At 64.9% G+C, this 57,671-nt stretch carries 49 protein-coding genes and 1 tRNA gene (2 of these 50 only partly in view); 21 read left to right on the top strand and 29 right to left on the bottom strand.

Annotation, left to right across the window (positions count from 1 at the left end):
• Positions 1-1,654, top strand: partial view of a response regulator gene (locus tag HYR72_12820; GenBank protein ID MBI1815854.1) — the 3' portion only. It extends 389 nt beyond the left edge of the window; only the last 1,654 of its 2,043 coding nucleotides appear in the window; the start codon falls outside the window, past its left edge; the stop codon is at positions 1,652-1,654.
• 43 nt (positions 1,655-1,697) lie between these two features.
• On the opposite strand, the gene HYR72_12815 is transcribed toward HYR72_12820, so the two are convergent.
• The 9 genes from HYR72_12815 to HYR72_12775 all read right to left on the bottom strand — a co-directional run bounded on the left by HYR72_12815 (position 1,698) and on the right by HYR72_12775 (position 8,159).
• Positions 1,698-2,084 carry a response regulator gene (locus HYR72_12815; protein MBI1815853.1) on the bottom strand — a complete coding sequence of 129 codons (387 nt, stop codon included), beginning with the start codon at positions 2,082-2,084 and terminating at the stop codon, positions 1,698-1,700.
• Positions 2,085-2,640: 556 nt separating this feature from the next.
• Positions 2,641-2,844: a hypothetical protein gene (locus HYR72_12810; protein ID MBI1815852.1), complete on the bottom strand. Its 204-nt coding sequence runs from the start codon at positions 2,842-2,844 to the stop codon at positions 2,641-2,643.
• Positions 2,845-2,864: 20 nt separating this feature from the next.
• Positions 2,865-3,164: a hypothetical protein gene (locus HYR72_12805; protein ID MBI1815851.1), complete on the bottom strand. Its 300-nt coding sequence runs from the start codon at positions 3,162-3,164 to the stop codon at positions 2,865-2,867.
• An 86-nt stretch (positions 3,165-3,250) separates the two neighbouring features.
• A complete protein-coding gene (locus tag HYR72_12800) occupies positions 3,251-4,030 on the bottom strand; it encodes an SDR family oxidoreductase (protein MBI1815850.1) in 780 nt (259 codons plus the stop codon).
• Positions 4,031-4,035: 5 nt separating this feature from the next.
• Positions 4,036-5,709 (bottom strand): FAD-dependent monooxygenase, encoded by a 1,674-nt coding sequence (locus HYR72_12795; GenBank protein ID MBI1815849.1) that lies wholly within the window; start codon positions 5,707-5,709, stop codon positions 4,036-4,038.
• 7 nt (positions 5,710-5,716) lie between these two features.
• Positions 5,717-6,325 carry a VOC family protein gene (locus HYR72_12790; protein MBI1815848.1) on the bottom strand — a complete coding sequence of 203 codons (609 nt, stop codon included), beginning with the start codon at positions 6,323-6,325 and terminating at the stop codon, positions 5,717-5,719.
• Positions 6,326-6,419: 94 nt separating this feature from the next.
• The gene (locus tag HYR72_12785) at positions 6,420-7,166 is read right to left on the bottom strand and encodes a hypothetical protein (protein MBI1815847.1); all 747 of its coding nucleotides are present in this window, start codon (positions 7,164-7,166) and stop codon (positions 6,420-6,422) included.
• Positions 7,167-7,184: 18 nt separating this feature from the next.
• A complete protein-coding gene (locus tag HYR72_12780; protein ID MBI1815846.1) occupies positions 7,185-7,547 on the bottom strand; it encodes a hypothetical protein in 363 nt (120 codons plus the stop codon).
• Positions 7,548-7,568: 21 nt separating this feature from the next.
• Positions 7,569-8,159 carry a TetR/AcrR family transcriptional regulator gene (locus HYR72_12775; protein ID MBI1815845.1) on the bottom strand — a complete coding sequence of 197 codons (591 nt, stop codon included), beginning with the start codon at positions 8,157-8,159 and terminating at the stop codon, positions 7,569-7,571.
• Between HYR72_12775 and HYR72_12770 the strand changes: the two genes are divergently transcribed.
• Together HYR72_12770 and HYR72_12765 are read left to right on the top strand one after the other, a co-directional pair.
• A complete protein-coding gene (locus HYR72_12770; protein ID MBI1815844.1) occupies positions 8,053-10,002 on the top strand; it encodes an FAD-dependent monooxygenase in 1,950 nt (649 codons plus the stop codon). The two genes, HYR72_12775 and HYR72_12770, sit on opposite strands and share 107 nt — an antisense overlap.
• A gap of 88 nt (positions 10,003-10,090) precedes the next feature.
• Entirely contained in the window at positions 10,091-10,837 is a 747-nt protein-coding gene (locus HYR72_12765; GenBank protein MBI1815843.1) for a glutathione S-transferase family protein, read from the top strand.
• Positions 10,838-11,085: 248 nt separating this feature from the next.
• Here HYR72_12765 and HYR72_12760 read toward each other — a convergent pair whose 3' ends face one another.
• Positions 11,086-11,307, bottom strand: a complete 222-nt coding sequence (locus HYR72_12760) for a hypothetical protein (protein ID MBI1815842.1) — start codon at positions 11,305-11,307, stop codon at positions 11,086-11,088.
• 1,353 nt (positions 11,308-12,660) lie between these two features.
• Between HYR72_12760 and HYR72_12755 the strand changes: the two genes are divergently transcribed.
• On the top strand, positions 12,661-13,152 hold the full coding sequence (locus HYR72_12755) for an SRPBCC domain-containing protein (protein MBI1815841.1): 492 nt from the start codon (positions 12,661-12,663) through the stop codon (positions 13,150-13,152).
• Between the two features lie 135 nt (positions 13,153-13,287).
• Positions 13,288-13,947, top strand: coding sequence for a peroxiredoxin (locus tag HYR72_12750; GenBank protein MBI1815840.1), 660 nt, complete (start codon positions 13,288-13,290; stop codon positions 13,945-13,947).
• Positions 13,948-13,986: 39 nt separating this feature from the next.
• On the opposite strand, the gene HYR72_12745 is transcribed toward HYR72_12750, so the two are convergent.
• The 3 genes from HYR72_12745 to HYR72_12735 are packed head-to-tail and all read right to left on the bottom strand — an operon-like array spanning position 13,987 to position 16,800.
• Positions 13,987-14,799 carry an isocitrate lyase/phosphoenolpyruvate mutase family protein gene (locus HYR72_12745; GenBank protein MBI1815839.1) on the bottom strand — a complete coding sequence of 271 codons (813 nt, stop codon included), beginning with the start codon at positions 14,797-14,799 and terminating at the stop codon, positions 13,987-13,989.
• The gene (locus HYR72_12740; protein ID MBI1815838.1) at positions 14,796-15,335 is read right to left on the bottom strand and encodes a methylated-DNA--[protein]-cysteine S-methyltransferase; all 540 of its coding nucleotides are present in this window, start codon (positions 15,333-15,335) and stop codon (positions 14,796-14,798) included. The genes HYR72_12745 and HYR72_12740 overlap by 4 nt, the downstream gene beginning before the upstream one ends.
• Entirely contained in the window at positions 15,328-16,800 is a 1,473-nt protein-coding gene (locus tag HYR72_12735) for a DNA-3-methyladenine glycosylase 2 family protein (GenBank protein ID MBI1815837.1), read from the bottom strand. The genes HYR72_12740 and HYR72_12735 overlap by 8 nt, the downstream gene beginning before the upstream one ends.
• 180 nt (positions 16,801-16,980) lie before the next feature.
• Between HYR72_12735 and HYR72_12730 the strand changes: the two genes are divergently transcribed.
• The 4 genes from HYR72_12730 (at position 16,981) to HYR72_12715 (ending at position 21,271) form a co-directional block, all read left to right on the top strand.
• The gene (locus HYR72_12730) at positions 16,981-17,343 is read left to right on the top strand and encodes a copper resistance protein CopC (GenBank protein ID MBI1815836.1); all 363 of its coding nucleotides are present in this window, start codon (positions 16,981-16,983) and stop codon (positions 17,341-17,343) included.
• Positions 17,344-17,372: 29 nt separating this feature from the next.
• On the top strand, positions 17,373-19,010 hold the full coding sequence (locus tag HYR72_12725) for a CopD family protein (protein MBI1815835.1): 1,638 nt from the start codon (positions 17,373-17,375) through the stop codon (positions 19,008-19,010).
• A 156-nt stretch (positions 19,011-19,166) separates the two neighbouring features.
• Positions 19,167-20,711: a wax ester/triacylglycerol synthase family O-acyltransferase gene (locus HYR72_12720; protein MBI1815834.1), complete on the top strand. Its 1,545-nt coding sequence runs from the start codon at positions 19,167-19,169 to the stop codon at positions 20,709-20,711.
• A complete protein-coding gene (locus HYR72_12715) occupies positions 20,708-21,271 on the top strand; it encodes a hypothetical protein (GenBank protein MBI1815833.1) in 564 nt (187 codons plus the stop codon). The genes HYR72_12720 and HYR72_12715 overlap by 4 nt, the downstream gene beginning before the upstream one ends.
• Before the next feature lie 133 nt (positions 21,272-21,404).
• On the opposite strand, the gene HYR72_12710 is transcribed toward HYR72_12715, so the two are convergent.
• The 3 genes from HYR72_12710 to HYR72_12700 are packed head-to-tail and all read right to left on the bottom strand — an operon-like array spanning position 21,405 to position 24,140.
• The gene (locus HYR72_12710; protein ID MBI1815832.1) at positions 21,405-22,340 is read right to left on the bottom strand and encodes a TIGR03560 family F420-dependent LLM class oxidoreductase; all 936 of its coding nucleotides are present in this window, start codon (positions 22,338-22,340) and stop codon (positions 21,405-21,407) included.
• Entirely contained in the window at positions 22,337-23,356 is a 1,020-nt protein-coding gene (locus HYR72_12705; protein MBI1815831.1) for an alpha/beta fold hydrolase, read from the bottom strand. The genes HYR72_12710 and HYR72_12705 overlap by 4 nt, the downstream gene beginning before the upstream one ends.
• Complete coding sequence (locus tag HYR72_12700; protein MBI1815830.1) at positions 23,334-24,140, bottom strand: acyltransferase family protein; 807 nt, start codon at positions 24,138-24,140, stop codon at positions 23,334-23,336. The genes HYR72_12705 and HYR72_12700 overlap by 23 nt, the downstream gene beginning before the upstream one ends.
• Before the next feature lie 282 nt (positions 24,141-24,422).
• Between HYR72_12700 and HYR72_12695 the strand changes: the two genes are divergently transcribed.
• A complete protein-coding gene (locus tag HYR72_12695) occupies positions 24,423-24,773 on the top strand; it encodes a hypothetical protein (protein ID MBI1815829.1) in 351 nt (116 codons plus the stop codon).
• Between the two features lie 18 nt (positions 24,774-24,791).
• Here the strand turns inward: HYR72_12695 and HYR72_12690 are convergent, their stop codons facing one another.
• A complete protein-coding gene (locus tag HYR72_12690; protein ID MBI1815828.1) occupies positions 24,792-25,757 on the bottom strand; it encodes an alpha/beta hydrolase in 966 nt (321 codons plus the stop codon).
• Between the two features lie 66 nt (positions 25,758-25,823).
• A complete protein-coding gene (locus tag HYR72_12685; protein ID MBI1815827.1) occupies positions 25,824-27,308 on the bottom strand; it encodes a hypothetical protein in 1,485 nt (494 codons plus the stop codon).
• 214 nt (positions 27,309-27,522) lie between these two features.
• On the opposite strand from HYR72_12685, the gene menB reads away from it, so the two are divergent.
• The 4 genes from menB to infA all read left to right on the top strand — a co-directional run bounded on the left by menB (position 27,523) and on the right by infA (position 29,717).
• Positions 27,523-28,335, top strand: a complete 813-nt coding sequence (menB, locus tag HYR72_12680; GenBank protein ID MBI1815826.1) for a 1,4-dihydroxy-2-naphthoyl-CoA synthase — start codon at positions 27,523-27,525, stop codon at positions 28,333-28,335.
• 269 nt (positions 28,336-28,604) lie between these two features.
• Positions 28,605-28,898 carry an RNA-binding protein gene (locus HYR72_12675; protein ID MBI1815825.1) on the top strand — a complete coding sequence of 98 codons (294 nt, stop codon included), beginning with the start codon at positions 28,605-28,607 and terminating at the stop codon, positions 28,896-28,898.
• A 285-nt stretch (positions 28,899-29,183) separates the two neighbouring features.
• Positions 29,184-29,486: a 30S ribosomal protein S21 gene (gene rpsU, locus HYR72_12670; protein ID MBI1815824.1), complete on the top strand. Its 303-nt coding sequence runs from the start codon at positions 29,184-29,186 to the stop codon at positions 29,484-29,486.
• A 15-nt stretch (positions 29,487-29,501) separates the two neighbouring features.
• A complete protein-coding gene (gene infA, locus HYR72_12665; GenBank protein MBI1815823.1) occupies positions 29,502-29,717 on the top strand; it encodes a translation initiation factor IF-1 in 216 nt (71 codons plus the stop codon).
• A gap of 57 nt (positions 29,718-29,774) precedes the next feature.
• On the opposite strand, the gene HYR72_12660 is transcribed toward infA, so the two are convergent.
• A complete protein-coding gene (locus HYR72_12660) occupies positions 29,775-30,080 on the bottom strand; it encodes a Rieske 2Fe-2S domain-containing protein (GenBank protein MBI1815822.1) in 306 nt (101 codons plus the stop codon).
• Between the two features lie 157 nt (positions 30,081-30,237).
• Between HYR72_12660 and HYR72_12655 the strand changes: the two genes are divergently transcribed.
• Positions 30,238-31,257 (top strand): ferritin-like domain-containing protein, encoded by a 1,020-nt coding sequence (locus HYR72_12655; protein MBI1815821.1) that lies wholly within the window; start codon positions 30,238-30,240, stop codon positions 31,255-31,257.
• 362 nt (positions 31,258-31,619) lie between these two features.
• Here HYR72_12655 and HYR72_12650 read toward each other — a convergent pair whose 3' ends face one another.
• From HYR72_12650 to HYR72_12630, 5 genes are all read right to left on the bottom strand, one after another.
• A complete protein-coding gene (locus HYR72_12650) occupies positions 31,620-32,786 on the bottom strand; it encodes a HAMP domain-containing histidine kinase (GenBank protein ID MBI1815820.1) in 1,167 nt (388 codons plus the stop codon).
• Between the two features lie 162 nt (positions 32,787-32,948).
• Positions 32,949-33,569, bottom strand: coding sequence for a 3-isopropylmalate dehydratase small subunit (leuD, locus tag HYR72_12645; protein ID MBI1815819.1), 621 nt, complete (start codon positions 33,567-33,569; stop codon positions 32,949-32,951).
• 118 nt (positions 33,570-33,687) lie between these two features.
• Positions 33,688-35,091: a 3-isopropylmalate dehydratase large subunit gene (gene leuC / locus HYR72_12640; protein ID MBI1815818.1), complete on the bottom strand. Its 1,404-nt coding sequence runs from the start codon at positions 35,089-35,091 to the stop codon at positions 33,688-33,690.
• Between the two features lie 74 nt (positions 35,092-35,165).
• Positions 35,166-38,522, bottom strand: a complete 3,357-nt coding sequence (locus HYR72_12635) for a UvrD-helicase domain-containing protein (GenBank protein MBI1815817.1) — start codon at positions 38,520-38,522, stop codon at positions 35,166-35,168.
• Positions 38,512-41,826: a PD-(D/E)XK nuclease family protein gene (locus HYR72_12630; protein ID MBI1815816.1), complete on the bottom strand. Its 3,315-nt coding sequence runs from the start codon at positions 41,824-41,826 to the stop codon at positions 38,512-38,514. The genes HYR72_12635 and HYR72_12630 overlap by 11 nt, the downstream gene beginning before the upstream one ends.
• Before the next feature lie 47 nt (positions 41,827-41,873).
• Here HYR72_12630 and HYR72_12625 point away from each other — a divergent pair, with 47 nt between their 5' ends.
• On the top strand, positions 41,874-43,106 hold the full coding sequence (locus HYR72_12625; protein MBI1815815.1) for a hypothetical protein: 1,233 nt from the start codon (positions 41,874-41,876) through the stop codon (positions 43,104-43,106).
• Positions 43,107-43,134: 28 nt separating this feature from the next.
• On the opposite strand, the gene HYR72_12620 is transcribed toward HYR72_12625, so the two are convergent.
• Complete coding sequence (locus tag HYR72_12620; protein MBI1815814.1) at positions 43,135-45,156, bottom strand: VCBS repeat-containing protein; 2,022 nt, start codon at positions 45,154-45,156, stop codon at positions 43,135-43,137.
• 266 nt (positions 45,157-45,422) lie between these two features.
• Positions 45,423-45,495, bottom strand: a tRNA-Ala gene (locus tag HYR72_12615).
• 99 nt (positions 45,496-45,594) lie between these two features.
• Between HYR72_12615 and HYR72_12610 the strand changes: the two genes are divergently transcribed.
• The gene (locus tag HYR72_12610; protein MBI1815813.1) at positions 45,595-46,776 is read left to right on the top strand and encodes an acyl-CoA dehydrogenase family protein; all 1,182 of its coding nucleotides are present in this window, start codon (positions 45,595-45,597) and stop codon (positions 46,774-46,776) included.
• Positions 46,777-46,854: 78 nt separating this feature from the next.
• Here the strand turns inward: HYR72_12610 and dksA are convergent, their stop codons facing one another.
• From dksA to HYR72_12595, 3 genes are all read right to left on the bottom strand, one after another.
• On the bottom strand, positions 46,855-47,220 hold the full coding sequence (gene dksA, locus HYR72_12605; protein ID MBI1815812.1) for an RNA polymerase-binding protein DksA: 366 nt from the start codon (positions 47,218-47,220) through the stop codon (positions 46,855-46,857).
• Positions 47,221-47,309: 89 nt separating this feature from the next.
• Positions 47,310-48,488: a 1-deoxy-D-xylulose-5-phosphate reductoisomerase gene (locus HYR72_12600; GenBank protein ID MBI1815811.1), complete on the bottom strand. Its 1,179-nt coding sequence runs from the start codon at positions 48,486-48,488 to the stop codon at positions 47,310-47,312.
• 142 nt (positions 48,489-48,630) lie between these two features.
• Positions 48,631-50,988, bottom strand: coding sequence for a PBP1A family penicillin-binding protein (locus HYR72_12595; GenBank protein MBI1815810.1), 2,358 nt, complete (start codon positions 50,986-50,988; stop codon positions 48,631-48,633).
• Between the two features lie 203 nt (positions 50,989-51,191).
• Here HYR72_12595 and HYR72_12590 point away from each other — a divergent pair, with 203 nt between their 5' ends.
• The 4 genes from HYR72_12590 to HYR72_12575 all read left to right on the top strand — a co-directional run.
• Complete coding sequence (locus tag HYR72_12590; GenBank protein MBI1815809.1) at positions 51,192-51,962, top strand: enoyl-ACP reductase; 771 nt, start codon at positions 51,192-51,194, stop codon at positions 51,960-51,962.
• A gap of 55 nt (positions 51,963-52,017) precedes the next feature.
• A complete protein-coding gene (locus HYR72_12585) occupies positions 52,018-56,289 on the top strand; it encodes a PAS domain S-box protein (protein ID MBI1815808.1) in 4,272 nt (1,423 codons plus the stop codon).
• Complete coding sequence (locus HYR72_12580) at positions 56,279-56,902, top strand: response regulator transcription factor (protein MBI1815807.1); 624 nt, start codon at positions 56,279-56,281, stop codon at positions 56,900-56,902. The genes HYR72_12585 and HYR72_12580 overlap by 11 nt, the downstream gene beginning before the upstream one ends.
• Before the next feature lie 186 nt (positions 56,903-57,088).
• Positions 57,089-57,671, top strand: the 5' portion of a protein-coding gene (locus HYR72_12575; GenBank protein MBI1815806.1) for a helix-turn-helix domain-containing protein. The gene runs 248 nt beyond the window's last position; 583 of the gene's 831 nt are visible here — the first part of the coding sequence; it begins with the start codon at positions 57,089-57,091; its stop codon lies off the right edge, out of view.

Genomic DNA, 57,671 nt, shown 5'->3' with positions numbered 1-57,671 from the left:
CCGCGAGCGCGACGAGCGCCGGCAGCGGCAGCAAGCCGAGGAGCGGTTGCGGGATTCAGAAGAACAGTATCGAGCGATCATAGACCACGCACGCGACGTATTGGTCACCATCTCGCCCGATGGACGGATCGCCTCGCTGAATCGCGCCTTCGAAGTCGTCACGGGCTGGCAACGCGCCGCATGGCTCGGCCAGCCGTTTGTGCCGCTCCTGCATCCGGACGACCTGGCCGTAGTCACGGAGGTGTTCCGGCACCCATACGAACGAGAGAAGGCGCTATCGTCGCAGGAACTGCGCATCCTGCGGGCATCGGGTGACTACGTGGTCGGAGAATTCAGCTGGGCCATTTGCCGCGTCGGTGGACAGCCAGTAGCGCTTCTCGGCGTCGCCCGAGACATCACCGAACGCAAGCGGATCGAACAGGAGTTTCGTCAAGCCCGCGCTGATGCCGAGCGCGCGAGCGGCGCCAAGAGCGAATTCCTTGCGCGGATGAGCCACGAGATCCGCACGCCGATGAACGGCGTACTCGGTATGGCCGAACTCGTGCTGCGAACCGACCTGACCACGGAACAGCGGGCGCGATTGAATACGCTCCAGGGGTCCGCGCAGCTCTTACTGCGGGTGATCGACGAAATTCTCGACTTCTCGCGGCTCGAAGCTGGCAAGCTCACGGTCGCCTCAGCGCCGTTCCGCTTGCGCGATACCGTCGACCCTATCAAAGTGCTCCAGGTGTGGGCCGAGCAGAAGGGCCTCACGGTCGCATACGACATTGCCCCCGAGGTGCCGGCGACGATCATCGGTGACAGCGATCGGCTCTACCAGGTCATCGTGAACCTGGTTGGAAACGCGATCAAGTTTACCCAGCAGGGCAGCGTCACGATTCACGTGCATCGGGTACCGCCGGCGGCGGACGTGCCGGACAGCGCAGTTACCGATTCGACCATCGAGTTGCTTTTCACGGTGCGCGACACGGGTATCGGTATTGCGCCCGAGAAACAGCAGCTCATTTTTTCACCGTTCGAACAAGCCGATGGCTCGACCGTTCGGCAATATGGCGGTACCGGTCTCGGGTTGGCCATCTCGGCGCAACTCGTTGGGCTCATGGGTGGCCGCATCTGGGTCGAGAGTACAGTTGGTAAGGGCACTTCGTTCCGCTTTACGGTTCGCTGTGGCGTGGGAACCGAAGAGAGCCTCGTCGTCCCCTATCCGGCACATCAAACGCAAGCGCTCCCTACTGCGGCTGAGGAATCCACAGGACCACTGCGATCGCTTCACGTGCTGCTCGCGGAGGACAATCCCGTTAACCAGGAAGTAGCGCTGTCGGTGCTGCAGCAGCGGGGCCATTCAGTCGTCGTCGCCGATACCGGCGTGGCTGCGCTCGCGGCGTTCGAGCGCGACACCTTCGACATCATCCTGATGGACGTGCAAATGCCAGAGATGGACGGCTACGAAGCGGCGACCGAGATTAGATGCCGTGAACGGGAGCAGGCACGCCTGGGGCACGTGCCGATTGTTGCCATGACCGCGAATGCCCTACCGCGTGATCACCAGAGATGCCTCGATGCCGGGATGGACGAATTTCTCTCGAAGCCCGTTCAAGGCCGCGTGTTGATCGCGATGGTCGAGCGGCAAGCTGCGACCCGCCTCGCCGCATAGTTGTGCCACCGAATTCTGCGGACCCTGACGTCCGCGCACCGGCTTAGCTCGACTTTGGCGTTGCTGACGCCAGATACTTACGCACCGTCTCGATCAACTGCTTGGGGAGAAACGGCTTGGCGAGATAGCCGTCGCAACCCACCTGCCCAGCCGACTGCGCGATGACATCCCAAGTGTGCGACGTGACCGCGACGATCGGAATGTGCTGCGTTGCGGGATCCTTCCGAAGCGTGGCAATGACTTCGACACCGGTCATGTCGGGCATCTCGAGATCCGTGAGCACGAGGCTGGGCTGCTGAGCCTTTGCCTTGCGAATCGCGTCGTCGCCACCATATGCTTGCACGACAGCGTACCCTGCACTCTTCAAAATGGAAGAGATGATCATCATGGTGTTGGCATCATCGTCGATCACCAAGATCTTGGCGGACATAGCGTATCAACTCTTCTCTTCTCTTCTGCCAGAAATCATCTTCTGCCAGAAATCGGTCGCCACAACAATCATCGAGCGCATTCGGTAGTGGAGTATTTTGGTCTAGCACGTCGTTCGACCGCTCAAGCATTGGGAGTGCGACTTGAGTGACCGACAGGCAAAGGCGATCAGACAAATCAGAAGTATGGGGAGAGCGCTCGTCTCATCCACCACGTCCGGCCTTGCACTCGCAAGCTCGGCGCGGCGTTCGCATCATCAGTTTCCTGCAGGATCATCAGAGATCGGCACGTCCATGTCCCATACTTCGCCGCACTCGCACCCAAAGTGCTGTACGAAAACCCTCGCGCCGGACGCCCGCTCCTGAGTCCCCCGTCCCTCACCCCTCACTTCCCGATCGCACTTGTGGCATTTCATGCACTGTATTTGTCATGGGCGACCTCGAAGGCCGACTTCCCGACGCTCGACGCTCGAAGCTCGGCGGCCACCGTCACCGGTAAGTGTCCTTAGGACCGAGGTCTCGATTGATGGGCTATTCACCCACCGCGACCGTCTGCGTTTAGCTGGCCGTGCTGCCGAGGCCGTCCACTAGCGATGCGGCGATGGACAGCACGCTGCCTGGCGCGGCGCGCGCGCTCAACCGACCGAGAATTTTGATCGAGCCGCTCGGCCCCGGTAGTCCGCTCCACATGAGCTGCCCATCGGCACCGACCTCTGCTGCGGGAATCGTGAGCGGCGTCTGGATTTCGATAGGCAGTGCCACGGTCAGCTTGCCGTCGCTGTTCAGACCACGATAGCGAACGGTGAACTGGGTGATGAGTCCCGCCGAACGGTCCTCGGCGCGGTCAGCGACAGGCTGAGCACGCCTGGTGCGCTCGTGGCTGCCCCGCTCTCGACGCTCACCAAGGTATCGTGGCTGCTGGTTGCGATCGCTCCGCTCTCGTCAGTGAAAGTGGCGATTGCGGTGAGAATGTTCGGGACTGTCACGTGATCGTCCACGCGCGTCTTCACCATCACCCAAGGAGACGGCGTGCGCAGGTTCTGCCACGTCAGCACACCCGATGCGCTGGTACCCGGTGCCACACCCTGCCAGCAGGCGAATTGCCACGCTCAGCCCCCAACGAGGAGCGCACGCTGCTTTCGGTCTTGGCGGCAGAAGCCAGCGCCGTTCAAATCAATCCCGCGTACGAGCCACCATCGATCTGTAGGTTCTGGCCCGATACGAACCCGGCTTGGGCGCTGCACAAGTAGGTACACGCCGCGGCGAACTCTTCGGGGGTGCCAAGCCGATTCGCCGCGATCGACGCGGCGATGTCTTGATACGCCTGCTCGATCGAGATGCCGCGCGCCGCTGCCTGCAGCCCGGCCATGAAACGCTGACGGTCAGTGTCGATGCGTTCGGGAAGGAGGTTGTTGATCGTCACGTTGTCGCGGGCAACCTCGCGCGACAGCCCCTTGCATACCGCGGTGAGCGCGCTACGCGCGGCTGTTGAAAGCCCCATGAGCGGATGCGGTGATTTCACCATCGCCGAGGTGATGTTGACGATGCGTCCGAAGCGACGCGCGCGCATCCCGCCGATCACGGCACGAATCAGGAGCGCAGGAGCCAGCAGGTTCTGTTCGAGTGCCGCGAGCCACGCCGCGTGATCCCAGTCCTCGAAACGGCCCGGTGCGGGCCCGCCGTTGTTCGTAACCAGGATATCAGGCTCCGGGCACGCTGCTACGAGCCGCTCACGGCCCTCGTCACTACAGAGGTCGGCCGCGACGGCCGTCACCTCCGCCCCCGTCTCGCCGCGGATCGCTGCGGCCGTTGCCTCGAGATGCTCGACATCACGACCGTTGACGACGACGGCGACCCCCTCGCGCGCGAGCGCCATCGCGCAGGCCCTTCCAAGGCCACGGCTCGACGCGCATACGATCGCCTTTCGTCCTTCGAGTCCGAGATTCATGCGTTCTACTCCGTTCTTCGATTGATCGCGTCGGTTCGAGAGGATACTGACGAAAGGATCGTGGCGAGCGCACGCGACAGCGCTGCGGTGGTGTCGGTAACCGCATGCTGCGAGCGCCACGCGACGTGCTGATCCGGGCGCACCAGCAGCGCGCCGCCGGCATCGATGCCGAGGAGTTTCATCCAATGTCCGTTCTCATCGACGATGTCTCGCCCAATGACGACGCAATCGATTCTTACGGGACCGAGCACGGCTTCGATCCACGGCTGTCCCGCCGGGCCCGTCACCAATGTGAAACGGTCGTAGGCGAAGAGATCGAGCGTCGAGACGCGGACGCCTGCGCGTGTCACCCAGGCGTGCGGGACCCGCGCGCCGGGATAAGCGGTCGGCACATATTCGCGTACCGAGCTTCCATGTGACGGCTTCTCGTCGCGCTCACCAGCAATGGCGCCCGACTCGTAGATGAACCCAAGCTGGAGTCCGAGCATATCAAAGTGTTCAGCTTGGTTGGCGATGGCGGCCCGCAGCGCGTCGCCAGTCGCATCGGCAGTCGCCAGTGCCTGATAGACCTCAGCCAGGCGCATCGCGTTCTGCAAGCTCACGTCCGCATTGTTTTGCGCAACGGGACGCCGCTCGACCTCGTACGTGTCGAGCAGCGCGTCTGGCGCCCGACCCGCCTCCACGGCGGCGATCTTCCACACGAGATTGTGCGCATCCTGTACGCCGGTGTTGAGGCCGAGGCCACCGGTGGGAGGAAATCGATGCGCGGAGTCCCCGACCAGAAAGACGCGTCGCTCGCGATAGCGCTCGGCGACCTGTGCGGTCATCGTCCACATGCGGACGGTGCGGATGGCGAACGGATATGCGTCCGTCCCCATCGCCTGACGGACGATGTCCACGCACACGGCTGGGGAGTAGTCCTCCACCGATTCGGTGTCGGGGTCCCATGGCTTCATGTAGACCCACGTCGAGTCGATGTCGTGCGCGACGAAGGTGCCGGTCGCTTCTGGTGCGGTAGTCCAGTACAAAACCGCCGGCCGGTGGCCGACGAGCGCGCGCAGATTCGCCTCGAAATGAATCATCACGAAGCTCTGCAGACGATCAGGGCCGATCGGCTCGATGCCGAGGAGCTTGCGGACCGAGCTGGCAGCGCCGTCGGCGGCGATGAGCCAGCGACTGCTCGCTTCGTACACCGCGCCGCTGGTGTGATCGCGAATCCTCGACGTCACGCTCGCACTATCCTGTTCGGCGTGCTCCCACTCGTGCCCGTATGCGATGTCAATGTTTGCGCAGCCTCGAAGATGGTCGAGCAGTATCGGTTCGAGACGGTGTTGTGAGAGGTTGCGGAGCGGTGTGGGCGTGTACGCTAACGCGTCTTCGCCCTGCCGTTCATAGGGCAGGCGGCCGAGTTCCTTACCCGCGAGCGTGGTGACCCACAGCACCTGACCTGCGTCCGCCGGATCCTGGCATGCCGAGGCGATCGCCTGCATGTCGACGCCAGCAGCCCGGAAGATCTCGAAGGTGCGCGCGTTGACGACGTGTGCTGCCGGGGCCGAGTGCGGCGCGGCGCGCCGATCGATGATGCGGCTCGCAATTCCGAGCCGGGACAAGAGGAGAGCGGCCGTCATCCCGGCCGGACCGGCGCCCACGACGAGCACGGGAGTTTCAATGTGGGTCATGTTCGAACTAGCGAAGCCGGGCCTGATCGTCGGCGATCTGACCGGCAATCTTCTCGCGCCACTCTTCATACGGCTGGCAGTCGCCGGTGGCGCGACACATCGCCTCTGTTTGGCGGAGGATCTCGGCGTCATCGAGCGCGAGGTCGAGGAACTCGCCGAACGGCTGGTGGACGAACCACGGGCTGTCGACCACGAACTCGAGCCCGTTGCCCTCGGGATCGCGGGTATACACCGACCAAGAGTTGCCGTGGTTCAGTGGAATGAAGTTCGTGTTCCCCTCCGCGATGAGGCGCTGCTGCACGCGGCGCAGCGTGGCGAGATCCGCGAGCCGAAACGTCAGCTGGAACACCGCGGCACCCCAACTGCCACCGAGTACCGGCCCCTCGAGGATCGTTCCTTCGGTCCGTCCGGAGGCGAGCACGAGCTGATGATGCTCAGCGGGATCGGTCGTGAGGAAAACCAGCCGCTCGTTCCCGCCGGGGACGTTGCCGCGATCCGTGACGGTCATGCCGAGGACTCGCGTGTAGAAGTCTTCCAAGCGGGCGAGGTCGAAACAGCTCAACCCGACGTGGCTGAGCGTGAGCTTCCTGCCTGCGACGTGTGGTACGGATGTCATTGTCATCTCCACCTCTCCAGGATCAATTGTTCGAGACGGGCTGCCACGATGTCATCAATCCCGCGCGAAGACCACAACGGCTCGAAGCGCCACCTCACTCGACCGACTGGAACGCGCGATGAAGTTCGACGATACCGGGCGCCGCGATCATCGCGTAGGCCAGCAGGGCGAGCGCGACCCATCCCGCCGGTAGCAGTGCGAACGCCGCAATCCAGCCGGCGACGAAGAGCGCGAGCTTCGCGGCCGTGCGCTTCGCCCGCACCTCGACATCGTCGGGCCCACGGCGCCGCAATGCGAAGCCCTGCGGCCGCCAGAAGTTGCCGTTCGCCAAGAGCAGCAGAACAAAGAGCGGCCAGGGCATGCCCTTCATGTCGACCTTGGCTGGCGTGTCGAGCTCTGCGTCGCACGCGTCGCATGTGGCCAGCGCATGTTCGACGCGTCGCCAGACGTGGTCGGGGGTTGGGCGCTCCGTGGCGCCGCCGTTGTTCCGTCGCGTCGGCACGCCGCGCCAGCGATAGAGGATGCGCGGCATGGGCGTCAGAGCAAGAACACCCGGTTGGAAATAGCCCTTGGGGTGCATGGGCGTATCCATGTCGCGCGCGAGCAATTTGCGTTGGTCGCCACGTGGGTCGCCGTGCGCGTTGACGTAGAGGTCGAGCCAACCCCGCTCGCGGCACTGGTCGGCGATCTCATGATGCGGGTCGCCGATCAGCGGGAAGTCGAGCTCCCAGGCTTCGCACGCCTCGGTGGCCAGCGTTTGTGGTTCGCTGGTGATGCCGAAGATCTCGCCCCCGGCGTTGCGGATCGCGGTGACGACTCCCTCCTTTTGATAGCCGCGCAACTCGCGGCGACACGGCGGTCACCAAAATCCCCGGTAGAAGACCAGCACAACGAAAGCGTGCATGGCGAGCGCTCGGTCTAACCAGCCTTTGCGGGCGCCGGGTAATGGATCGATCTCAGCGGGCGGATCCTCGCGGGCTCCATCGACGCCGGCGATTTCGAATCCACCGACGGCGCGCACGCGAACCCGCTCGCGCACGCACACGTCGCCCTCGCACAAGATCAGTGTAAGATCGTGGGCCGCGCCGCCCGCCCGTTCCGCAATCTCGGGATCGATGATGCCGGTTACCTTGAAGCTGCGCTTCTGCGTGGCGTTGATCCACGCCAGCGCAGCGTCGATCTCGGCGTGAAGGGCAGCGGGAATCTCCTCAACGATCCGCATGGCACACTCAGTACCCTTCCTTCACGGTACGAGCAGACGCGCCATAAACTCGGCGTGTGTTTCGACGACCCTTTTGTCGGCAGGATCGAGACCGGTCAGGCGACGGCACTCCGGCCGGATGGCGAAGATCATCGACGCCCCGCCGGCCAATGCGTAGAACGCGTGCGGCAGGAATTTCCGTTTGACGCTGGAATTGTTCGCCGCAAACCGTTCGTAGAATGGTTTCATGTGCGTATCGACGACCCAGCGCATCCGGGCATCCGATTGCTTGCCTTCCTCAACCATCAGGCGAAACAGCTCGGGATGCGCGGCAGCAAAGCGGACGTACTCACGGATGCGCTCCCGCGCGCGGGCGCGTCGGTCGGCCGCATCGATCTTGCCCAGGGGTTGCGCTAAGACCTCCCGCAGTTGGTCGAAGATCTGTCCCGCGGCCGCCTTCCACAATTCCTGCTTGCTCTGGAAGTAGTAGGTGATCAGACCCTGATTTACGCCGGCGCGCGCCGCGATGTCGCGCGTGCTGGCGGCGCGAAACCCCATCTCCGAGAAGGCCTTCGCAGCCGCCACGACGATCCGGTTGCGGGTGTCCTCGCGTTGCGCGGCGCGGCTCTTCATTGAGCCGAATCTTATTCGGTTGACAAATGAAAGTCAATCGGACATTATTCACTCGACCAACGAAATTCGGACACGCCACGATCGGCTTGCTGATCGACGGAAACGGAGAATCGACGTGCAAACTTTCGCAACAGACGTTCTCGTCGTCGGCGCGGGCCCGGCGGGGCTGACCGCCGCCGCCTTGCTGGCCCGCTGCGGCGTGAAGTCATTGACCGTCACCAAGTACGGCGCAACCGCCGATGCGCCCCGCGCCCACATCACCAACCAACGCACCATGGAAGTGTTCCGCGAGCTGGGGATCGAAGATCGCGTCATGGATCGCGCACTGCCCCAGCACTTGATGGGCAAACAGGTCTTCGCGACGTCTTTCGCCGGACACGAGATCTGCCGCATGATGACCTGGGGCACCGGCGACGATCGCCGCGCCGACTATACCACGGCCAGCCCGTGTGAGATGTGCAATGCGCCGCAGCACATTCTCGAGCCGATTCTACTCGCCGCCGCCCGCTCCTTCGGTGCCGACATCCGCTTTGATCACGAGGTGGTGACGGTCAGCCAGACTGCCGACCAAGCCGTTGCGCGGGTTCGCAGGCGGCTCGACGGCAGCGAATTCGAAGTGCGGAGCCGTTACCTCGTCGGTTGCGATGGTGCTCGGTCGATCGTCGGCGAGCAGGGAGGCTTCGAGATCGACGGCTGGGCCGGGATGGGTAACGCCATTACGGTTTGGATCGAAGCCGATCTGTCGCGTTACACGAAGCACCGCTCCGGGGCGCTGTTCCTCGTGCGCAACCCTGGCAGCCAGGACGTGCTTAGCGTCTGGACCTGCGTCGAGCCGTGGACAGAATGGAGCACCATCTTCATCCGTGCAGGACTCGACGCCAGCGAACTCTCGGAGGAGTCCGTCATGCCGCGGGTGCGGGCGGCGATCGGCGACCCATCGGTCGACATCAGGATCAAGAAGATCAGCGAGTGGCAGTTCAACCACGTCGTCTCCGCACGCTACCGCCGGGGACGGCTGTTCCTTGCGGGCGATGCGGCGCACCGGCACCCGCCGGCAAACGGCTTGGGAAGCAACACATCGATTCAGGACAGCTACAACCTCGCATGGAAGCTCGCGCTCGTGCTCTCGGGCAAAGCTCATGACTGCCTGCTCGACAGCTACGACGCGGAGCGGCAGCCCGTCGGCCGCCAGGTCGTCGACCGCGCCAATCGGAGCCTCCCGGAGATGGCGCCGTTCCTCGCCGCCGTGGGGTTCCATCCCGAGCAGACGGAGAGTGGGGCCCTGGCAAAACTCGATCGGCTTCTCGGCCCCGGCGGCGACGAGCAACGACAGGCGCTCTTCGCCGCGCTCGATCTCATGAACGGCCAGTTCAACGCACACGGCGTGGAGATGGGGCAGCGCTACGTCTCGGCGGCGATCGTCGGCGATGGTACGCCTTTCCCGCCCTACGAACGCGACCCCGACCTCTACTACCTCCCAACGACCCATCCCGGAGCGCCTCTGCCGCACGTGTGGCTGCAGCGCGGCATCGAGGACATCTCGACCCTGGACCTCTGTCGCTATGATCGTTTCACGCTGATCACCGGCATCGCCGGATCCGCATGGGTGGACGCGGCCGCACAGGTGAGCCGAGAGACCAGTGTGAGCATCGAGCCGGTCGCAGTCGGCCTAGGCCAGCTCAACAACGATGTGCTCGGCGCCTGGTCGCGTAGGCGCGAGATCGCCGACGACGGGTGCTTGCTCGTGCGGCCCGACCGCATCATCGCGTGGCGCTGTTCTCGCGGCGTCTCCGATCCGGCAGGGACGCTGCGAGAGACCGTCACCAGAATCCTTGGCCGTTGATCGGCCGATTGACTGATGGAATGGAGATACGACTCATGATCGAGCTCTACCACTTTGGCTTTCAACTTGCTCGCAGAAGGTGCGACTCGTGCTCGCCGAGAAGGGGCTCGATTTCGAGTCCCACGAGGTCAATCTGATGGCCGGCGAACAGCACGACCCCGAGTACACCAAGCTCAACCCCAATCACGTGGTCCCGACCCTCGTGCACGACGGCCAGGTGCTCATAGAATCGTCGCTGATCATCAAGTATCTGGACGACGCCTTCTCCGCGCCACCCATGCGTCCGCACGATGCACTGGGTCGCTATGCAATCGACCGCTGGCTCATGCACGCGGACGAAGCGCTGCACCCGGCCGCGCCCACCGTCACGTTCGCGATCGGGCCACGGAAGCTGATCAGCCAGCAGCCCAACGAGGTGCGCGAGGCGACCATCGCTGGAATCCCGGATCCCATTCAGCGCGCGACCCGCCGCAGCGTGATCGAGCACGGCGTCGCGGCGCCCGAGTTCGCGGGCGCGCTCGGCGTGTTCCTCGACACGCTCGACAAGATGGAAGCCGAGCTGGCCAACCAGCGCTGGCTCTCCGGAGATCGCTTCGGTCTCGCTGACGCCACCCTGCTTCCCTACGTGCTGCGCCTCGAGCACCTCGCCATGGATCCACTGATCGACAGCGAAGCGCGCCCCCGGGTCGCCGACTGGCTCGCACGAGTGAAGGCGCTTCCGAGTTACGCCACCGCCGTCGAAGCCTGGGCGATACCCGCTGCCGTCGAGATGCTGCGCAACAACGGCAAGGAGGCCTGGCCCGAGGTCGAGCCGCTCACGAAGCGAGGGAGGTGAGCGGTGACGGAAGAGCCCATCCCAGAGCGGACGAGTGTGCTCGTCATCGGCGGAGGACCGGTCTGAGTTCCCTCGCCCGCATGACTCGCGGGTATGCGATACTCGAACACCGATATGTGCATTTCGATTCCCTCCCTCTGCCAAAGGTGGGCCCATCCTGCTCGGCTTCGCGACTGCGCGCAAGGACGGTCGGTACTGTCCTAGTTTCCCGGCCAGTGTCCTGATTTGAAAGCGCGAGTGTCCTAGATTCAGGAAGCAAACCACTGCCAGACGCGCGCCAAGCTGTCCCACAGCAGATGGCCGTGGGGGCGTGGTTCTCTCACCCCCACCCAGGTCTGCCGCGATGCGATGTCGTGGATCGCGTGCGGGGAAAGGCCGTACTCGTCGGCGAGGTGGCCGGAAGATTCGCCGCGCGCAAGACGATCGCGGATAGTCAATACCTGATCAGGAGTGACCTTTGCCCTCGGCATGCCCGGCGTCCTACGTGGCGGATTCTGACCACGAATCGAGATGCGTGCAAGACGTAAGGATGGTGGACGAAGGCCGCCGGAATGGACGGCGCGATCCCACCGCGCTCGTCGGAACGCGCTATGTGTCGGAGTTGAAGGACACCAACCACCGTACAGCGGCGGCCTCATCGTCGAAGATCGCAACGTTCTCCATCACGCCCTTGAGGAACGTGTCCGCTACTACCCTGGATGCGCCCCGAGCTTCTACCGTGGGCGCATAGTAAGCGATTGCTGAGAATAGCTCTGCGGCTCTGCGTGCCATCATCGTGAGTGCGCCAAAGGACGGGGAGTACGACTGGCTCCGATCAATCAGCAATGGAGCCTTTGCACCGGCCAGAAAGCGTTCGACCGTGCTGAGGAACTGCCTAGCCTCTTGCTCTGTCGCTTCGTGACCGGAACACTGTTGAAGGTGCAGAATGTGCTCGTCCCGCCACCATACAACGCCCGCAGCCGATCTGAAGATTTCAGTCTTCATATGGACAGGAGCAGCATCGGCCTGTCATCGGCCAGACGCAAGCGAGGACGGGAGTGTTCTAACTTGGTATAGGCGTCGGAGTAGGCGTTTCGCAGCCATCTTGTTCGTCGAAGCAGTATCTCAGCACTCGGCAACTCGGCGTTCGCGTGCTGCACAGTCCGCGAATGACGTTCACGGTTATGTTTCGGATGCTGGGTGGCTTTGGCGAATCTACTTCGCCACCGCAGCCGATCAACGCGATGCCGGCGATTGCCAAGAGCGTGAGCCGCAACATTGTAGTCATGGTCTGAGGCGACGGCGCGCGGGCTAGGCATCTCCCCCCGAAAGGCTGCCTGTTCCAGCCGCGAGCGCCCCGAACCAGCGCGCCGTCCAAGCCGCACTTGCGCACGAATGGATGACCGAAGCAAAAGAAAACCGATTCAGCGCGCCAGCAACACGTAGGTGGCAATCGCGAGCGCACCCCTGGTGCGGCCTGGTGTGCGGTCGTTGATTGCCCATGATAAAACGCAGTGCATGAAATGCCACAAGTGCGACCGGGAAGTGAAGGGTGAGGGGCGCGGAACTCAAGAGCGGGCGTCCGGCGCGAGAGTGTTCGTACAGCACTTCGGGTGCGAGTGCGGCGAAGTATGGGACATGGACGTGCCCATCTCCGATGATCCCGCCGGGGAGTTGATGCAGCGAACGCCGCGCCGAGCGTGCGACTGCAAGGCCAGATAGGCGGGCGCTGCTCGCCGAACTGGGCTCACGATCGGCGTCGATGGATCCGTCCGTGCAGAGACGATCGGTGAACTGTCGATTCCGCTCATTGGTATTCGACCAAGAAGAACGGAGGAGAAAACATGACTCGCGTTGAAGAGAGCGTCCTGGTGGTTCGACGATCGATCCACATAACGGCCCCGCCCGAGCGCGTATGGGCGGAGTTCACAAGCTTCGACCGCATGAATCGCTGGTGGGGGGTGCTCCTGGGAACCCCGGAGGCGGGTACGTCCAAAGGTCAGCGCTTGCGCGTCTACGAGCCGCGGGCGGGCGGTCGCGTCGAGATGGAGGTGATGTGGGACGGTGAGCCGGTGCGCTACGGCGGGCCGATCGTCGTGTTCCAACCGGGCAACGAGTTGACGTTCGAGAACGACTGGATCCCGAATCGCGGATGGCTGTACCCAACGCGGGTGACACTTCGTCTCACACCCGCGCTGGGCGGCACGCTGATTGAGCTCCTGCATAGCGGTTTTGAGCGGGTCGGCGGTGATGTCGGCGCTGAACACGCGGGGTATGAGGCGGGCTGGGGCATGACCCAGCTCAACGCCCTGCGCGCACTGAGTGGAAAATCGTGAGCATGCGTGCGACGCGCGACCATGCCGGCGCGCCACGCCGCCCCCTGTGCTTGACAGGAAAAACGCGCGGTAGGATACAGGATGCCCACAGCAAACGTCGGCCGACGAAAATCAATCCAATCGAGGAGGACAATCATGTCGCTGCGCATCAATGACGAGGCCCCGAACTTCAGTGCCGACACGACGCAAGGCACCATCGACTTTCACAAATGGATCGGGGACGGTTGGGCCATCCTGTTCTCCCATCCGAAAGATTTCACTCCGGTATGCACCACAGAGCTGGGTTACATGGCCGGACTGCAGCCCGAATTCGCGAAGCGCAACTGCAAGGTCATCGGCCTGAGCGTGGATCCGGCCAGCAGCCACAGCAAATGGGCCGTCGACATCGAGGAAACACAGGGCCACAAGGTCACCTATCCGATGATCGGCGATCCGGAACTGAAGGTGGCCAAACTCTACGACATGCTGCCGGCCGATGCCGGCGTCACGTCCGAAGGCCGGACCGCCGCCAACAACGCCACGGTGCGCACCGTGTTCGTGGTCGGCCCGGACAAGAAAATCAAGCTGATGCTCGTGTACCCGATGAGCACCGGCCGCAACTTCGATGAAGTGTTGCGCGTGCTTGATTCGATCCAGCTCACCGCCAAGCACCAGGTCGCCACGCCGGTGAACTGGAAGCCGGGTCAGGATGTGATCATCGTGCCGGCGGTGTCGGACGACGATGCGAAGAAGAAATACCCCAATGGCTGGAAAGCGCCCAAACCGTACCTGCGCATTGTCCCGCAGCCGAAGTAACACTTCGCCACGAGCAGAGCAGCGGCGCAAATGGGCGATTCATAGCTCGCGCCGCATCAGGCGGTTGATCTCCGGATTGTTGAGCGCGCCCTGATTGAAGGGCTCGGAACGGCCGTCAGCGAGAAAAGCCTGGGTCATCGCATGCACATGGTTCAGCATGACCTTGGCGATACCAGAGCCCGCGCTGAGCCGGCGCACGCCCAACTCGCGCAACTTTTCCGCGGCCGGCACACCCGGCCAGGCGAGCACATTGAGCGGCAGCACTACATCGCGCACCAGCCGCGCCAGCAGCGACTCCTCGGCGGCGGCCGGTACGAAAATCGAGTTGGCACCCGCCTCGCGATAGCGCCGCGCGCGCGTGATGGTCTCCTCGTACGCCGCGTCGCCTTCTTTGAGCTTGCGCAGATAGACGTCGGTCCGCGCATTGATCCAGAGATCGACGCCCGCCTTCGCGGCGGCGTCCTTCATGCGACCGATCTTGGCGACAAGCAGATCGGGCGCGCCGTTGCCGTCCTCGACATTGACGCCCACCGCGCCGGCATCGACGACCCGCGCCGCGAACGCGCCCGCGGCCTCGGCATCGGCAGCATAACCCGCTTCAACATCCGCCGACACGGGAATGCTGACAACGCGTGCAATGGCGCGCACGGTCGCAAGCAGCGCCTCCCGCGGCAACGCTTCACCGTCGGGATATCCGTTCGCCCAGGCCACCGCCGCGCTCGACGTGGCAATCGCCTTCGCGCTCGCATGTTCAATGATGCGGGCACTGCCCGCATCCCATGCGTTCGGTAGGATTAGCAGACCGCTTTGATGCAGCGCGTGAAACGCGTGGGCGGAGTTGGAATCGCTCATGCGGATACCTCCAAACGAAAAGTGGAATGACGCGCCTCGTGCTCGAGCAACCAGCGCTTGCGCGGCAGGCCGCCGCCATAGCCGGTCAACGAACCGTTGCTACCGATGACGCGATGGCACGGCACCACGACACCGATGGGGTTGCGACCGTTGGCGAGCCCCACAGCGCGCACGGCTTTGGGATCGCCGATGCGCTTCGCGAGCGCGCCGTAGCTAAGCGTCGTCCCGCCCGCGATGGTGCGCAACGCGTTCCACACTTTCGTCTGGAACGGCGTGCCGACGAACGCGACGGAAATTGATTCGAGCGCCGTGATCTCGCCGTCGAAGTAGCGCTCAAGCGTCGCGACGTGCCCGAAGGGATCCCGCCGCGCGACGAGCGCGCTGTCGCCGTGGTAGTCATGAAACCGTTTGCGCCACGTTTCCTCGGGATCTTCCCACATGTGCATGCGCAGCGCACCGTGCTCGTCCACAATCAGGATCGCAGTCCCAAGCGGTGTCTTCATCGTGTCGATCAAGAATGTCTGGCGTTCAACCATTGGCCCTCCTGGCATCGGCGTCCGCCGTCCATAGGTGCTGCGCCGCATAGGCCCGCCACGGGCGCCATGCTTCCGCGCGTTCGAGCAACGCCTTGGGCGACAGTGGCGTGCCGTTGGCAACGGCGGGACTGCGCATCAGCGCCACATCGCCGGCCGGAAAGGCATCGCTGTCTCGCAGCGCACGCAGCGCCCAGTATTCCGCGGTCCACGGTCCGAAGCCCGGCAGCGCGAGCAGCCGCTCGATGACGTCGTCATAGGTGCCTGCCGGCTCGAGCAGCTTCGGATCGGCCACGGCGGCACGCGCGAGCGCTTGCACGGCTTCGATGCGTGCACGCGGCATCCCAAATTCGGCGAGATCGCTCGCGACGACCTGAGTTGGCGTCGGGAAGATGCGCGTGAGTTGTTCGTGTCCGGTAACGTCGGGCGTTGTCCGTGTGCCGGCGAGCGCCGCAAGTTTTCCGGCGAGGCGGCGCGCTGCAACGACGGTGACCTGCTGGCCAAGGATGGCGCGCTCGGCCAGCTCGAAACCGTCCCAAGCACCGGGCGCGCGCAATCCCGGGCGGCGCGCGATGAGCGGCGCGAGTCCCTCGTCACTCTTCAAATGCGCGCCGATCGCTTCGACATCCGTATCGAGATCGAAGAGACGGCGCAGCCGCGCGACGATCGCCAGCAGCGCCCGCACATGCGACACCCGAATCGTCGCGAGCAAGCAGTTGCGCCCCGGCGCTACTTCGACGCTACCGGCCGCCTCATCAATCGCGATGGTGCGGAAGTAGTGGTCATTCTCGATCAGCTCCACGCCGTCGATGGCGCGCGCAGCGAGAAAGGACAGCATCGCGTCCCAATCGTACGGCGGGCGATAGCCGAGCCGCAACGTGACGGCAGAGGGTGCGATGCGTTTCTTGCTGCGCAGCTGGCGCGGGCTGCGGCGGTAGAGTTTTACGAACGCATCATTGAATCGCCGCACACTGCCAAAGCCCGAGGCCTCGGCGATGTCGATCATCGACAGCGACGTCTCCTGAATCAGCTGCTTGGCAAACAGAACGCGGCGGGTTTGCGCCACCGCAACCGGCGGCACGCCGAGATGTTGATCGAAGAGACGCCGGAGCTGGCGCTCCCCCATGCCCAGACGCGCGGCCAGCGCTTCGACCCCGGCCTCACCGCCATCGAGCGCGCCTTCCGCGATCAGCGCGAGCGCGCGCGACACCGTGTTCGATGTGCCTCGCCACGCCGCGGCATCGGGCGAGAGCTCCGGCCGACAGCGCAAGCAGGGACGGAACCCCGCTTCCTGCGCGGCCGCGGCACTCGGAAAGAAACGGCAATTCTCGGGCTTCGCCGTGCGCGCCGGACAAATCGGCCGACAATAGATGCCGGTGCTGCTGACGCCGACAAACAGGCGCCCGTCGAAGCGGATGTCGCGCGTCAACAGCGCTCGGTAGCAGATCGCGTGAGCCGGTAACGTCATGGGGGCAACTATGGCACAGACGCGCACCAACGTCTGGCCATTTTCGGACATGAATGGCATGGGGGGCGACGGGCACCCCGGTCGTTGTGCGATCATGCGGTCGTTTGACTTCTACGTGAATCTTTGGACTGAAGGTCCCTGATGAACGCCCGTGGTCATCTTGCCCTGAGTAGTCTCGTCGTGGCTGGGATGATTTTGGCGGTGCCGCACTCCGCATTCGCGCATGCCCGCATGGTGCGCTCGACTCCCGTCAAGAACGCGCGACTGTCCCAGACCCCAAAACGAATCGACCTGTGGTTCAATGAACTGCTCGACGACGGATTCAACTCCATCGAAGTGTTCGCGGCGGCCGAAGTGACCGCCAAGCAGCGCACCGATCTGAAGCAGGGTAGCGCCACGGTGGACCCGAAGGATCGCACACACCTCATTGTCGACGTCCAACCGCTGCCACCCGGCGAGTACGCCGTGGAGTTTCGCGTGCTGTCGCGCGACGGCCACAGCGCGCCCGGCCGATTCACGTTTCACGTACTCGGATCCAACTAACCCAGCCACGCGACGCACCCACCAGCCGAATGGAACACTCCGCGCTCCATGCGCTGCAGCTGATCGGCCTGATCATCGCGCTGGGCGGAGCTTTTCTGATCGTCGCGTTCTTGCGCCCCGCGCTCCGCTCACTGGGACCGCACTCGGCGCGCGACGACTTCAGCCGGCGGCTGTGCGACTCCATCACGCGATGGGTCGTGCGCGGCGCCCTGACGGCTGCGATGGCGACGCTCGCCGACCTGTTCGTGCAAGTGGCAGAAGTGCAAGGCCGGACGATCTTCGGTGGCGTCGACCTGGCGTTGGTCGTGCGCTTCGCAACCGAGACAGCCGTCGGGCAGTTGAGCGTTGGACGCGCGGCGTTGCTCTTACTCGCCGCGGGCGCCGCGCAACTCGCAACCGAGCGAAAGTGGTGGATCGTCGTCGCGTTGGGGATGAGCGCGGTCGTGTGCACCAGCCTCGTCAGTCATGCGGCGGCGCAGCCGGCCGGGCGGGTGCTGGCGATCGCGTCGCAGATCACACACATCGGTGCCGCGGCTGCGTGGATGGGCGTGCTGGTTCATCTGCTCGCGGCCCGCTCAAAGATTCAACGACTCTCCGATGCCCCCGCGATCGCGCTGATCGCGGATATCGTCCGGCGCTTTTCGCCGCTCGCGTTGACGGCGGTGGTTCTAATGTCCGCGTCCGGCGTGTTGGCGGCGGTACGCTATCTGGCAACACCCGGTGCGATGCTGACCTCGGCTTACGGGCTCACGCTGATCGTCAAGCTGGTGTTGCTGACACCCGTGGTCGTCGCCGGGTTCATCAACTTCCGCATCACTCGCCCTGCCCTGCTGAAGCTCGCCGCCACGCCCAATTTTGCGACGCCCGTGCTGCGGCGATTCGGCAAGATGCTCGAACTCGAAGTGACCGCTGGGCTACTGGCGATCACCGTCGCCGGCGTCGTGGCGTCGGTCTCGCCGCCGGGAGATGACGGATCGCTCCAACTCACACCCGTGCAAATCCACGCGTTGCTCTCGCCAGACTTGCCATCGACAACATTCGTCGATCCGTCGGCTTTTGTGGGGACACCGACACGCACGATTGACGACCTGCGCTATTCGGAGTTCACGCACAACTGGTCCGGCGTGTTCGTCATCTTCCTGGGTCTGTGTTGGTTGCTGCAGAGTTGGGGCGGACTGATCGGTGACGGCGCCGCCCGCTGCTGGCCATTGCTGCTGCTCCCACTCGCGGCGTTCATCGCCGTGTTTGCCGATCCGGATATATGGCTGGTGCGCCAGATCGGATTCTGGGATGTGGTGAGCGATCCGCAGATCCTTGAGCACAACTTCGGCGCGCTATTGGTCCTGGCCATGGTCTGGCTTGGCTGGCGCGATCACGGGCGGCCGGCGACGCAACGACCCCTCGGGTACGCGTTGCCCATCATCATGATCGTCGGCAGCGTGCTCCTACTCGGTCACGCGCACTCCTCCCTGCGCGCCAGCGATGATCTGACCAATCTCATCAACGTCCAGCACGCGGTATTAGGCGCCTTGGGATTGTTCGCGGGCGCCGTGCGCTGGCTGAGTCTGCGCGATCTGATCCCGCAGCGGAGCGCGCGACTCGTTTGGCCAGCGCTCGTCATCGGCCTGGGCCTGTTCATGGCCTTCGGCTATCGCGAAGTTGTTTGAAGTGACTTTCGTCAGCTGAATGCCTGATCGGACTCAGTGCATTCAGTCGCCTCGCAGCACGATAAGACACACAGAGTTCATCGGCGTCGGCGCCGCGGAGGCAGAACGATGGCACGTCCGAGTCGAGGTCATTCTGCATTTCAACTAGCATCGCGGATGCTGCCGACCGACGCGTTCTTCTGGTACGCGGAGGCGGCGACACCGCATCTCCGTCCCTTGGTGGCGGGGATTTTCGCGCTCGACCAGGCCCCCGATCGGCGCCGCTTCCGCGCCGCGATGGAGCGACTGGTGGCCCACGTGCCGCGTTTGCATCACCGCGTCGTCGAAGCGCTGGCAATCGGACTTCCCGAGTGGGTCGACGATCCCGCGTTCGACCTCGACTATCATCTGCGTTCGATCATCCTGCCGCCGCCTGCCAACCAGCGTCACCTCTTCGACTTCGCGGGGGCGGTATTCGCCACGCCGCTCGACCACCTGCGCCCGCTGTGGGAGGCCTACCTCATCGAGGGTCTCGAACACGACCGCGCCGCGTTGTTCATCAAGATGCATCACTCGGTGATGGATGGGGCGGGCGCCGTCGCGCTGTTCGACGCGATGACGCAAGCCGGGCGCAGCGAACCGATTCGGGTGCCACACCGCGCCGAGGCGCCGCCAACGTCAGGCGCGCGGTCGCCGGTGCTCGCGCGCCAGATCCGCGCCGTTGTCCGCGCGGCGGCCGGCGTGGTCGCCGCCGCCTCGCGCAGCGTCGTGCGCGCGTTGAACGATCCGCTGCCGGCGATCGATGAGATGGTCCGCACCGCCGGCCGTGTCGGCGATCTACTGCGCGACATGACCGTGCCACCGCTCGCGGATCCACTCGCGGCACGCTGCACCGGCATCGGCCGGCGGCTGGACGGCACCACGTTCTCGCTGCCGCGTCTGCGGCGAATCAAAGACGCACTCGGCGGCACGCTCAACGACCTCGTGCTGACAACGGTGGCCGGCGCCCTGGGGCGCTACCACCGCGATCTCGGCATTCGCATGGAAGAAGTCGCGTGCGTCGTGCCGATGAGTCTGCGGCAAGATCATGAGAGCCACACCTTGGGCAATCGCGTCGGGGCATTCAACGTGATGTTGCCGGTTGGTCTGCGCAACCCCTTGGCGCGGCTCGCGCGGATTCGCGCGCAGACGAAACTTTCGAAGGGCAACGGTAAGAGCGCTTCGTATCAGGCGTTGATGCAGGCCATTGCGCTGGTGCCGGCGGCAGGGTTTCGCTTCTTGGCGCGGCAAGCGAGCGGGCGCATTCATCTCATCTGCTCCAACGTCCCCGGCCCGTCCGTGCAGCGCTACCTGGCCGGAGCGAAGATCGACGGCGTGTACGCCTTCGCCCCGGTCATGCTGGGCACGCCCATTGCGATCGCCTTGGTCTCGTACGGGGATTCCGTCGGCGTCGGCATCGATGCCGACCCCGCCGCGATTCCTGATCCGGAACGTATCCGCCAGCATCTCGAAACCGAACTCGACGAGATCGAGCGCCGGATCTCGTCACGGGCGCGGCCGACCATGCACGCGCTGCAACTGGTCGATAGCCGCGCTCGTCGCCCGGCGCGGCGCAAGCAACCCGCCGCGGCGGTGATGGCCGCATCGCCGGCGCACAACGAACCGAAGATGGCCGCAATGGCACCGGCGATGATCCCTGAGGAAAGGAGGGCCACATCATGACAGGCCTCGATGCACTTTTGGTTGTTGCCGCGATCTTCGCGCTCGGTACGCTTTACGTTGTGGTTCCCATCGCAGCCGACGTGTACCGGCGATTCCGAGGCACCAGGGTAATCACCTGCCCCGAGAATCAGCGCGCGGCCGCAGTCCAAGTCGACGCCCGCCACGCGGCGTTCACCACCGTTGCCGGTCGCGCCGACATCAAGCTCGCGCGATGTTCGCGCTGGCCCGAGCGGCACGACTGCGGACAGGAATGCCTGCGGCAGATCGAGTCGGCGCCGGAGGAATGTCTCGTCCACACGATGCTGGCGAAATTTTACGCCGGCAAGCACTGTGTGCTGTGCGGCGCGAGCTTCGACGGCATTGAGTCGTGGGGACACCACACCGCTCTGATGGCGCCGGGCGGGCTGACTTTGGAGTGGAGCCAGATCGCCAGCGAGCAATTGCCCGACTTGCTCCAGTCGCACCAACCGGTGTGCTGGAACTGCCACGTCGCGGAGACCTTTCGCCGCCAGCATAGTGATCTCGTGATTGATCGACCGGCGCAGAGCGCTGCGCACTAAGCGCGCCGTCTCCGAACTGTAGGGGCGATGCATGCATCGCCCTCCGTCTTCACCACTGTGCATGCGTCCATTCGCGGGCGACGCATGCGTCGCCCCTACAAGGAATCGGAATTCCGAGGCGGGCACAGCTCCGTCAGCGATAGCGCGGCATTACGTCGGACGCGAACCGCTCGAAGACGTCGAAGTTGTACGGCGACAACGTCACGACGAAGTGCGTAACGCCGACGGCGATGAACGCGTCGATCTGCCGGCACACGTCATCCGCACTCCCGAGCAGCATCCAGCGACGGGCTTCCGCTTCGCTGAGACCCTGATACATCGCGTAGCCCTGAATCATCGGTGCGGCGGTCGCGAGGTCGTCGGTGATCGCGGTCGGCACCAGGATCGCCTTCTCGATCGCGTCGCAATCGCGTTGCGCGGTGTCGCAGTAGCCGCGCAGAATTCCGATCTTGCGTTGGTAGACCTCGGGTGAGCCGAACGAACTCCAGGCATTCGCGTGCTTCGCCACGATCGGAAGCAAGCGCTTCTCCCCCGCGCCAGCAACCGTGATCGGCGGGTGCGGCTGCTGCACCGGCTTCGGTTCGGCAATCGCCCCAATCAGTTGGTAATGCGTGCCCGCGACGGTCGCCTGCCGCTCGCACCACAGCGCCCGCATGACCGTGAGCGCCTCGTCGAGCCGCTCGCAGCGTTCGCGCGCCGAGCCGAAGTGCAGACCGAACATCGCGTGCTCCGGCTCGTACCAGCCCGCGCCGATCCCGAATTCCAACCGCCCGCCGCTGATCACGTCGAGCGTAGTGACGATCTTCGCCAGAATCGCCGGGTGGCGGTAGGTGTTGCCGGTGACCAATGCGCCGATGCGAATCCGTTGCGTGTGCACCGCCAACGCCGCCAAGCAACTCCAGGCTTCGAGGCACGGATCGAACGGATCCATCATGACCGCGACGAAGTGATCGTAGGTCCACGCGGTGTCGTAGCCGAGCACTTCGGCGCGTTGCCAAATGCGAACGATCTCGTCCCACGTGGCGAACTGCTGGCCAGTTTGAATCCCGAAACGCACACGCGTTGTCATGACCGCACCTCCGATTCGAACTCGGTTTCAATCCAGCTGCTGATGGCTGGGAACACCTCGTCCGGTGCGCGTGACCCGAAGATGAGATCGACGTGGCCGTAGTCGGCGCTGACGCCGGGGCCGGCGGCGAACTCGCGGTAGCGTTTGGCCGGCGAGCCGATGCGATCGTAGGCCAGCCCCACGATCTCCGGCGTCGCGAGCTGGTCGGCGGCGCCGGCGATGATGAAGGCGGGCGTGGTGATGCGGGGCAGATTCGCGCGGTAGTCGACACTGCCGTCGGCAGAGCGAAAGGCGCCGGTCAGCGACCAGCGCACGAACTGCTGCAACTTGCGGCGCGGGACATTGCAGATGAATTGCCGCAGCGCGCGCCCGAAGGCGGCATGGTCGAGATTGTACGGGTTCATGCCGACCTGCGACGCGCGCGAGGAATTTCCCGCCAGGGACCACAACGCGACGAGAATGTTGTGCTGCGGCAAGCGCGCCGGAAACGGCAGCAACAGCAGAAACTCGCCGAGTCGCTGCGCCATCCATGAGGCGATCGGCGGAAACGCGACCGGTGACGCCATCGCGACGAAGCCCGCGACCGATTCAGTCAGCGCGGCGTTCGCGCCCAACGCGGCATACATCACCATGCCGCCCATACTGTGGCCGATCCACACCGGCGGGCGCCCCGCGCAACGCGCCCGTACATGCGCAATTGCTGCGGGCACATCGAACTGGACCAAGTCGTCAAACGTCCAACTGCGATTCGGCGATGAATCGCCGGCGGCCTCACTGTAGCCACGGCCGCGCAGTTCGAGCACCCAGGTGTCGAAGCCGCGCCGCGCCAGGAAGCGCGCGAGCGAGTAACGCTCGTCGAAATCGAGGAAGTGGCGATTACACGCGTAGCCGGCGCAGAGAATCACCGGCGGCAGATCGCTGCGCGCGCTGCGATAGCGGTGCAGCGCCAGATCCCAGTCGTCGGCCGTGCGGACGAATTCGACGCTGGGCCGTTCACTGCGGGTGCGCGCGTCCATTGCGATACTCGCTGAAGATGAGGCCGCGCCGGCGCGTCACGGTGTCGGCAATCAGCCGTTGAATGCGCCGGCGCACCATCTCGTTCAATTGATCCACGCGGGTTTGATCGTGCGCGTCCGCCGGCGTGCCCGGCAACGTGATCGGCTTGCCAAAACGGATGTACAAGCGCACCGGCAGCGGCACAGGGAAGAGCAGGAGCGGAAAGAACGGCATGCCCAAGACCGGCCCGAGCCCGGGAACGCTGCCGAGCATGACGTGCGCTTCCTCGGCACCGACCACGGCGAGCGGCACGATCGGTGTGCGAGTGCGCAGCGCCAGCTTGATGTACCCACCGCGGCCGGGCGCGAAGCCACGATGCGGCAACACTTGATAGCGCTGCGTCAGGTAGGGCCGTTCCATGTCCTTTGCGCCGCCAGGAAACACGAGCACCATATGACCCGCGCGCAACAACCCCGCAACCACGTCCGGGTGACCCACCAACGCCCCCTGCCGACGCAAGAAGTTCTCGACCACGCCGATGCGGCCGAAGAGGTTGTCACCAATGGCGCGCGAGAAGCGCCCTGTCGCCTCGTGGATCGCCACCAACGTACACGCCGCGTCGTACGGCACCACGCCGGAGTGGCAACCGACGATGAGCGCGCGGCCACGCGGCAAATGCTCCGTACCCATCACTTGCGGCCGGAAGTATGGCCACAAGACTGCCCGTACGTACCCGAGCCAGCGCTCGGCGGTTGTCGGATCGAAGCCGAACGGATCCGGGCGGGCCGTGTCTGCAACGTTCATCGCCCTCATCATCTCATTCTGGAAACCGACTTCGCATCGGTCAACCTCTCCTCCTGATCCTCGCCGCGCGACAACGGGACCACGCCCTTCCTACCGTTCGGTAGGGTGAGACCGAATGTCGATCCGCAGGAAACGAGATGACCTCCGTCAGTTCGACAGACGCTCGCCACTTGCGAACGCCAACGCGCGAAACGGGCCTCGGGCGCGAAGGGCATTCCGTACTTTGCGCTCGACAAGCGCCGGGCTTTCCTGCTACCCGAAGACCCCACAGCAGATGACCCGATGGCACGCCCGCAACCCATTCGCACTCGACCCGGCCGCAAACACGGCGAGTTACTCATTGTGTTGCCCGCCGGCTGGGAGCTGCGCTTGCGGCGCGTGCTCAAGCAGGTCCACAGTGACACGCTGCCCGATCCGCGCGAGAAGGGGTTGACCCCCGCGCAGCGCGATGCCCGCGTGCACGCGCGGCGACAGCAAATGCGCCGCGCCATCTGTCAGTTCGTCAGTGATTTGATCACTGCCGACATTGTCGGCAAGGAAGTCGCTTTCTCTACCCGCAGCCGCTTCGGCGCGCGCCGCGCCTCATTGCGCGAACAGGTGCAGGCGCTGATTCGCGAAGCCGCAGATCGGTAACGCATCGGCGCGTCCGCGCTACTTTCGAAACTCCGCCAGGAACTGCAGCAGCGCCGCGTTCACTTCCGCGGGCTTCTCTTGCTGCGTCCAATGTCCCGATTCATTCACGAGCACGGTCTGACGCAGGTTCGGCACCCACAGCTCCATGCCCGCGGCCATCTCCGGTCGCAACACGGGATCGAGCTCGGCGGTGATCATCAACGCCGGCTGCATGACCTTGGCGCCAACGAGATACGCCGTGGTCTCCCAGTTGCGCTCGAAGTTGCGGTACCAGTTGAGTCCACCGCGAAAACCCGTCTTGGTGAACGCTGCGGCGAAGACATCGAAGTCGGCCGCGGTGAGGAAGTCACTCGGTGCATTGTCGGGCAACCGGTCGAGCAGACCACCTTCGGCCGGACCGAACACACCGGGAGAGAGATCGCGCACCAGTTCCATCGCCGCGCGGTTCGGCCCTTGGTAGAACCCGCGCAAGGTCCGCCGCGGATCGCGATCGAGTTCGGCTTCGGCGACGCCGGGCTCTTGGAAATAGAGGACGTAGTGAAAGCTGCCCTGCGCCGCGGCACGCATCATCACCAACGGGTTCATCGGCAAGCGCGGAAAAAACGGAGTGTTGATGCCCACGACGCCGGCAACGCGATGCGGCGCGAGCAGCGCCATCTGCCACACCACCAGCCCGCCCCAGTCGTGTCCGACAATCACCGCCTTGTCGATCTCGAGCGCGTCGAGCAGGCCGGTGAGATCGCCCACCAGGTGATGAATGGAGTATGTCTCGATCGCGGCCGGCGCATCGGTCTCCCCGAAGCCCCGTTGATCAGGAGCAATCGCGCGATAGCCGGCGGCGGCCAGCGCACCAATCTGATGCCGCCACGAGTACCAGAGTTCGGGAAAGCCGTGACACAACAGCACGGGGAATCCGCTGCCGGCGTCGACCGCATGCATCCGAATCCCGTTGGTCTCGACATACCGGTGCGTCAGCTCACTCATGCGAACTCCTGGGTGTCAGCCAGCGGCCAGCGCTCGATCGGTGGGCTGAAACGAGCCTTGATCGGCTCAGCGGCGCGGAACGCGCAGCACCGCGCGGCGTCGCGCTAGCAGGAGGGTCGCGGGAAGCACCCAGAGAAATACGCCACCCGCATCGCCCGGATGAATCACGCAGCCGCCGCCTTGAGTGTCGATCGCGACCTGGACCGGTGTGGTCGGCCCAGGTGAAGGCGTCGCTGCCGCCACAACCCGCACGACGCCGGCTTTCAGCGTAATCACGGTTGCCAGGTTGTGCGCACCATCCGAGGCGCGTACGACCACCGGCGAGATCAGCAGATCGCCTAGTGGGCTGCGCGCGGGAATCTGAAACGCGATGGTCATGAGCGTGCCCGCGGGCAGGGTCTCCTCGTCTTCAGCGGCGGAGGCAATCTCCAGATCGAGCATACGATTGGCGCCAGCGGTGCCCGGATTGAACACCGACACCGCGAATGGCGCTAGCAGCGGGTCGTTGAAGGGATTGAATACGATCGCGTCCGGAACCCCGTCGCCGTCGCTGTCGGTCGGATCGAAATTCAATTGCGGAAAATCCAACACCGCATCGAGTACCGCCACTTCATCGGGGCCAAACGGCCGACCATCGGACACGCTCGGCTGGAAGTCGACGTTGACGACGACGGTGTCGCCTGGCTGGCCACGATCGTTGCCAATCAGGAAGCCCACGCCCAGAGTCGGCGTCTGCGTGGGCGTGGGGGTCGTGGTCGGCGTCGGCGTGACGGTTCGGGTGGCCGTGCGCGTGGGTGGCGTACCGGCCGGCGTACCGGTGTCGTGCGGTTTGACCGTCGGCGTCATCGAGCCTGTGTGCACGGGCGTGCCCAATGTCGGCGTCGGCGACACAGTCGGCGTGAGAGTGTTCTCCGGCGTCGGCGTCAAGAGCAGCAGCGGTACTACTCGCTGGTCAGCAAAGACGGTAAACGTGCGCGTCAGTCCGCGGCAGTGAAAGTAATCGAACTCAAACTCGTATTCGCCGGCGGCGGGAAAGTTCACCACCACGGTGCTTTTGCGAGGTCCCGTTGAGGAGTTGAAGGCACCCATGACGGGCAGACCGCCGGTGGTGAGCCCACTCAGCGGTGCGCCAACAAGCGGCCCCGAGACCCGCTGCACATCTTGATCCATCCCAAACACGAAGCCGTCGTCGTGATAGATGTCGAAGAAAACTTGCTGCGAGCCGGAAACGAAGAACTTGCCCGTAAACTTCGCCAGAAAAAATGGAATGGCAACACCCACCTGGATGTGACTATCACCCGCCACTGTGGCAGCCAGGAACGAGCCGTCCGGCTTGGTAAGAATGTTGGTGAACGCTTCCGTCGACGGGCTGACCGGCGAGAGCGGGATGAGTCCCAAAGGCGGATTGAAATTGAGCGATCCGAACTGTTGGGTAACGACCGGTTGAGCACCATTGGTGTTGTAGGTGCATGTGCGGGCGGAGCCAATGAAGAACTCGCTATCAACCGGCGATACCGACACCTCGGCCAGCAGCCGCGACGCCAGCAGCATCGTCCCGATCCCTACGGTAAGGGCCGTCCGGACGAGCCGTGCCCCTCCCTCACCCATGCGGGCGCCAGTCGTCAACTCCAACCATCTCATGACCAACGGTTCTAGCACGACCGTTCACACTTTCGTCAAGGAGAATCCGCATCCCTGGGCGGCGCCCTCGGCTTGACAGGACCGCGGCGTTCCCGCTCAGATGCGCGCGGCTGAAGGAGCGGGCATGGCGTTCACCGACATCGTCTACGAAGCACGCGCGGGCATCGCGTGGATTACCATCAATCGACCGGAAGTGCGCAATGCATTCCGCGCCCGCACGGTCGACGAATTGGTCGCCGCCTTTCGTCAGGCGTGGGCGGATCCCGATGTCGGCGTGGTCGTACTCACCGGTGCGGGCGACAAGGCCTTCTGCAGCGGCGGCGACCAAAAGGAGCGAGGCGATACCGGCTACGGGCAAGGCGCCGCCGGCATCGGAATGGACGTGGCCTCGCTGCACACCGTGATCCGCAGCATCCCGAAGCCGGTGATCGCGATGGTCAACGGCTTCGCCATCGGCGGGGGCCACGTGCTCCACGTGTTGTGCGATCTGACGATCGCCGCCGACACTGCCGTCTTCGGCCAAACCGGCCCCCGCGTGGGCAGCGTCGACCCCGGATTCGGCACCGCCTATCTGGCCCGCATCGTCGGGGAGAAGAAGGCGCGGGAGATCTGGTATCTGTGCCGCCAGTACAGCGCGGAAGACGCCTTGCAGATGGGGCTGGTGAACAAGGTGGTACCCGCCGCCAAGTTGCGCGTCGAGGTCGAGCGTTGGTGCGCCGAGCTGCTGGAGAAGAGCCCGACCGCGCTCAAGCTGGCGAAGTTCTCCTTTAACGCCGACACCGACCACATCCACGGCATCACCGAGATGGGCTTCAGCGCCCTCGAACTCTACTACCAGACCGACGAAGCGATGGAGGGTCGCAACGCCTTTCTCGAAAAGCGTACGCCGAACTTTCGCGCCGCGCTGCGGCGCCGCCGCCCCCATGACCGGGGTTAAAAGGACCCCGCCGATTCCGTTGCCGCAGCGCGCTACATTTTGTTTGCGATCCGCTGGGCGGCAGTGCTAAGAAGCGTCGCGCTGGTTGATTGTGTCAGCTGCAACGTACAGTTTGTTCCGCGGCCGCAACGCCCGCTGTTCCCCGCGACGTCTCGCGCCTCGGATAACCGATCCTGTTGGTGCCGCGGCTAGGCCACGGGGCCTCCCCGCGCGCGGCGTCGATGACCTCACCGCATCTCGATCGATGGCGTGAAAGAAAGGAAGAGGCAATGGGGAGAAGGTTGCACATCGGGAATTTGTCGTACACCGCAACGGAGGAAGACCTGCGGCAGGCGTTTTCGACCGTGGGCACCTGCGACTCGGTCGCGGTGATCATGGATCGCAACACCGGACAATCGCGCGGCTTCGGCTTCGTCGAGATGGGTTCCGATGAAGAGGCCCAGCGCGCCGTCGAACAGCTTGACGGCCGCGACATCAAGGGGCGGCCGATCAAGGTGAGCGAAGCGCGTGAACGCGACCCGGGGGCGGGCCGCGGCGGCCCCCGTGGCGGCCCGCGCCACTAGCGTTCGCACTCGGCCGGCTCGCCGACATGCCGGCCTCGACTCCGGGTAGCGCTACTGCTATGTAGCGCGGTGTTTTTTGGCAACGCCCAGCATGCTGTCAGGCGGTGCGCCTGAGGCTGCAAGCTGGAGACCGTTACGCGCAGTGTGGTGAGGAGTGGTTCCCGGTCGCGCGTGTTTGCCCTGCGGCGGCGCGATTCGTTTTCGGACAAGCGAGCGCGGGCACCGACCGAAGCAATTGAATCCGGCGCCGGTAACAACCCGGTGCCGCAAGGGAGGATGAACGATATGGGAGAAACCAGCGAGCTGCGTGAAGACGCACCGTCGCACAGTCATCGAGGCAACGATGCCTCTCACTCGCCGGTGCGCCGCTCGCAGGCGCTCACCGTGGTCGTCGACGATCGCGGTGTCGAGTCGGCTCTACGAACCTTCAAAAAACTGGTGATGCGCGAGGGCCTGCTCAAGGATCTCAAGCGGCACGAACACTACGAGAAGCCCGGCGATCGCAAACGCCGCAAGACCCGCGAAGCGATTCGACGCCGCCGCCGGCAAGCCGCCCGCGTGCTGCGCGTACGCGGCCCGGTCTCCTAAGGAGGAGCCCACAGCGTGGCGAAGGACGATCTGATTCAGTTCCAAGGCACGGTGATGGAATCGCTGGCCGGGGGCCAGTTCCGCGTGCAGGGCGAGAAGGGCCGTCAATTCACCGCTCGCATCAGCGGTCGCTTGCGGCGATTCCACATCAAGGTGATCCCCGGCGACCGCGTCACCGTCGCCGTCTCTCCCTACGACCCGACGCACGGCTTCATCGTGCATCGCGGCTAAGGCACCTTCTCTCCACCGCCGACCAGGATAACGGACCGGGCGCGGGTAGCTTCCGCGTCAGACGGCCACGTGTACCCCGTCGGCATCGACTTTCACTTCGTATCGATCGACAGCGGCGTCGGGGTCGTCGGGCGACACACCGGTGGTCACATCGTACGTCCACCCGTGCCACGGGCACGCCACAATGCAGCCGTCCAGATCGCCGTCGCCGAGCGGCCCACCGCGGTGCTTGCACGTGTCATCGATCGCATAGAATTCGCCGTCACAGTTGAAGACGGCCACCTTCTTTCCGTTCACCTCGAAGGTCCGCCCCTGCCCCGCCGGGATGTCAGCGGGAGCTGCCACACGAATAAACTCACCCATCGCAATGCGCTCCTCTACTCGGTGTCATGATCCTGATTTGGCGGCGAATACTAAGACAAGCACGGGCCGTCGGCAAGGTTCGGGTTGCACACGTTCCGGTTGCAACGACCTTGGCGGCGCTGTAACTCACACACACCAACGCGCGGAGGACGACACAATGCGGACACGTGAATTGCTCTCCCTCCACAACAGCGGGCATCCTGGGATCAACGCCCTCTTCGCCAAGGCGCACTCGGCTGACTGGGACATCGAGAACGACGTGGACTGGACCCAACCACTCGCACCTGACGACCCGCTGGTCGACTATGACTGGAACCCGTTTGGCCAAACCGCCACCTTTCGCGCGTTGCCCGAGAGCGTGAGAATCCGTGTCACCCGCCGCGGCGTCGGCCGCATCCTCAACATCCTGCAAGTCGGTGAGAGCGTCGCCCAGGACGTCTGCGCCAAGCTCGCCCTCTCGCTCCGGCAAGAAGACTACCGCAATCACGCCGTCGCCCAAGCCATGGATGAGGCTCGCCATCACCTCGCCTACCGCCGGTTCATCGAGAAGATGAACGAGCCGATCGACGACATCGATATCGGCACTGAAATGATGTTCGACGCGTTGCTCGCCGCCAGCGACCCGCTCGAACTGGTCGCCACCGAGCAGTTCTTCCTCGAAAGCTTCGCCATGACCATCTTCGAGGGACTGGTGCGGTACGCGCGCAACCCACTGCTCAAACAAATCGTCACGCTCATCACCCGCGACGAGAGCCGGCACATGGGCTTCGGCGTCTTGTACATCGCCGAATGGATGCGCGAGCACTCGCTCGACGAGCAGATCGGCTTTGCGCGCCGCTGGCTGGGGCAGATTCTCGGCGCGGTGGCGGACCAACCCGGCCCACTGCTCCTAAGTCGATTGATCGGGCGCCTGCGCGACGCGGGCATCGATGATGCCGAATCCCTCGCGCCGCAACTGATGCGTGAACAGCAAGCGATCAACGCCGCCGAATCGGCCGAGATGCTCAGCGGACGCAAACTGCCGCATCTGCTCAAGAGCGCGCGCCGCGCTGGACTGCTTAGACCCGACATTACCGCCGCGCTCGGCGTCCAGAACCACCCGTTGGTGCGCGTCGCATTACAGAGCTCGCTCGCCGACGACTCCGGATGGATTCCCGCCAGACGATCGCGGGACTGACGAACAGAATCCCGATCCGATCCCGTGGGGACAGCCTCCGCGCCTGTCCGGCGGCCGACAATCAAAAGCAAGCAGCGAATAAAGCAGTCCGAAAAAAGGAGAGGGAGACCGTCGCGAGAACACGATCATCGATCACCATCACCGCGGCCCTGCCGCCGCCGCCGGTCAGCCTCAAAGACATCCGGCCTGCCTCGCATTCGCAGCGGCACGGGAACGCCGTCTCGCTAGTTCGCGTGCTGCGTGAAGCTACTCTTTGACGAGAACCTCAGTCCGCGCTTCGTCAAGCACCGGGTTGATGAATGTGCGCACCTCGTGGCGCTCGGCGAGCTGCTCAACGCTGCACATCCCGCAAAGGACCCAGCTCAGTTGCGCGGTTCGATCGGCAATTCGAGGGTGAACGTGCTACCGCGACCGATCTCGCTGCTGACGGCAACTCTGCCGCCGTGCGCCTCGGCGATGCGACGGACGATGTAGAGACCCAGCCCCGTACCTTCGGTGCGGTGTGCCGCGGCGGTGCGACTGTATTTTTGGAACAAGCCGGCCTGATCGGCTGCGGAGATTCCCGGGCCGGTATCGGCGACCGCCACCGCTAGGTTGCCATCCCTCACGGCTGAGGTGACGCGAACGGTGCCGTTGCGTCCGGTAAACTTGATCGCGTTGGACAGGAGGTTGCCGATGGCGCGGCTGAACAGTTGGCGATCGGCGTGAATGATCGCTCCAACATCGGTCAGTTCGCTGACCAATTGAAGCCCTTTGCCTTCGGCCACCAGCTGATGGAAATCGATCACTTGCTGCACGACCTCGCTGACCCGGATCGGTTCGTACGTCGGCTCGAGCGGCCGGCCTTCGATGGCGGCGGCGTCAAGGACGTTGTGCACCAAATCGAGCGCACGCTGCGCGGCGTGGCGAATGCGTTGGAGATAGTGGGCTTGCTCGCCAGCCGGAGCGTCTTCGGCGATCTCGGCGTAGCCTTGAATGATCGTCAGCGGGTTTTTGAGGTCGTGCGAGAGCGCGCTCACCGCCTCCCCGCGCATCTCCTCGGCGCGCACGTAGACCGCCCGCATCTGTCGCACCGCGTAGGACGCAACCCAGGCCACAAGAAACAGGTACGCATCGACAATGACCACGGTCGCCACGGCATCGTCGAGAGGTTTGGCGTACGGCAGCAAATGGGGCAACAGCCCCGCGCGCTCGACCCACACCATCGCGCCGTACGCCAGGGAACTGCCCGCGGCGGCGAGGTAGTTTGCGGGCTCTGACAAGACCAGTCCGGCCAACACGATCACCAGCGCATAGAGCAACGGCCCGCTGGTGTTGTCGACTCCGCCACCGAAATAGATCCCCGCGGTCACCGCGACGATTTCGGCGCCGATGCTGAGCGCCAACAGCGCCACCGGCTCCTCGCCGCGCCACACCATCACCGCGAACGTGGGTAGGAGGACGAGCAGAACGACAACGAGGTCCTGCTCCGCGGGAAGCCCGGGATAAATGAAGAGTTTGGTGATCCAGAAGACCGCGAGAATAGACACGATGGCGAGCGCCTTCGTGACATAGATCGCCCGCACGCTTGGACCAGGAAGGCGGTCTCTGCGCAGCGGCACAGTTGGCCGCAAACGGAACCGAGGCACGCAGCAACCATACATTCGGTTGCCGCCACCTGCCAGCAAAAATCCGCGGCGAGGGCGTAGGTTCTACGATTTGAATCCGCCGACGTACGGTAGCCGCGCTGCCGTCGCGCGCGTCTGCTCGGCCGCGTCGAGTAACGTGCGGGTCGCGTCCCAGGTGCCTTCGAGCAACTGCCGGCGCGCGCCGTCGGGCAGGCTGACCTTGTACGTCGTGCCGTTGTAGGTCGCGGTCATCGCGGCGACATCGATGACAAGGTCGCGTGCCGGATCGGCTTCGACCGCGGCCATCAACGCGACGATGTCCGCAGCACTCGCGGTCACGCACGGCATGCCGAGCGCGACACAGTTGCCGAAGAAGATGTCGGCGAACGACTCGCCGACGATCGCCTTGATCCCCCAACGCAAGAGCGCCTGCGGCGCATGTTCGCGCGACGATCCACAGCCGAAGTTTTTGTTCACGATGGCGATACGTGACCCCTTCGCTTGAAAGCGCGGATCGTCGAGCACGTGCCCACGAGATTTGCCGTCGGCATCGAATCGCGCGTCGTGGAACGCGTACTGCCCCATACCGTCGAAGGTGATGGCCTTCATGTAGCGCGCCGGAATGATGCGGTCGGTGTCGATGTCGTTGCCGCGCAGAGGAATCGGTCGGCCGGCGACTTTGGTGATCGGAATCAGTTGGCTCATAGTCGTGACTCGGTCTCCGCAAGTTCTACCACGGATTACGCGGATTACACGGATTCGGATCGGACGAGTGAAACTTGAAATCCGTGCAATCCGCGTAATCCGTGGTAAAAATCCTCCCTCACTTCAGCAGCTCGCGTACATCGGCGACGGCGCCTTCGATGGCGGCGGCGGCGACCATCGCCGGGCTCATCAGCAACGTCCGTCCCGACGGGCTGCCTTGGCGGCCTTTGAAATTGCGGTTGCTCGACGACGCGCACACTTGCCGGCCGACGAGCTTGTCGGGATTCATCGCCAGACACATCGAGCAGCCCGGCAACCGCCACTCGAAGCCGGCGGCCGTGAAGATCTCGTGCAGCCCTTCGGCCTCCGCCGCCTTGGCGACCGCCTGCGAGCCGGGGACGACGAGCGCCTTGACGTGCGGCTTCACTTTCCCGAGCTTCGCCACCTTGGCGGCTTCGCGCAGGTCGGAGAGCCGGCCATTGGTGCATGAGCCGATGAACGCGACGTCGATGCGCGTGCCTTTGATTGCCGTGCCTGGCTTGAAATCCATGTAGCCGTACGCGTCCTCCGCGACTTCGCGGTCGTCGGCGCTGAACGACTCGGGCGCGGGGATTTTCTCGTCGACGCCGAGCGCTTGGCCGGGGTTGATGCCCCAGGTCACCGTCGGGGCGATAGCGGCGGCATCGATGTGCACGACTTCGTGGTAGGCGGCGTCGCGATCCGAAGCCATCGATTTCCACCACGCCACGGCGCGATCAAATGCCGCGTCCTTCGCGACGAAGTCGCGGCCGCAAAGATAGGCGATCGTCGTCTCGTCCGGATTGACGTAACCGCAGCGCGCGCCGCCTTCGATGCTCATGTTGCAGACGGTCATCCGCTCTTCCATCGTCATGCGATCGAGCACCGCGCCGCCGTACTCGTAAGCGAGCCCGACGCCGCCCTTCACGCCGAGCGTGCGGATGATGTGCAGCGTCACGTCCTTCGCATAGACGCCCGCGGCAAGTGACCCGTCGACGCTGATGCGGCGCACCTTCGGTCGTTGGATCGCGAGACATTGGGTGGCGAGCACGTCGCGCACTTGGCTGGTGCCGATGCCGAAGGCGACCGCGCCGAACGCGCCATGCGTGCTGGTGTGGCTGTCGCCGCAGGCGATGGTGATGCCCGGCTGCGTGAGTCCCAATTCCGGACCGATGACGTGAACGATGCCTTGCTGTCCTGAGGCGCGATCGAGGAAGCGAATGCCAAACTCGCGACAGTTGCGCTCGATGGCGCTCATCATGCCTTCCGCCTGTGAGTCGGCGAACGGCCGCACAGCGGTATCAGTCGGCACGATGTGATCGACGGTAGCGATGGTGCGATTGGGGAAGGGCATTTTCAGTCCCTGCTCGCGCATCATCTGAAACGCCTGCGGGCTGGTGACTTCGTGAATCAGGTGGAGCCCAATGAACAACTGCGTCTGCCCGGTCGGCAACTCACGCACCGTGTGGGCCTCCCACACCTTGTCGAGCAAACTCTGTCCCATGTTCGTGAAACCTCTTGTGGCTATGTGTAGCGAGTCGCGCGCTGACATGCCAGCGCGCCTCGATGATCGTGGGTTCAATCGAGCCAGCGCAACTCGCCGGTTGCCGTCAGCAGCAGGGCGAGGCGAACCTTCCGCTTGCCGATACGCCCGCTGTGCTCCAGCGCCTCGCCGTACAATCGCAGTTGCGCGGCGTAGGCGGGATACGCACTGGCGACGTCGCCGTCGCGTGGCTGGTCGGATTTGAAGTCGATCACCAGCACCTCGTTAGCAGACACGGCGAGCAGATCGATGAACCCGCTGAGCAGTGTCCCCGGTTGCACATCGTAGACCGGATACTCGCAGCAGAGCTGCCAGCCGTTGTCGGCGGTGACATCGGCGCTATCCAGGGCGGCGAGCGCGCGCTCAACATCCGCGAGCGCCTCGGCGGCGTGTTCGTCGAAGTTGTTCTCACGCGCCGCCAGTGAAACCGCCTCATGCGGCGATGGTTGCGCGCCGCTCAGTAACAACTCGAGCGCGCGATGAACGACGATGCCGAACTGGTTGCCAAAACGTGCGCCCGCGGCTTTGCGGGCGCGCTCCGAGTCCGCGGAGTCGTCCTCGACGCTCTCGCTGCGTTTGGCCGCGGCCGTGATGGCAATCGGTACAGCGATCGGCTCGCTCGCTGCTTCAAGTTGGAGAGCGAACTCGCGCCCGCGCTCATCAAGCTCGGTTTGGAGTGCCGCGTCCGCGATCACTTCGCTGCGCGCGGACTCGTCGCGACCTTGCGCCCAAATGGGAAGCGCGTCGGGCCGAAACAGATCGAACCGTTCGACCTGTTCCGGATCGGCGCCCTCGGCGAGGGCTTTGGTGGCATACGGCAAGCGGTCGCTCTTGGTGAGGGGGAGCGGCAACACGAGCAGATCGCGGGCGCGGGTGGCGGCGACGTAGTACATCCGCCGCCGCTCGGATTCGCCGAACACTTTCTCGCGTTCGATCAGTCCGCTGCCCGGCGGCTGCTCGATCGCGATCGGTCCGAGGCTCAGCGCCCAGGCCGCGCCGTCGCGCTCGACGCGCCACAGACCGCCACCGCGGTCGCTCAACGTTTGGAAGCCGTCCCACAGAATGACCACTGGGAACTCGAGACCCTTGGCTTGATGGATCGACATCACGCGCACCGCGCTCTCGCCAAGCGGCTCTGGTGCATCGAGAAACACCGGAGCATCGGCCCACGCTCGCACCAACTCGGTGGCCTGCGCGTAATCGAGATGATCGAGGGCCGCGCGTCGATCGAGCTCCCAGGCGATTTCATATAATGCTGCCAGCGCCTGCCGGCCGTTGCGTCCCGTGACCACTGCTCGGCCGAGCGCCGTGCGCTCGATCAGATCGCGGGCCGTCGCGCCGGGCGACTGCTGATGGCGCCGCGCCCGCAAGTCGCGAATGACTTCGCCCGCTGCGTGGTACGCAACCGCTTCGACATCGCCGCTGGCCCGCCCTGCTACCAAGTCGGCGCAATCGAGCGCGAAGAATGGCGGCGCCAACAATGCCGCGAGCGCCACGCCGTCATCGCGGTCGGCCAACGCCCGTAGCGCGAGCAGATACTGTCGCGCCAACGGGTACGCCAGGAACAACGTGCCGCCGCGGGCGCTGTACTCGATGCCCAGCCCATCGAACTGCGCCAGCAGCAGCGGCAGGTTGGTCGTCACGCTCGCGAGCACTGCGACATCACCCGGGTGCAACGGCCGCGCGGCACCGGTGTCGGGATCCCGGACCTCGCGACCTGAGTTGAGCAACCAGCGCACGTAGCGTGCGACGACCACTGCCTCGATCGCTCGACCGTCGCGCGCAAGCAGCGCGCTGCCGTTGTGGCCCGCGTAGGGCAGCGCATGCACACACACGCCAGCCGGCGGCACGGTCGGGGCCGGCGTGAGTGGTTCGTAGTTCGCGCGCCCGGTCTTGGCATCCACCGGGTTGTCGCTGTCGTGGCCGAGCAAGCGATCGAGCTGCTGATTGTAGAACGTGATCAATTCGGGACGGCTGCGAAAATTCGTGTCAAGTCGCTGTTCGAGGGCGCCGCCGGCTTGCAGCCGCTGCGTGGCGCGGTCGTACATGACGATATCGGCGCGCCGAAAACGGTAGATCGATTGCTTCGGGTCGCCGACAATCGTCAACTTGCCCGGGGCCAGACGAGCCTGATCCCAGCGATCGGCGTTGACGCCGTCCTCGCAAAGAAAGAACACGATCTCGCACTGCAGCGGATCAGTGTCCTGAAACTCGTCGACGAAAATGTGATCGAACAGGCCCTGATAGAAGCCGCGCGCCTCACGGTTGTCGCGCAGCACGTTGCGCAGCTTGACCAACAAGTCCAGGTAGTCGACCACCTCGTGCTCGTCCTTCACGCGTTCGTACATCGCGCGCAGCACGGGAAACAGGCGGACCAAGCGGACGGCGAGCCAGCGTTGTGGTCCGCGCAACTGCTCGGCGAGGCTGCCGGGCCTGCTGTTGTCGGGGCGCACCGCCCCGTAAATCGACCAACCGGTGCTGTCATTGTCGAAGTCGCGCTTGTACACCGCGCGCCCGCGCGACGCGTCCTGGACGACGCGGAACGCTTCCGCCGCGTCGTTGGTGTCGTGCAGCCGGCGCAACGCGTGACTGAGCCGGCGCAAGTGGTCGTGCCCGAAGCTGCGGCCGCGCATGGTGCGGACCATCTGGGCCAGGCGATCAACGGCGCTGCGCGCGGCGGCGACGCCGGGATCGGGAATCGCCGGCGGCGAAAAGTCCACGTCGCGCGTATCGATCATGCTCGCCAACACGGCTTCGACCGATGGGAGCGGTCCGTACGCATTCTCGGCGCGCTCCATTTGCAAGCCGGCACGGGCGGCGGCGCGCAATGACTCGGCCGCCTCGGCGAGCAGCGCGGGATCGAGAGCGCTGGCGGACGGGCCGAGTGCCGCGGCAAGGTTGCCGGCTTCTGCCGCACGACGGAGCCGGCTGAACGTTTCGCGCACCAACTCACCGGTGTCTTCGACCAGGGCGTATGCCGGGCTCAACTTGGCCTCGACCGGACGCAGGCGCAGCAGACGATCGGCGAAGCCGTGGATGGTGCCGATGAACGCGGCATCGAGATTGGAGAGCGCGTCGCGCAGCAATACGACGCGCCGGTCGTTGGTGCGGGCGGCGTGTTCGAGATCGCGCAGCAACTGCTCGCGAATGCGAAAGCGCAACTCACCGGCAGCGCGCCGCGTGAACGTGAGTGCGGCCAGCCGTTTGATCGAAACCGGCGCCGCACCGGCCGTGCGCGGCGCTAGCAACTCCACGGCGCGATCGATGATCGTCTTGGTCTTGCCCGTGCCCGCGCCGGCGACCACCGCGACGTTGCGCGCGCGTTCGGCCACGATCGCCGCCCGCGCGGCGTGGTCGGCGGGAAGTTCGGACGACGGCGACTTAGTTGTCATCGTCCTGCTCTTGTTGTTTCAGTGCAACGAACGCGGCGACCTCCGGCGTCAGCTCCGCCGCGGTCAATTTCGCGGCACTGCGGGCCTGTGCGCCCTCGCCGCAGGTGGGGCGGTACGGGCAGTAGTTGCAGTCGGCTACCACCGGGGTGCGCGGGAACGTGCCGCTGGCGAGCAGTCCGCGGGCGATCCCCAGCCACGCCTGCGTGCGCTCGCGCAGGGTCTTCAGTTCGGAGTGCTCGAAGGCGCGCTCTGGCTCTTGCGCTGCCGATGGGTGGACGTAGGCAGCGTGGCTAACGTGTTGGGCGGCGTCGGTCGCGTCCAACGCGAGCGTGTACAGACCGATCTGCAGATCGCGTGCCGGGTTGAGCGGCTCCTCGTTGAAGTCGTGGACGCGGCCGGTTTTGAGATCGCGGACCGACAGAGTGGTTGGGCTCAGTTGATCGACCCGATCGATTTGGCCGGCAACATAGAGCTCGCCGCCCGCCACGCTGAGCCGCACCGCATGCGGATCGCCGAAGCTCCACTCGCTGGCGACGAACGTGCGGCGCGGCATCCGCCATTCGATCTCGACGAGTTGTGCGAGCTGACGCAGCAAGCGCTGACGTTCGCGGGCGATGGAGTCGTCGCCGCGCAGCGGATACTCGGCGCGCCAGTCGTCGAATTGCTCGCTGGCGATCACCGCCGCGCGTGCCTGCCAGTCGTCGAGGTTGCCCTCGCGCGCACACAACGCCGCGCCGTGCGCGCGGAAGAACGCTTCGGCGGCGCGATGGAACAACGAGCCGTACGCGGCCGGATCGATGGTGTCGGTGGACGGGCGCCCTTCCGGTTCGTCGAGATGCAGCACGTTGCGCAACAGAAACCGGTACGGACACTGCAGCAAGGTGGTCAATCCGGACGCGGAGATCGGCCGTTCCGGGGTGAGCCCCGGCGCGCGGATGGCCGACCACGTCGCGGCGACCGCGCCGTCGCTCTGCGTCAAACCGTCGCCAACAGCTGCGGCGGTGATCGCTTGCACGCGGTCGAGACGCCGGGCGCTGTCGTCACACCATGTGGTCGGGACGCGCCAGCGGCTGCCGTCGGCGATCGGGATGTTCTCGAGAGTCGGGTGGGCGTGTCGCGCGCGCGCGGCTCGGCCAGCCGCGTAGTACGCCGAACGCAGGCGCGCCGCCGTTGGTACATCGCCTTCGTCCGTGGCGTCGGCGCGGCGCGCAAGCGCCGCCGCCACTTCGAGCATCACACCCGAGGCCTCGCGTTCGCTGCGATCGATCCATTGTCGTGACACCGACAGTGCGAGGCGCTCGCCGGTACCGCTGACGATGCGGAAGAACGCGTGGAGATCTTCGAGTACGCGATCCTCCAATCGCGTGATGACGATATGCGGGTACCGCGGTTGCAGCACTTCCTCGATGCGAGTGCGCAGCTCGTTGGGCACGATCGGATCGTCGTGTGGCGTGGCCGGTACGATACCTTCCGCCAGCCCGAGAATTCGGACCGCGCGAAATGGTATGCCGGCGGCGGCCGCCAGTGCGCCGACAAACACGCGCGGCTCGCCGAAGCGTCCGTGCGGTACGCGCGCTTGCTGCACCGCCTCGACGAGATGAGCAACCGCGGCGAAACCGGTGACGGTGTCGGCTACAGGGTCAAGGAGCACAGCCTCGATCTGTTGCTCGACCACGCCGAGCCAACCCGCGGGCTCGGGCGGTACCCGGAGGTGCGTGAGGACGAACTGCCGGATGGCCGGCCACAACGTTCTCAAGCTTGCGCCCTCGATGATCGTCGCCGCCAGCGCTTGGAGCGCGCCGATCGCCGGCAGCAACGACTCGACATCGCGCAGCCATTCAGCGATTTGTCGTCGCGTGTGCAGGTGGCGGCGCTTTTCCGGTTCGCTGGAGTCGGCTTCGGGCAGCGTGGCCAATACCTGTTGCAATGCATCGCGCCGCTGTCGCAGCCGCGGCTCCCATTCGAGCGCGCCGCTCAGGTCGCCCGCGCTCCCGCCGACAATCCCGGCGCCATGGATGATCTCCGCCGCGCGTGATGGCGTCAGCGAGGGTCGCTCAGCCTGTCCATCGCCGCGGCGGAGCGCCGGCAGCACCGCCAGCGTGGCGCCGACCTCCAGCCCGCGAGCGAGCGCGTCCAGCAACGTGCTGATGCGCAAGCCCGCCGGCGAATCAGCCAACGGCAAGCCGCCCGCAACATAGATCGGTACCTGAGAGGATCCGCGCGCGAGCCGGTCGAGCACCAGGCGCGCGTGCGGGTCGAGCGCCGGGATCACCAGGGCGATTTCTTCCAGCGGCGTGCTCGCCGCGATCTGTTCTTGAACCCACAGCGCGGCCTCCTCGATCTCGCTCTCGATGCTTTGAAACTCTTCGAGATCGATGGTGCCATCAGGGCCGGCCGATCGCGGTCGCCGGGGATCGGCGACGATGTCCGACGGCGCGAAGAGGAAGCGGCGCGCGAGGTCGAGTTCGGTCAGCGGCGCGTTCTCATCGCCCCCATTTGCGGGTTGCCCGCCGAGATTGAGGGCGAGCTGCACTGGCGCCGGCCGCCGCGGCCGCCAGCGCTGTGTGCCGGTGCGCAGTGGCCGCGCATCCAAGAATACAACCGAGCAATCGGGGAGGGCCGAGAGGAATTGGATTTCGACGGCGGAGGGCGAGGCGGTGAGCAACGAGGCAATCGGCCCGAACGGCGCGGTGCAAGCAGGAGTCTGCGCGACCATCGCCGCGGCTTCCGCCAACACCTGCGCCGCGCTGCGATTGGTTGCGGGGTCGTGTTCAACAGCGGCCCACACAGTGGCGACATCGTGTAGACGATCGGCCGCCAACGGATCGAGGGCCCTCACGATCTGCACCGAGTCGCGCGCCAGCATCGGGGTCAGGCCGCCGGCTTCGAGGTCGGCGATGACGCGGGCGAACGCATCGGCGTAACCGCGCCCAGAGCGCAGTTGGTCGCCGTCGAAGTAGTGGAGCTGGCCGTGCAGCGCGCCGGCGTCGAAGGCGTGATGCAAACGCAGCCGCCGTATGTCTTCCCAACCCGGCGCGTGCGGCCTTCCGGCGCGCGTCAGCAACTCGCGCGCGAGACTGACCGAATCGATGAAGCGCACACCCGCGAGACGCCCGGCTTGGCCCCGCGTTACGAAGGCGCGGCGCACCGCGTGCACCCGTGCCGCTGTGGCCAGCACCGTGGCGCGGCGCGACAGCGGATCATCATGGCGTGGCCACCAGCGACCGAACCATTCGAGCGCTTCCTGTACCGTGGAGACTGCGACAAACCGCACGACACGCACCGCCCCTTCATTGCGCCTCATAGCATCTTCATTGAACCGCCGGCCACAACCCGGCACACTCGCCCGCGATGAGTGTGCGCGAGCTGATTGCGCTGGTGGTGGCCGGTTGCCTCATCGGTTGTGGACCACGGTTGATCACGAGCGGCGGGGTGAACGCCGATCGGGTGGCGGCGATTGAGCAAGCGATTGCGACGCTGCGCGGGCGGCCGTTTGTTCCAGCGGCCAACGTCGCGGTGCTCGATTCCGCGGCGATGGGCGCGGTGGTGACCCGCCTGCGTCTGAGCGATGATAGTCGGCGCATTCTCGGCATTTGGGCCACGATCGACCACGCGTTTGGTGACGATCAGACCGACGCGCTCGACTCGGTCCGTCGCTTGCCGACTGACACCTCGTTCGGTGTGTACAGTCCGGCCGATGACACGGTGTTCATCGCGCGGGCTCGTTTGGATACCTCGTTGGCGATCGGGTTGCGCGAGTTTCTGAGCGGTGGCCAAGCCCTCGCCGAGATCGTGTTGACGCACGAACTCGCGCACGCGTGGCAGCGGCGGCACTTTGCGGCGCTGTTTGCACCCACGACCGACGTGGATGAGTGGACGGCACACCAAGCGGTCATCGAAGGCGATGCGGAAGTGACCACGCTGGCTCTGACCCAGCACGCGATCGATGCCGGCGCGCTCGAGGCGTATCTGGCCATGCGCCGGCGCATGGCGGTCGCGGCCGGGCAACACCCTGACACCAACCGCGATTGGCAACTGCGCTACGATCGCGCCACGCGTGCACTCTGCGATGTCGCGCGCGGGCGCGGCTGGGCGGCGCTCAATGCGCTGCTGGCGAATCCGCCCGAGACGACGGCGGCGATCCTTGATCCGGAGGCCGCGACCTCAACCGCAACCGACGCGATTGATGAGCCACTCACGTGTCCCGTCGGCTGGGATCGCGCGGTCGACACCGGTGTCGGAGCGTTTCACATCCCGCCGCTCCTGCAGCTCAAAACGGGTCCGCTGCTTGCGATGGACGGGTGGCGTAGCGATCGCTTGCAGATCTGCGTCCGCGCCGAGTCGAGCGACTTCGCGTGGCGCTGGCAGAGCCGATGGGCCGATGACGCCGCCGCGGAACGGTTCCACATGGCGGGACGCCGGCATTTGCAGCGCCGCTATCCGTCAAAAGATGAGGCGACAGATGTCGCGCGCGACAGCGGGCGGACGTCGCCGGCGCGCTGGATCGCGCGCCGCGGCCGATCGGTGATGATGGTAGACAGCAGTGTGGCCGCGATCGAGATCGCAACGCCGCCAGAATTCTAAGATAGCCGGTAGCCGCGCCGAGCGCGCTTCACGGCGTGCGCGTCGGTGTGCGGGTGATGGTGCGAGTGCGGGTGCGCGTCGGCGTACGGGCCGGCGTGCGCGTGATCGTGCGAGTGGGTGTGCGCGTGATGGTTCGGGTAGGCGTACGCGCCGGGGTGCGCGTCGCCGTACGAGCCGGCGTGCGGGTGATCGTGTGGGTTGGAACGCGCGTCGCGGTCCGCGTCGCAGTACGACCCGGCGTGCGCGTGATCGTGCGGGTGGGCGTACGCGTCGGGGTGCGGATGAGGGTTGCGGTCTTGGACGGCGCAGCGGTGCGGGTCACGGTTGGAGGTAACGGTGTGGCGGTATCCAGCGGTGTCGGCGTGATGGTTGGAGTTGGTGTAGCGGTCGGAGTGTCGGTCTGAGTGCCAGTGAGAGTCACCGTCGGCGATGCTGTCACCGACGCCGTTGGGGTGATCGTCCGGGTCAACGTGATGGTTGCGGTGGCCGTCACGGTGGCGGTGAGCGTGATCGTCGGCGTCGCGGTGATGGTTGGCGTGCGGGTGGACGTACCGGTCTGAGTTGGCGTGCCGGACTTTGTTGGCGTCCGCGAAATCGTCGGAGTTGGTGTCTTCGTAGAGGTTGGAGTCGGGGAACTCGTGCGAGTGATGGTGCTGGTGGAGGTCGCGGTGCGGGTTTTAGTCGACGTCGTCGTATTCGTCGCGCTGGCCGTGCTCGTCGGCAGTGGGGTGTTGGTAGCAGTGCGCGTCGGCGTGGCGGTCTTGGTTGGGGTGCGAGTGATCGTCGGTGTTTGAGTGATAGTCGGCGTTGACGTGGGGGTGAAGGGCGGTGCGATCCCATTGCCGAGCAGGACAGACAGCGACGCCGTTGGATTGCCGCTGCTCAAGTCAGAGTCGAGCGTCGCGAAGTCGGTGTAGCCGTCGCCGTTGAAATCTCCTGCGACCAATTCTTCAGGGTCGGCGCCCACGCCGAAGTGCAGCGCAGAGGCGAAGGTACCGTCGCCGTTGCCGACGCGCACGATCACTTCATCGGTGGCGGTGTCGGTGACGGCGAGATCGGCGATCGTATCGTGGTTGAAGTCGCCCACCTCAAGTGCCGACGGAAAGCTGCCGAAGATGTACGGAACAGCGTCGGCGAACGAGACGCTTCCGCTGCCGATGGTCGTGTTGAGATGGATGGTGACGGTGCCATCGGAGTTCAGCACCGCAAGATCCAACTTACCGTCGCCATCGAAGTCGGCCGCCCGTAGCGCCAGCGGGGCGGGGCCGGTGGGAAAGAGGGTCGGCGGACCGAATGGGCTGCCGCTGGCGGCGTTGTTGTTCAAGTGGACGGCGACCGCGTTCTCGCCTTGGAGCGCAACGGCGAGATCGGGGAGCGCATCGCCGTCGAACCGTGCAACCATCGAGGCTACCGGAAGCGATGCGCCGGGGTCACTGGGGGTGGAGCCGGTGCCAAGAATCGGATCGAGACGATACAGGACCGTGGAAAGCCGCTTGAACAGGGTGATGAAACCCGTGAGCGAATCTCCGGCCACGACATCGAGCACGCCGTCTCCGTTGAAGTCGGCCATGGTGATGGAATCAAAGGAGCACGGCTCGGGCGGAATGAGCATATCACCGCACGCGGGCTGCACGACGAACGCACTACGGAATGTGAGCGGACTGTTCTCGTAGGTTTGCAACAGAGGAAGCAGGTTGAAGCCGGAGATGAGGCTCCCGATGATGGTGACATCCGCTTGTGCATCTCCGGGCACCACTGGACCGGCGGCGATCCCGTCGATCGATGCCGGTCCACCGACACTCGTCAGCTGCAACTTGGCGGGTGCGACTGCCGGTTGGATTTCGAACGTTCCATCTGGTTTGCCGAGGAACAAGTTGAGCGTGTTGTTTCCGTCGGCATCCGCGCTGGTGGTGATGAGATCCCACGTCGCGTCGCTGTTGAACAGGCCGGCGGCGAGCCCTTGCGCAATCGGCAGCGAACTGACCCCGTATACCCGCTGTGGGCCGAACGACACAGCGGGTGGGGCTGCAGCAATCGGTTCGGCACGCACCAGCGCTGCAATGATTGCGAGAACAAGTAGCTGCCGGACGGAAGACACTCCGCAGTTTATACCGGATGTGGCGGCGGTAAGAGAAGAAAATTCTTTCTGCGGTGACGACTTCGAAAACACAGCACTCCGCACCGTTGCGGGTCGAGCGGGGTCTTGCTCTTGGGTGTAGGTCAATCGCGATACGCGCATGAAGTAAGGTGGAGCGCGTCTGCAACACCGCGGCAGCGGCAACGCGACGAAAGAACAAGCCTGCTTGAAAAGAAAAGTGGAGCCGAAGGGGATCGAACCCTCGACCTCTAGAGTGCGATTCTAGCGCTCTCCCAGCTGAGCTACGGCCCCACACGCGGGAGGAAACAACGGCGAGTCACGTACCGGATTTGTCCGGGGCCTGCAAGCGTGGGTTGACCTGCCGATGGCGACGCGCTTTGGTGCAGCGCTATGAGCGAAGAACATCTCGACGCGTTCCGCACCGAACTGCGCAACTGGCTGGCTGCCAACATGTCGGAGGATCTCCGGCCCGAACGCGCCGCGCAATTTCCAGAAGCGGAGCGGGTGCCGCGTCTGCGCGCATGGCAGAAGAAACTCGCCGACGCGCGGTGGGTCGGTATCACCTGGCCGGTGGAATACGGCGGCCGCGCGGCGTCGATTTCGGAGCAGATCGTCTACACCCAGGAGATGGCGCGTGCGGGCGCGCCGCAATTGGTCGGCAGCCTCGGCATCGGCATCGCCGGTCCGCCACTGATCGCGTACGGCAACGACGAACAGAAGCGCCGCTTCGCCCACCGCATCCTCACCGCCGATGATCTCTGGTGCTTCGGCTTTTCCGAGCCGGGCGCCGGCTCCGATCTCGCCTCGTTGCGGACGACCGCGATCCTCGATGGCGATCACTTCATCGTCAATGGTCAGAAGGTGTGGACCACGCTGGCGCAGCATGCGGACTGGTGCATGTTGCTCTGTCGCTCCGATCCCGATGCCAAACGCCGCAATGGCCTCTCGTGTCTGCTCGTCGACATGAAGAGCCCCGGCATCACCGTGCGCCCGTTGCGCCAAATGGGCGGGCAAGCCGAGTTCAACGAAATGTTCTTCGAAGAGGTGCGAGTGCCGCGCGAGAATCTACTCGGCGAGCTGCACCACGGCTGGCAGATCGCCACCGCGGCGCTACAAAACGAGCGCGGCATTCTCTACGTGGTCGAGATGCAGATTCTGCTCGCCCGCGCGCGCGATCAGTTGGTGAAGCTGGCCCGCGACCGGGGAGCGACGACGGATCCGATCAAGCGGCAGGCGCTCGCTGATGTCTATCTCGGGGTCGAAACGTTCCGCAGCACGTGTCAGCGCACGCTCGACAAGTTGCTGCGCATGGGCATGCCGGGACCGGAAGCGTCGATCATCAAGTTGCATTGGACCGAGTTGACGCAGGCGATGCCCCGCATCGGCATGTCCATCCTGGGAGTCGACGGGTTGCGCTACGAGACGTTGGAACCGGGTGAGGAAATCAATCCGGCGGAGTGGGTGCAGGCGAGTTTTCTGATGTCGCCCGCCGCCAGCATTGCCTCAGGCACCTCGGAGATTATGCGTGGCATCATCGCCATGCAGGTGCTGGGCTTGCCGCGAGGAACGTGACGAATTCGGAATGGCGAATGCGGAGTGCGGAATCCGGATTCCCGTTCCAAATTCCGCATTCCGCACTCCGCATTCCGATCAGGCGTGGCGTAGACGGCGTTCTTCGGCTTCCTGCGCGTTCTTGCAATCGATGCAGAGCGTGGTGACGGGGCGGGCCTTGAGACGGGCGACGCTGATCGGCTCGCTACACGATTCGCACAAGCCGTAACTGCCGTCGCCGATGCGCTCCAGCGCTTCGTCGATCTTGCTGAGCAGCTTGCGCTCGCGGTCACGGATGCGCAGGGTGGCGTTGCGGTCCGACTCGAGTGCGGCGCGATCGGTCGGGTCGGGAAAGCTGTCCTTTCCGTCGGTCATGCCACCGACGGTCCGTTCCGCTTCATCCAACAATTCTTGACGGCGCTCCGTGAGGAGCTTCTCGAATCCTTTGAGCTGCCGTTGCTTCACGGCGTTCCTCCACAACTGAACGTGGGACGCTACCACCCGACCTGTTGACTGTAAAGCATGATTTCCAGCGATGACTTCCCACGACGCACTCACGCGCTCGCGCGTTGTGCGGTCGCGTCGCGCGTGAGCCGCGCCGCCTCGGTGCGCGCCCATCGGTCGGCGGCGAGCAGCGTGGCGAGATCGCTGGCGGCCATCACCGGGTGGCGATCGAGCACGGTCGTGAGCGTCCGCGGGATGTCGAGGAACGGGATCGCGTCGTGCAGGAACGAGTCGACCAACACTTCATTGGCCGCGTTGAGCACAGCCGGCGCGGTGCCTCCGGCGCGCAGTGCGCGATAGGCGAGGGCCAGGCACGGGAAGCGATCGAGATCGGGCGCTTCAAAGGTCAAGCTCGCCGCGCGTGGTAAATCGAGTGCGGGCAGGTGCGTAAGCGGCAAGCGATCGGGATAGGCGAGGATGTACGAGATCGGAATCGCCATGTCGGATACCCCGAGCTGCGCGATCACCGAGCCGTCGATGTACTCGACCATCGAGTGGACGATGCTTTGCGGATGGATCACCACATCGATTTGTTCGGGCGGGAGACCGAACAACCAGTGGGCCTCGATCACCTCGAGGCCCTTGTTCATCAGCGTCGCCGAATCGATGGTGATCTTGTTGCCCATCTTCCAGGTCGGATGCTGCAACGCCTGCTCGCGCGTGACCGCGTGCAGCTGCGCACGCGAGTGCGTGCGAAACGGCCCGCCAGAGGCGGTCAGTACCAGTCGCTTTACCTCGCTGAATTCATGCCCGCGTAGCGCTTGGAAGATCGCATTGTGTTCGCTGTCGAGGGGGAAGAGCCGCACGCCCGCTTCGCGGGCCGCGCGGGTGACCGGCTCGCCGGCGACCACGAGCACTTCCTTGTTCGCCAGCGCGACGTCTTTGCCCGCAGCAATGCCGGCCATAGTTGGACCAAGGCCGAGTGCGCCGACCAACGCCGACACCAGCAACTCGGCGCCGGGCGCAGTGGCGACACGGTCGAGTCCGTCCGGACCGACCAGCAGCGCGCCGCGGAAACCGGGCAACGCCGCGCGCAGCGCGCGCGCGCCGTCATCGTCCGCCACCGCGACGATGCGGGGCTCGAACCGGCGCACTTGCTCGACCAGCCGCTCGACGTTTTTACCCGCCGCCAGCGCCTCGATGCGAAAGCGATCCGGAAAGCGAGCCACCAGATCGAGCGTCGTGACGCCAATCGAGCCAGTGGAGCCGAGGAGTGCGAGCCGCTTCATGAACGTGACGACCTTAGCACAAGTTCCCAGGCGCAACGCCAGCGTTAAACCGTGAATCGGCGGCGGGACACAGGTTCATCGACTTCAGACCTTCCGCTCACGAGTCACGAAATCACGCCTCACGAGTCACGACTCACGACGATCAGTCCTCGCTGCGGAAGAAATCCAACGTCGCGGCGGCGGGCTCGGCGCTGGGCGGCGCCTCGTCGGCGACGAGTTGGGCGACCGCGGCTTGCGGGGCGCCTGGCTCAGTGCCTTTGTGAAAACATTCGAGCAACGCGCCCTCGCCGTAGCGCACCCGTTGCCCGCTATGGGCGTTGATCGGCACGCAGCTCAGGCCGTCAGGTACCTGGAAATCGAGGATCGGCTGGCCTTCGAGCGCGCGCTGCATGAAGCGCGTCCAAATCGGCGCGGCGACGCGGCCACCGGTTTCCTTCGAACCGATGGTGCGCTTTTCGTCGAAGCCGACCCATACGCCAGCCAACAGTTGTGGGGTGTAGCCAATGAACCACGCATCCATGAAGTCGTTGGTCGTGCCGGTTTTTCCCGCCGCCGGCCGTTGCAGTTCCTGCGCCTTCTTGCCGGTGCCGCGGCGGATCACGTCCTCCAGCATGCTGGTGATCTGGTAGGCGGTTTCGGGCGAGATCACCTGGCGCAGTTGCGGCGTCCGATCTTCCAGCACATTGCCTTGGGCGTCGGTGATCTTCTGGATGAAGATCGGCTCGGGGCGCTGGCCGCGGTTGGCGAACACGGCGTAGGTGGTCGCGAGATCGAGCAACGTAACTTCCGCCGAGCCCAGCGCGACGGAGAGATTGGGCTCGAGCGTGGCGTTGAGACCGAGCTGATGGAGGTAGCTGATCAGATACTTGACGCCGATGTTCACGGTGATCTTCACGGTAACGATGTTGCGGGAGAAGGTCAGCGCGTCGCGCAGCGACGTTGGGCCGAAGAATTTGTTCTCGTAATTGTGCGGCGACCAGACGTGGTTGTTGTCGGCGAACGAGATCGGCCCGTCGACGACGATCGACGCCGGCGTGTAGTTGTGATCGAGCGCGGCGGCGTAGACCAGCGGCTTGAACGCCGAACCCGGCTGCCGCGCGGCTTGCACGACCCGATTGAACTGGCTGCGTTCCCAATCGTAGCCGCCGACCATGGCCTTCACCGCCCCGGTGGTCGGTTCGAGCGCGACCAGTGCGCCTTCGATCAACGGACTCTGATCGAGCATGAACTGATAGTCGGTGCCTTTGCCGGGTGCGGCGACTTGGACGCGGATCACGTCGCCGATGCTCAGCGAACGCAAGACCGGTGCGTTGTGCCCGTCAGTAGGCGTGGTCTGTACCGGGCCCCGGAAGATGCCGATCCGCACGCGCACAATGCCGTTGCGGGTATCGGTCACCACCGCCTCGTACGGCCGCGTGCGCAGCAGCGGCGCTTCGCCGAGGCTCTGCGACTGCTGTTTGGTGAACGTCGCGGCCTCGGTTGGATCGAGGTGGCGCAGCGCGCCTTGGTAGTGCTCGCGCGCATCGAGTTCGCGTATGCCATCGCGCAGCGCATTCTCGGCCGCGGTTTGCATGGCGACGTTGGCGTTGGTGTAGACCTTGAGGCCGAGTTCGTAGGGCGCGGTTTCGCCGTAGCGTTCTTCCAACAGTCGGCGCACGTGCTCGACGTAGTCGGGGGCATGGATGAAGTTGCCATGCCGCGGAGCGAGCGCCAGCGGCGCGCGGCGGGCCGCGTCGCGTTCCTCGACAGTGATGAAGCCGGCCGCGGCCATGCGATCGAGCACGTAGCGCTGGCGCGCTTTGGCGTGCGACCAGTGCCGGAATGGCGAGTAGCGGCTCGGTGCTTGGGGCAACCCCGCCAGCAGCGCCGCCTCGGCAAGGCTCAGCTCGTCGAGCGGCTTGGCGTAGTACTCGCGCGCCGCCGCCGCCACGCCGTACGCGCCGCTGCCGAGGTAGATGTGGTTCAGATAGAGATAGAGAATTTCGTCTTTGCTGAGCTGCCGTTCCAGCCGGACGGCCAGCAACATCTCGCGCAGTTTGCGCGTGTAGCTCTTCTGCGGCGTCAGCAGCAGCGACTTCACCACCTGCTGGGTGATGGTGCTGCCGCCCTGCACTTTGGCGCCTGAGGCGAGGTTGTTGAACAGCGCGCGGCCAATGCTGACCACGTCGACGCCTTTGTGGTGGTAGAAGCCGTCGTCCTCTGCGGCGATGAAGGCGTTGCGGACCATCGCCGGGATCTGGTCGATCGGGGTCAGGTAGCGCCGCTCGATGTACAGTTCGCCAATCAACGTGCCGTCGTCGGCAAATACTTGGGTGGCGACCGGCGCGTGGTAGTCCGTCATGCGGTCGACCGGCGGCAGCGTCGAGCTGATCTCCCAGTACACCAGCGCGACGGCGAGGCCGCCCCCGATGACGCCAAGGATCGCGACGGTGACAAACAGGTTGCGCCAGAAACGCACGAAGCGCGCCAGCACTCCACGCTTCGTTCGAGGGCGAGTCATGATCGTGAGCAAACGATATCGGCGCCAGTCGGAGGGGTCAAGCGCGAGCGGCTTTGCATACGAAATGGAGCACCTTGCCCCACTCGTCATTCCGGCTTTCGCCGGCATGGCGGCCGCACTGCTGCGGGCTGCTGTGCAAAGGCAGCGCGAGGGGCGAACTGCGGCGGTTTGCGCGAACGCCGGTTCGGTGTAGGAAGAAGCCGATGGCACTGCTCGACGGCAAGAAGGCGGTCATCCTCGGCGTCGCGAACGATCACAGCATCGCGTGGGCGATCGCGCAGGCGTTTGCGCGCGAGGGGGCGGAGTTGGCGCTGACCTATGCCGGCGAGGCGATCGAGAAGCGGGTGCGCCCGCTGGCCGCCTCGCTCGGGGTCGAGACGGTGTTGCCGTGCGATGTCACCAGCGATGAGCAGATCGGTGCGGCGTTCGATGTGCTCGGGACGCAGTGGGGCGGCCTCGACATCGTCGTGCACGCGGTCGCGTTCGCCCAGCGAGACGATTTGAAGGGACGCTTCATCGAAACCTCACGCGACGGTTTTCGCCTTGCGCTCGACGTCAGCGCCTACTCGTTGGTGGCGATTGCCCGCGCCGCCGAGCCACTGCTGGCGAGGCACCATGGCTCGATGCTCACGCTGAGTTACTTCGGCGCCGAGAAAGTCGTCGCTGGCTACAACGTGATGGGCGTCGCCAAAGCCGCGCTGGAAGCCTGCGTGCGCTACCTGGCGTGGGATCTCGGCGCGACCGGAGTGCGCGTGAACGCGATCTCTGCCGGACCCATTCGGACCCTGTCGGCCGCCGGTATCGCGGGGTTTCGGACGATGCTGCACCACCACGAGGAACGCGCGCCGCTACACCGCAACGTGTCGGCCGATGAGGTAGCGCGCGCAGCGTTATTCCTGTGCAGCGACCTCGGTGTGGGGGTAACCGGTGAAGTGACGCATGTTGACGCCGGCTACAATATCGTCGGCATGTAGCGCGCGCTTCACGGGCACGTCGCTGGAGTGCTAATGCTGACTCGGGTGTAACAACGTGTCACAGGACCACGCTAGTCTGGAGCGACGCAGTCGAGCCACCCCCACGCGGGTGCGGCAGTACGGCGTTGTCGCAATCGCCACCGCGCTCGGGCTTGGGTCGAAGCTGCTGCTCGCGCCGCTGGTGACCCCGGACTCCTTTGTCACCATCTTTGCGGCGGTGCTGGTCAGCGCGGCCTATGGCGGACTGGGGCCGGGGCTGCTGGCCACTGCGCTGTCGATGCTGGTGGACGCCTACTGCTTCCGGTCGCTGTCGGACCCGCAAACTCTCGCTCGCATCATTCTCTTCCTCGCAACCGGCTCACTGGTGAGTTGGGGAGCCGAGACTGTGCGGGCGGCCTACCAACGTCTTGAAGAAGCAGAGCGGCGCTATCGCCGCCTCTTCGATTCCGACCTACTCGGCATCCTCTTTTGGCACGCCGATGGGCGCATAACGGATGCCAACGAGCGGTTTCTCGATACGATCGGCTACACGCGTACCGAGCTGAACGACGGATCCCTGCGTTGGCCGAACATCACACCACCGGAGTACGCGCATCTGGATGCGCGCGGGCTCGCCGAGGTCCACGCCAGCGGCGGTGCCAGGCCATACGAGAAGGAATTTGTTCGCCCGGATGGCCATCGTGTACCTGTCATTGTCGGCGGCCGGTCATTCAACGAAGGCGGAGACGAAGGCGTTGCCTTCGTACTCGATATCACCGCACTGAAGCGCACCGAAGATGCGTTGCGGCGCAGCGAGGCGCGCTTCCGTCGCTTGTTCGATGCGAACACTGTCGGGGTTCTCTTCTGGGACGCCGACGGCGGGATTCCCGAGGCCAACGACGCGTTCCTGCAGATGGTCGGCTACACGCGCGACGACTTGGCGGCAGGCCGCGTGCGCTGGAAGGGCATGACCCCGCCGGAATACGCGCACCTCGACGTGCGCGGTCTGGAGCAGATCGCGGCGACGGGTGTGTGCGACACGTTCGAGAAGGAATACATTCACAAGGACGGCCACCGCGTCCCAATCGCGACCAGCGGCGCCTCGCTTGACGCCAGCGGTCGCACGGGCGTGTCGTTCGTCTTCGATCTGAGCGAACGCAAGCGCATTGAGGAGGCGTTGGCCGCGGCCAATCAGCAGCTCGAGTTGCGCGTTGCCGAGCGAACCACAGCGCTGGAATCCGCGAACCAGCAACTGCAAGGCGAGCTGCAGGAGCGCACCCGTGCCCAAGATTTCCTGCGCGCCGAGCGCGACTTTGTGGCGGGGATTCTCGACACCATCGACGCGTTCGTGGTCGTCTGCGATCTCGAGGGGCGCATCATCCGCCGCAGCTTGGCCTGCGATGCGGCGGACGGTCGCACCTTCGAGCAAGTGCAAGGAAGACACATTCAGGAAACGGCGGAGACCGACGAGGAGGCGCGGCTGTCGCGCGCGCTGTTCGAGACGATTGTGCAGAGTGAGACGCCGACGCAATTCGAGTCCGACGTGACCCGCAACGGCCGTCGCTTTGCGGTCGCCTGGTCCAGTTGTGTGTTGCGCGATGCCGGGATCGTGGTCAGTGCGGGCATCGACATCACCCAGCGCAAACTCGCGGAGGAGTCGCTCCGCACGAGCGAGGCTCGTTTCCAACGGGCTTTCGATGGCGCTTCGATCGGCATGGCGCTGGTCACGCTGGATGGACGGGCCCTCCAGATCAATCGTGCCCTGTGCGACATGCTCGGGTACAGCGAAGAGGAACTCCTGCCCAAGCTCGTGCGTGACCTGATGCATCCCGATGACTTCGAATCGGCGCAGGCTGATCTGCAGCGACTGTTGACGGGTGAAGTGGCTAGCTACCAAGCCGAGCGCCGCTACTTCCATAAGTCAGGCGAAGTTGTCTGGACGCAGATGAGCGTCTCGTTGGTGCGCGACCGTGACGGCGAACCGCTCCACACCGTATCGCAGTTGCAAGACATTACCGCCCGCAAGCACGCCGAATCGGCGCTCGCGGAAAGCAGGGAACGCTACCGTCAAGTTTCGGAGCTGACTTCCGACTACGCGTACGCGTTCCGCATCGAGCCGGACGGTCGAGTAGTCTTCGAGTGGTTCACGGGGGCGTTCTCGCGCATTACCGGATTTAGCGCGGAGGAAATCCGAGGCGTGCGTGGCATTGATGAACTGATCCATCCCGATGATCGGGGCATTGTGCTCGCTCGTGTGTCGCGGCTGCAAGCAGGGGAGCCAGATGTCAGCGAGTTCCGGATGCGGACGAAAGCGGGCGACTTCCGCTGGCTGCGCGACTACGCCCGGCCCGAGCGGGACGAGCGGAGTGGCGGACTGCGCATCGTCGGGGCCGCCCAAGACATCACCGACCGCAAACTCGCTGAGGCGGCGCAGCGAGCGAGCGAAGAGCGCTTTCAAAGTGCCTTCCTGCACGCCCCGGTTGGTATGGTGGTCTCTGATCTCGGTGAACGCCCCCTGCAAGTCAATCGCGCGTTGTGCGAGATGCTGGGCTATTCGGAGGCCGAACTCCTGGCCCAGCCCATTCGATCCACTACGCATCCCGCTGACTTGGTCGCCGCGGCCGAGCAGTTGCAGCAGTTGCGGGCCGGAACGATTCACGCGTACCAGGGCGAACGGCGGTACATCCATCGGCTCGGGCACGAGGTGTGGGCGGCGATCAGCGTGTCCTTGGTTCGCGACGCGAGTGGCCAGCCATTGCATATCGTCGCCCTGCTCCAAAATATCACCGAGCGTAAACGTATCGACCAAGCGCTCCGCCAGAGTGAAGAACGGTTCTCGAACGCGTTCGAGCATGCACCCATCGGCATGGCCATGGTTGGCCTCGATGGCCGATCCATTCGGATCAATCGCGCGATGTGTCAGATGCTCGGATACAGCGAGGATGAGCTCATCCGCCTCCCGGTGTGGGAGGTCACGCATCCTGAGGACATGCTCGACACTATCGAGCATCTGCGCCGGCTGGTTGAGGGGAAAATCGATTCCTGGCAGCTCGAACGGCGATATTTTCACCAACGCGGTCACACGGTCTGGGGATGGTCGACGAGTTCGCTGGTGCGTGCGCCAGACGGTACCCCCCTCTACGTTATTTCGCAGGTCCAGGACATCACTGAGCGCCGCCGCGCCGAGGAAGCCCGCCGCGAGAGCGAGGAGCGCTTCGCGCTCGCCGTCGCCGGTGCCAACGATGGGTTGTGGGATTGGAATCTCGAGACCAACGAAACGTACCGGTCACCGCGATGGGCGGCCGTTATGGGCTTTCAGCCAGCTGAGGTCAGTGAAGTCGGTACTGGTTGGGACGACGTGGCGGCGCGACTGCATCCTGAGGATCGACAACAAGTTTCCGCCGCGGTCAACGCGCATCTGGCCGGGCTGTCTCCGGTGCTGGAATGCGAGTACCGCCTTCGTCACCAGGATGGGAGCTACCGCTGGGTGCTATCGCGCGGAGTCGCGATCCGCGACGCCAACGGCAAGCCGTATCGCATGGCGGGCTCGCTCACGGATGTCACGGCCCGCAAACGGTCGGAGGAGGACGCGCGCCAGCGCCAGGCCGAGTTGGCGCACGCGTTGCGCGTGAGCACACTCGGTGAGATGGCGGCCGGCTTGGCGCACGAACTCAATCAACCGCTGTCCGCCATTGTCAGCTACGCGCGCGGCTGCGTCCGCCGGCTGCAGACGGGCTCGGTGGAATTGGGAGACCTCGTGTACGTCATCGAACAAGTGGCGACCCAGGCGCTGCGGGCCGGGGAAGTTCTGCAGCGGCATCGGCAGTTCTTGCGCAGCGGCCCGCCGCAGCGCGAGTGGGTGCAATTGAACACGCTGGTGCGCGCTGGCGTTGGTTTTGCGCACACCGGCGTCCGAGAACACGCAACCCGGGTACGGCTCGATCTCGCTGATCTGCTTCCCCGTGTGCAGGTCGATAGTGTACAAATCGAACAAGTGGTCGTGAATTTGGTGCGCAACGCGCTCGACGCGATGCAAGGCAATGGCGGAGGTGAAATCTGGGTGCGCACGGCGCTGGGGCCGAATGGGATCGAGGTGGCCGTTCAGGACGCCGGTTGTGGCATGACGGCGGGCCTGTGCGAACGCGTCTTCGACGCCTTCTTTACCACCAAGCCCAATGGTTTGGGTATGGGGTTGTCGATCAGCCGCTCGATCATCGAGGCGCACGGTGGCCGCTTGTGGGCGATGGTCAACCCTGACCAGGGAACGACGTTTCGCTTCGTGCTGCCAGCGCCGTCTCTGCAAGTTCAATCCTGCGAGGCAGCGGAAACTTCGGCCGATGACAGATGAACCCAAAGTCTTTGTTGTCGACGACGATGCCGCGATGCGCGAGTCGCTGCAGTGGCTCATTCAATCGGTCGGTGTCGCGGTGGAGACCTTCGCCACCGCCGAAGAGTTTTTGGATGCATACGATCCGGGCCGTCCAGGCTGTCTGGTGCTTGACGTCCGCATGCCGGGCATGGGCGGGCTGAATCTGCAGCAGGAGTTGAATCGGCGCGAGATCGGGTTGCCGATTCGGATCGTCACCGGCTACGCCGAGGTGCCGATGGCGGTGCGGGCACTCAAAGCCGGCGCCTTCGACTTCATCGAAAAACCTTTCAGCGATCAGCTGCTGCTCGAACGCGTTCGGCAGGCGATCACGATCGATCGCGAAACCCGCCACGCGCGTGCGGTTCGCGCCGAAGCCGCACTGCGGGTGGCGCGCCTCACCCCGCGCGAGCGTGAGGTGATGGAGTTGGTGATCGTTGGCTACCCCAACAAGATTATCGCGGATCGGCTCGGTCTCAGTCCCAAGACCGTCGAAGTCCACCGCAGCCAAGTGATGCGGCGGCTTGAAGTCGATTCGCTCGCCGAGTTGGTTCGATTGGTGATCCTGGCGCAGGGGTCACCTGCGGCGGTGTGAGTCCGGGCTGTTCCCGAGGACTTAGGGGGAAACCCGGGGGGTGCCGCGGGTTATTCCTGAATTGCCCCACCCCGGGGATTCGATAACTTCACATACCGTGAGTTCCCAATTGCGGTTGCAAGTGGGGGAAACGCCTAGAGGCTCGGGAGCCTTGCGCCGCCCTGCGGCCGGCGTTCGGAGGGGGCGATGGTGGGTATGAACGAAGTAACGAAGGAAGTAACGAAGATCGATCTATCCCCGGCGACACGGGTCGACTTGGAGCGGGTTATCCACAGTGGCCCCTCCAACCTGGTGCGGCGCGTCCGGATCATCCTTGCCCGCGCCGAGGGCGAGTCGCTAGGGGCCATCGCGCGCGCGGTCGGGATGCACCGCGACAGTGTGCGGCGATGGGTGGTGCGGTTCCACAAGCGGGGGATGGAAGGCCTCAAGCACGGCAATGCCGGCAAGCCCAAGAACGTGGTGTTCGACGCGGCGACGCGCACCGAGATTGTCCGGCGGGCCGATCTAGATCCGCGGGCGCTCGGTGAACCGTACGCGATGTGGTCGCTCTACAAGTTGCGCGATCATCTCATCCGGCAGGGGATCGTCCGGACCATCAGCGTGGAATCGCTGCGGCTGCTGCTGCGGCCGGGCGCGGCGGTCCGTCAGCACTGGGTGCAAAGGCCGCGGGGGATTGGAGCCGTTACGCCCGAATTGCGGCGCGAATTGCTGGCGACGTTGCGTCACGCCGACGCGCCGCACGCGCAACGCGCGCGGGCACTGCTCGAAC

Source organism: Deltaproteobacteria bacterium (assembly GCA_016178705.1).
GTDB lineage: Bacteria > Desulfobacterota > Binatia > HRBIN30 > JACQVA1 > JACOST01.
Note: the sequence above shows the minus strand (reverse complement) of the source record. Positions and strands in the feature narration are given on the sequence as shown.

Coding starts and splice junctions, on each gene's coding strand:
- HYR72_12780 (MBI1815846.1), bottom strand. CDS start 7,547: ATGCGGATCGTTGAGGAGATTCCCGCTGCCCTTCACGCCGAGATCGAC.
- HYR72_12725 (MBI1815835.1), top strand. CDS start 17,373: ATGGAACACTCCGCGCTCCATGCGCTGCAGCTGATCGGCCTGATCATC.
- HYR72_12750 (MBI1815840.1), top strand. CDS start 13,288: ATGTCGCTGCGCATCAATGACGAGGCCCCGAACTTCAGTGCCGACACG.
- HYR72_12610 (MBI1815813.1), top strand. CDS start 45,595: ATGAGCGAAGAACATCTCGACGCGTTCCGCACCGAACTGCGCAACTGG.
- HYR72_12690 (MBI1815828.1), bottom strand. CDS start 25,757: ATGAGTGAGCTGACGCACCGGTATGTCGAGACCAACGGGATTCGGATG.
- HYR72_12685 (MBI1815827.1), bottom strand. CDS start 27,308: ATGCTGCTGGCGTCGCGGCTGCTGGCCGAGGTGTCGGTATCGCCGGTT.
- HYR72_12770 (MBI1815844.1), top strand. CDS start 8,053: ATGTCGCGCGTGCTGGCGGCGCGAAACCCCATCTCCGAGAAGGCCTTC.
- leuD (MBI1815819.1), bottom strand. CDS start 33,569: ATGAGCCAACTGATTCCGATCACCAAAGTCGCCGGCCGACCGATTCCT.
- leuC (MBI1815818.1), bottom strand. CDS start 35,091: ATGGGACAGAGTTTGCTCGACAAGGTGTGGGAGGCCCACACGGTGCGT.
- HYR72_12630 (MBI1815816.1), bottom strand. CDS start 41,826: ATGAGGCGCAATGAAGGGGCGGTGCGTGTCGTGCGGTTTGTCGCAGTC.
- HYR72_12815 (MBI1815853.1), bottom strand. CDS start 2,084: ATGTCCGCCAAGATCTTGGTGATCGACGATGATGCCAACACCATGATG.
- HYR72_12695 (MBI1815829.1), top strand. CDS start 24,423: ATGGCACGCCCGCAACCCATTCGCACTCGACCCGGCCGCAAACACGGC.
- HYR72_12710 (MBI1815832.1), bottom strand. CDS start 22,340: ATGACAACGCGTGTGCGTTTCGGGATTCAAACTGGCCAGCAGTTCGCC.
- HYR72_12720 (MBI1815834.1), top strand. CDS start 19,167: ATGCTGCCGACCGACGCGTTCTTCTGGTACGCGGAGGCGGCGACACCG.
- HYR72_12745 (MBI1815839.1), bottom strand. CDS start 14,799: ATGAGCGATTCCAACTCCGCCCACGCGTTTCACGCGCTGCATCAAAGC.
- HYR72_12790 (MBI1815848.1), bottom strand. CDS start 6,325: ATGACATCCGTACCACACGTCGCAGGCAGGAAGCTCACGCTCAGCCAC.
- HYR72_12595 (MBI1815810.1), bottom strand. CDS start 50,988: ATGACTCGCCCTCGAACGAAGCGTGGAGTGCTGGCGCGCTTCGTGCGT.
- HYR72_12735 (MBI1815837.1), bottom strand. CDS start 16,800: ATGACGTTACCGGCTCACGCGATCTGCTACCGAGCGCTGTTGACGCGC.
- HYR72_12600 (MBI1815811.1), bottom strand. CDS start 48,488: ATGAAGCGGCTCGCACTCCTCGGCTCCACTGGCTCGATTGGCGTCACG.
- HYR72_12775 (MBI1815845.1), bottom strand. CDS start 8,159: ATGAAGAGCCGCGCCGCGCAACGCGAGGACACCCGCAACCGGATCGTC.
- HYR72_12795 (MBI1815849.1), bottom strand. CDS start 5,709: ATGACCCACATTGAAACTCCCGTGCTCGTCGTGGGCGCCGGTCCGGCC.
- HYR72_12625 (MBI1815815.1), top strand. CDS start 41,874: ATGAGTGTGCGCGAGCTGATTGCGCTGGTGGTGGCCGGTTGCCTCATC.
- menB (MBI1815826.1), top strand. CDS start 27,523: ATGGCGTTCACCGACATCGTCTACGAAGCACGCGCGGGCATCGCGTGG.
- rpsU (MBI1815824.1), top strand. CDS start 29,184: ATGGGAGAAACCAGCGAGCTGCGTGAAGACGCACCGTCGCACAGTCAT.
- HYR72_12700 (MBI1815830.1), bottom strand. CDS start 24,140: ATGAACGTTGCAGACACGGCCCGCCCGGATCCGTTCGGCTTCGATCCG.
- HYR72_12655 (MBI1815821.1), top strand. CDS start 30,238: ATGCGGACACGTGAATTGCTCTCCCTCCACAACAGCGGGCATCCTGGG.
- HYR72_12760 (MBI1815842.1), bottom strand. CDS start 11,307: ATGCCGAGGGCAAAGGTCACTCCTGATCAGGTATTGACTATCCGCGAT.
- HYR72_12675 (MBI1815825.1), top strand. CDS start 28,605: ATGGGGAGAAGGTTGCACATCGGGAATTTGTCGTACACCGCAACGGAG.
- HYR72_12740 (MBI1815838.1), bottom strand. CDS start 15,335: ATGGTTGAACGCCAGACATTCTTGATCGACACGATGAAGACACCGCTT.
- HYR72_12715 (MBI1815833.1), top strand. CDS start 20,708: ATGACAGGCCTCGATGCACTTTTGGTTGTTGCCGCGATCTTCGCGCTC.
- HYR72_12755 (MBI1815841.1), top strand. CDS start 12,661: ATGACTCGCGTTGAAGAGAGCGTCCTGGTGGTTCGACGATCGATCCAC.
- HYR72_12800 (MBI1815850.1), bottom strand. CDS start 4,030: ATGAATCTCGGACTCGAAGGACGAAAGGCGATCGTATGCGCGTCGAGC.
- HYR72_12705 (MBI1815831.1), bottom strand. CDS start 23,356: ATGGACGCGCGCACCCGCAGTGAACGGCCCAGCGTCGAATTCGTCCGC.
- HYR72_12660 (MBI1815822.1), bottom strand. CDS start 30,080: ATGGGTGAGTTTATTCGTGTGGCAGCTCCCGCTGACATCCCGGCGGGG.
- HYR72_12590 (MBI1815809.1), top strand. CDS start 51,192: ATGGCACTGCTCGACGGCAAGAAGGCGGTCATCCTCGGCGTCGCGAAC.
- HYR72_12580 (MBI1815807.1), top strand. CDS start 56,279: ATGACAGATGAACCCAAAGTCTTTGTTGTCGACGACGATGCCGCGATG.
- HYR72_12635 (MBI1815817.1), bottom strand. CDS start 38,522: ATGACAACTAAGTCGCCGTCGTCCGAACTTCCCGCCGACCACGCCGCG.